The sequence below is a fragment of the Paenibacillus sp. JL3B1040 genome, from assembly GCF_057063165.1.
The window spans coordinates 3,916,670-3,974,340 of record NZ_CM169317.1; the positions used below are offsets into that span (position 1 = coordinate 3,916,670).

The 57,671-nt window shown below is 56.2% G+C and carries 55 protein-coding genes and 1 pseudogene (2 of these 56 running past the window's edge); 8 read left to right on the forward strand and 48 right to left on the reverse strand.

Annotation, left to right across the window (positions count from 1 at the left end; all coding sequences use genetic code 11):
* The 3 genes in view from ACZF99_RS17725 to ACZF99_RS17735 are tightly spaced (at most 37 nt apart) and all read right to left on the reverse strand, a layout consistent with a single transcriptional unit that may run on beyond the window.
* Nucleotides 1-519, reverse strand: partial view of a rhamnulokinase gene (locus ACZF99_RS17725; RefSeq protein ID WP_483606391.1) — the start only. The gene continues 1,068 nt to the left of window position 1, outside the view; 519 of the gene's 1,587 nt are visible here — the first part of the coding sequence; it begins with the start codon at nt 517-519; its stop codon lies off the left edge, out of view.
* A 17-nt stretch (nt 520-536) separates the two neighbouring features.
* Nucleotides 537-1,196, reverse strand: coding sequence for a class II aldolase/adducin family protein (locus ACZF99_RS17730; protein WP_483606392.1), 660 nt, complete (start codon nt 1,194-1,196; stop codon nt 537-539).
* Between the two features lie 37 nt (nt 1,197-1,233).
* Nucleotides 1,234-3,024, reverse strand: coding sequence for an L-fucose isomerase (locus ACZF99_RS17735; protein WP_483606393.1), 1,791 nt, complete (start codon nt 3,022-3,024; stop codon nt 1,234-1,236).
* 208 nt (nt 3,025-3,232) lie between these two features.
* Between ACZF99_RS17735 and ACZF99_RS17740 the strand changes: the two genes are divergently transcribed.
* A complete protein-coding gene (locus tag ACZF99_RS17740; protein WP_483606394.1) occupies nt 3,233-4,075 on the forward strand; it encodes an AraC family transcriptional regulator in 843 nt (280 codons plus the stop codon).
* Between the two features lie 46 nt (nt 4,076-4,121).
* On the opposite strand, the gene ACZF99_RS17745 is transcribed toward ACZF99_RS17740, so the two are convergent.
* From ACZF99_RS17745 to ACZF99_RS17800, 12 genes and pseudogenes are all read right to left on the reverse strand, one after another.
* On the reverse strand, nt 4,122-5,825 hold the full coding sequence (locus tag ACZF99_RS17745) for a hypothetical protein (RefSeq protein ID WP_483606395.1): 1,704 nt from the start codon (nt 5,823-5,825) through the stop codon (nt 4,122-4,124).
* Nucleotides 5,810-6,616 (reverse strand): 5-deoxy-glucuronate isomerase, encoded by an 807-nt coding sequence (iolB, locus tag ACZF99_RS17750; protein WP_483606396.1) that lies wholly within the window; start codon nt 6,614-6,616, stop codon nt 5,810-5,812. Before iolB ends, ACZF99_RS17745 begins: the two co-directional genes overlap by 16 nt.
* A gap of 6 nt (nt 6,617-6,622) precedes the next feature.
* Nucleotides 6,623-7,672, reverse strand: coding sequence for an inositol 2-dehydrogenase (gene iolG / locus ACZF99_RS17755; RefSeq protein ID WP_483606397.1), 1,050 nt, complete (start codon nt 7,670-7,672; stop codon nt 6,623-6,625).
* Nucleotides 7,673-7,708: 36 nt separating this feature from the next.
* Nucleotides 7,709-9,163 carry a CoA-acylating methylmalonate-semialdehyde dehydrogenase gene (locus tag ACZF99_RS17760; RefSeq protein WP_483606398.1) on the reverse strand — a complete coding sequence of 485 codons (1,455 nt, stop codon included), beginning with the start codon at nt 9,161-9,163 and terminating at the stop codon, nt 7,709-7,711.
* A gap of 18 nt (nt 9,164-9,181) precedes the next feature.
* Nucleotides 9,182-10,193, reverse strand: a pseudogene (gene iolC, locus ACZF99_RS17765) (5-dehydro-2-deoxygluconokinase).
* Between the two features lie 8 nt (nt 10,194-10,201).
* A complete protein-coding gene (gene iolE, locus ACZF99_RS17770) occupies nt 10,202-11,122 on the reverse strand; it encodes a myo-inosose-2 dehydratase (RefSeq protein WP_483606399.1) in 921 nt (306 codons plus the stop codon).
* Nucleotides 11,123-11,152: 30 nt separating this feature from the next.
* Nucleotides 11,153-13,018: a 3D-(3,5/4)-trihydroxycyclohexane-1,2-dione acylhydrolase (decyclizing) gene (iolD, locus tag ACZF99_RS17775; RefSeq protein WP_483606400.1), complete on the reverse strand. Its 1,866-nt coding sequence runs from the start codon at nt 13,016-13,018 to the stop codon at nt 11,153-11,155.
* 83 nt (nt 13,019-13,101) lie between these two features.
* Nucleotides 13,102-14,862 (reverse strand): hypothetical protein, encoded by a 1,761-nt coding sequence (locus tag ACZF99_RS17780; RefSeq protein ID WP_483606401.1) that lies wholly within the window; start codon nt 14,860-14,862, stop codon nt 13,102-13,104.
* Nucleotides 14,863-14,908: 46 nt separating this feature from the next.
* Complete coding sequence (locus ACZF99_RS17785) at nt 14,909-15,784, reverse strand: carbohydrate ABC transporter permease (protein WP_483606402.1); 876 nt, start codon at nt 15,782-15,784, stop codon at nt 14,909-14,911.
* A 33-nt stretch (nt 15,785-15,817) separates the two neighbouring features.
* On the reverse strand, nt 15,818-16,720 hold the full coding sequence (locus ACZF99_RS17790; protein WP_483606403.1) for an ABC transporter permease: 903 nt from the start codon (nt 16,718-16,720) through the stop codon (nt 15,818-15,820).
* A 75-nt stretch (nt 16,721-16,795) separates the two neighbouring features.
* Nucleotides 16,796-18,415 carry an extracellular solute-binding protein gene (locus ACZF99_RS17795; RefSeq protein ID WP_483606404.1) on the reverse strand — a complete coding sequence of 540 codons (1,620 nt, stop codon included), beginning with the start codon at nt 18,413-18,415 and terminating at the stop codon, nt 16,796-16,798.
* Nucleotides 18,416-18,630: 215 nt separating this feature from the next.
* The gene (locus ACZF99_RS17800) at nt 18,631-20,892 is read right to left on the reverse strand and encodes a helix-turn-helix transcriptional regulator (protein WP_483606405.1); all 2,262 of its coding nucleotides are present in this window, start codon (nt 20,890-20,892) and stop codon (nt 18,631-18,633) included.
* Nucleotides 20,893-21,444: 552 nt separating this feature from the next.
* On the opposite strand from ACZF99_RS17800, the gene ACZF99_RS17805 reads away from it, so the two are divergent.
* Together ACZF99_RS17805 and ACZF99_RS17810 are read left to right on the forward strand one after the other, a co-directional pair.
* A complete protein-coding gene (locus tag ACZF99_RS17805) occupies nt 21,445-22,398 on the forward strand; it encodes an IS110 family RNA-guided transposase (RefSeq protein WP_483606406.1) in 954 nt (317 codons plus the stop codon).
* Entirely contained in the window at nt 22,392-22,685 is a 294-nt protein-coding gene (locus ACZF99_RS17810) for a hypothetical protein (RefSeq protein ID WP_483606408.1), read from the forward strand. The genes ACZF99_RS17805 and ACZF99_RS17810 overlap by 7 nt, the downstream gene beginning before the upstream one ends.
* Nucleotides 22,686-22,845: 160 nt before the next feature.
* Here ACZF99_RS17810 and ACZF99_RS17815 read toward each other — a convergent pair whose 3' ends face one another.
* From ACZF99_RS17815 to ACZF99_RS17875, 13 genes are all read right to left on the reverse strand, one after another.
* On the reverse strand, nt 22,846-25,155 hold the full coding sequence (locus tag ACZF99_RS17815; RefSeq protein WP_483606409.1) for a glycoside hydrolase family 3 C-terminal domain-containing protein: 2,310 nt from the start codon (nt 25,153-25,155) through the stop codon (nt 22,846-22,848).
* A 52-nt stretch (nt 25,156-25,207) separates the two neighbouring features.
* Entirely contained in the window at nt 25,208-26,869 is a 1,662-nt protein-coding gene (locus tag ACZF99_RS17820) for a response regulator transcription factor (protein WP_483606410.1), read from the reverse strand.
* A complete protein-coding gene (locus tag ACZF99_RS17825; RefSeq protein WP_483606411.1) occupies nt 26,859-28,661 on the reverse strand; it encodes a cache domain-containing sensor histidine kinase in 1,803 nt (600 codons plus the stop codon). The genes ACZF99_RS17820 and ACZF99_RS17825 overlap by 11 nt, the downstream gene beginning before the upstream one ends.
* A 177-nt stretch (nt 28,662-28,838) precedes the next feature.
* Nucleotides 28,839-29,669, reverse strand: a complete 831-nt coding sequence (locus ACZF99_RS17830; RefSeq protein WP_483606412.1) for a carbohydrate ABC transporter permease — start codon at nt 29,667-29,669, stop codon at nt 28,839-28,841.
* Nucleotides 29,670-29,686: 17 nt separating this feature from the next.
* Entirely contained in the window at nt 29,687-30,562 is an 876-nt protein-coding gene (locus ACZF99_RS17835; RefSeq protein ID WP_483606413.1) for a carbohydrate ABC transporter permease, read from the reverse strand.
* A 103-nt stretch (nt 30,563-30,665) separates the two neighbouring features.
* Nucleotides 30,666-31,985, reverse strand: a complete 1,320-nt coding sequence (locus tag ACZF99_RS17840; protein WP_483606414.1) for an extracellular solute-binding protein — start codon at nt 31,983-31,985, stop codon at nt 30,666-30,668.
* Between the two features lie 282 nt (nt 31,986-32,267).
* Nucleotides 32,268-33,287 (reverse strand): glycoside hydrolase family 130 protein, encoded by a 1,020-nt coding sequence (locus ACZF99_RS17845; protein ID WP_483606416.1) that lies wholly within the window; start codon nt 33,285-33,287, stop codon nt 32,268-32,270.
* 369 nt (nt 33,288-33,656) lie between these two features.
* The gene (locus ACZF99_RS17850; protein WP_483606417.1) at nt 33,657-34,370 is read right to left on the reverse strand and encodes a GntR family transcriptional regulator; all 714 of its coding nucleotides are present in this window, start codon (nt 34,368-34,370) and stop codon (nt 33,657-33,659) included.
* Nucleotides 34,371-34,381: 11 nt separating this feature from the next.
* Nucleotides 34,382-35,401, reverse strand: coding sequence for a sugar kinase (locus ACZF99_RS17855; protein WP_483606418.1), 1,020 nt, complete (start codon nt 35,399-35,401; stop codon nt 34,382-34,384).
* Entirely contained in the window at nt 35,394-36,149 is a 756-nt protein-coding gene (dagF, locus tag ACZF99_RS17860; RefSeq protein WP_483606419.1) for a 2-dehydro-3-deoxy-phosphogluconate aldolase, read from the reverse strand. Before dagF ends, ACZF99_RS17855 begins: the two co-directional genes overlap by 8 nt.
* 1 nt (nt 36,150) lies before the next feature.
* On the reverse strand, nt 36,151-37,254 hold the full coding sequence (locus ACZF99_RS17865; protein ID WP_483606420.1) for a DgaE family pyridoxal phosphate-dependent ammonia lyase: 1,104 nt from the start codon (nt 37,252-37,254) through the stop codon (nt 36,151-36,153).
* A complete protein-coding gene (locus tag ACZF99_RS17870; RefSeq protein WP_483606421.1) occupies nt 37,220-38,332 on the reverse strand; it encodes an amidohydrolase/deacetylase family metallohydrolase in 1,113 nt (370 codons plus the stop codon). The genes ACZF99_RS17865 and ACZF99_RS17870 overlap by 35 nt, the downstream gene beginning before the upstream one ends.
* Nucleotides 38,333-38,425: 93 nt before the next feature.
* Nucleotides 38,426-40,000, reverse strand: a complete 1,575-nt coding sequence (locus tag ACZF99_RS17875; protein WP_483606422.1) for a DUF4127 family protein — start codon at nt 39,998-40,000, stop codon at nt 38,426-38,428.
* Between the two features lie 130 nt (nt 40,001-40,130).
* On the opposite strand from ACZF99_RS17875, the gene ACZF99_RS17880 reads away from it, so the two are divergent.
* The 3 genes from ACZF99_RS17880 (at nt 40,131) to ACZF99_RS17890 (ending at nt 41,169) form a co-directional block, all read left to right on the forward strand.
* Nucleotides 40,131-40,562, forward strand: a complete 432-nt coding sequence (locus tag ACZF99_RS17880) for a hypothetical protein (protein ID WP_483606423.1) — start codon at nt 40,131-40,133, stop codon at nt 40,560-40,562.
* Between the two features lie 98 nt (nt 40,563-40,660).
* Nucleotides 40,661-40,774 carry a putative holin-like toxin gene (locus tag ACZF99_RS17885; RefSeq protein WP_232282255.1) on the forward strand — a complete coding sequence of 38 codons (114 nt, stop codon included), beginning with the start codon at nt 40,661-40,663 and terminating at the stop codon, nt 40,772-40,774.
* 221 nt (nt 40,775-40,995) lie between these two features.
* Nucleotides 40,996-41,169, forward strand: coding sequence for a DUF6809 family protein (locus tag ACZF99_RS17890; protein WP_483606424.1), 174 nt, complete (start codon nt 40,996-40,998; stop codon nt 41,167-41,169).
* 73 nt (nt 41,170-41,242) lie between these two features.
* Here ACZF99_RS17890 and ACZF99_RS17895 read toward each other — a convergent pair whose 3' ends face one another.
* The 14 genes from ACZF99_RS17895 to ACZF99_RS17960 form a co-directional block, all read right to left on the reverse strand.
* On the reverse strand, nt 41,243-41,509 hold the full coding sequence (locus tag ACZF99_RS17895) for a hypothetical protein (RefSeq protein WP_483606425.1): 267 nt from the start codon (nt 41,507-41,509) through the stop codon (nt 41,243-41,245).
* Nucleotides 41,510-41,535: 26 nt separating this feature from the next.
* Nucleotides 41,536-41,814 (reverse strand): holin, encoded by a 279-nt coding sequence (locus ACZF99_RS17900; RefSeq protein WP_483606426.1) that lies wholly within the window; start codon nt 41,812-41,814, stop codon nt 41,536-41,538.
* Nucleotides 41,815-41,828: 14 nt separating this feature from the next.
* Nucleotides 41,829-42,761 (reverse strand): peptidoglycan recognition protein family protein, encoded by a 933-nt coding sequence (locus tag ACZF99_RS17905; RefSeq protein WP_483606427.1) that lies wholly within the window; start codon nt 42,759-42,761, stop codon nt 41,829-41,831.
* 323 nt (nt 42,762-43,084) lie between these two features.
* Nucleotides 43,085-43,375: a hypothetical protein gene (locus tag ACZF99_RS17910; RefSeq protein ID WP_483606428.1), complete on the reverse strand. Its 291-nt coding sequence runs from the start codon at nt 43,373-43,375 to the stop codon at nt 43,085-43,087.
* Nucleotides 43,376-43,471: 96 nt separating this feature from the next.
* The gene (locus tag ACZF99_RS17915) at nt 43,472-43,903 is read right to left on the reverse strand and encodes a hypothetical protein (protein WP_483606429.1); all 432 of its coding nucleotides are present in this window, start codon (nt 43,901-43,903) and stop codon (nt 43,472-43,474) included.
* A 67-nt stretch (nt 43,904-43,970) separates the two neighbouring features.
* On the reverse strand, nt 43,971-44,255 hold the full coding sequence (locus tag ACZF99_RS17920) for a hypothetical protein (RefSeq protein WP_483606430.1): 285 nt from the start codon (nt 44,253-44,255) through the stop codon (nt 43,971-43,973).
* Between the two features lie 32 nt (nt 44,256-44,287).
* Entirely contained in the window at nt 44,288-45,196 is a 909-nt protein-coding gene (locus tag ACZF99_RS17925) for a phage tail protein (protein ID WP_483606431.1), read from the reverse strand.
* Nucleotides 45,186-45,725, reverse strand: coding sequence for a YmfQ family protein (locus ACZF99_RS17930; protein ID WP_483606432.1), 540 nt, complete (start codon nt 45,723-45,725; stop codon nt 45,186-45,188). Before ACZF99_RS17930 ends, ACZF99_RS17925 begins: the two co-directional genes overlap by 11 nt.
* Nucleotides 45,726-45,825: 100 nt before the next feature.
* Complete coding sequence (locus ACZF99_RS17935; RefSeq protein ID WP_483606433.1) at nt 45,826-46,944, reverse strand: baseplate J/gp47 family protein; 1,119 nt, start codon at nt 46,942-46,944, stop codon at nt 45,826-45,828.
* Nucleotides 46,944-47,405 carry a DUF2634 domain-containing protein gene (locus ACZF99_RS17940; protein ID WP_483606434.1) on the reverse strand — a complete coding sequence of 154 codons (462 nt, stop codon included), beginning with the start codon at nt 47,403-47,405 and terminating at the stop codon, nt 46,944-46,946. The genes ACZF99_RS17935 and ACZF99_RS17940 overlap by 1 nt, the downstream gene beginning before the upstream one ends.
* A complete protein-coding gene (locus ACZF99_RS17945) occupies nt 47,398-47,775 on the reverse strand; it encodes a hypothetical protein (RefSeq protein ID WP_483612817.1) in 378 nt (125 codons plus the stop codon). Before ACZF99_RS17945 ends, ACZF99_RS17940 begins: the two co-directional genes overlap by 8 nt.
* Nucleotides 47,776-47,788: 13 nt before the next feature.
* Complete coding sequence (locus tag ACZF99_RS17950; protein ID WP_483606435.1) at nt 47,789-48,796, reverse strand: XkdQ/YqbQ family protein; 1,008 nt, start codon at nt 48,794-48,796, stop codon at nt 47,789-47,791.
* Complete coding sequence (locus ACZF99_RS17955) at nt 48,793-49,434, reverse strand: LysM peptidoglycan-binding domain-containing protein (RefSeq protein ID WP_483606436.1); 642 nt, start codon at nt 49,432-49,434, stop codon at nt 48,793-48,795. Before ACZF99_RS17955 ends, ACZF99_RS17950 begins: the two co-directional genes overlap by 4 nt.
* A gap of 17 nt (nt 49,435-49,451) precedes the next feature.
* Nucleotides 49,452-51,116: a hypothetical protein gene (locus ACZF99_RS17960; protein ID WP_483606437.1), complete on the reverse strand. Its 1,665-nt coding sequence runs from the start codon at nt 51,114-51,116 to the stop codon at nt 49,452-49,454.
* A gap of 411 nt (nt 51,117-51,527) precedes the next feature.
* Between ACZF99_RS17960 and ACZF99_RS17965 the strand changes: the two genes are divergently transcribed.
* Nucleotides 51,528-52,688: an IS4 family transposase gene (locus ACZF99_RS17965; protein ID WP_483605706.1), complete on the forward strand. Its 1,161-nt coding sequence runs from the start codon at nt 51,528-51,530 to the stop codon at nt 52,686-52,688.
* Between the two features lie 339 nt (nt 52,689-53,027).
* Here the strand turns inward: ACZF99_RS17965 and ACZF99_RS17970 are convergent, their stop codons facing one another.
* The 6 genes from ACZF99_RS17970 to ACZF99_RS17995 all read right to left on the reverse strand — a co-directional run bounded on the left by ACZF99_RS17970 (nt 53,028) and on the right by ACZF99_RS17995 (nt 57,264).
* Complete coding sequence (locus ACZF99_RS17970; RefSeq protein WP_260071006.1) at nt 53,028-53,153, reverse strand: hypothetical protein; 126 nt, start codon at nt 53,151-53,153, stop codon at nt 53,028-53,030.
* Nucleotides 53,154-53,167: 14 nt separating this feature from the next.
* Nucleotides 53,168-53,632: a phage tail assembly chaperone gene (locus ACZF99_RS17975; protein WP_483612819.1), complete on the reverse strand. Its 465-nt coding sequence runs from the start codon at nt 53,630-53,632 to the stop codon at nt 53,168-53,170.
* Between the two features lie 279 nt (nt 53,633-53,911).
* On the reverse strand, nt 53,912-54,328 hold the full coding sequence (locus ACZF99_RS17980) for a phage tail tube protein (RefSeq protein ID WP_248552074.1): 417 nt from the start codon (nt 54,326-54,328) through the stop codon (nt 53,912-53,914).
* Between the two features lie 27 nt (nt 54,329-54,355).
* Entirely contained in the window at nt 54,356-55,813 is a 1,458-nt protein-coding gene (locus ACZF99_RS17985; RefSeq protein WP_483606439.1) for a phage tail sheath family protein, read from the reverse strand.
* A 99-nt stretch (nt 55,814-55,912) separates the two neighbouring features.
* Nucleotides 55,913-56,533 (reverse strand): hypothetical protein, encoded by a 621-nt coding sequence (locus tag ACZF99_RS17990; RefSeq protein WP_483606440.1) that lies wholly within the window; start codon nt 56,531-56,533, stop codon nt 55,913-55,915.
* A gap of 242 nt (nt 56,534-56,775) precedes the next feature.
* Nucleotides 56,776-57,264 carry an ArpU family phage packaging/lysis transcriptional regulator gene (locus tag ACZF99_RS17995; protein ID WP_483606441.1) on the reverse strand — a complete coding sequence of 163 codons (489 nt, stop codon included), beginning with the start codon at nt 57,262-57,264 and terminating at the stop codon, nt 56,776-56,778.
* Nucleotides 57,265-57,556: 292 nt separating this feature from the next.
* On the opposite strand from ACZF99_RS17995, the gene ACZF99_RS18000 reads away from it, so the two are divergent.
* Nucleotides 57,557-57,671, forward strand: the 5' portion of a protein-coding gene (locus ACZF99_RS18000) for a helix-turn-helix domain-containing protein (RefSeq protein ID WP_483606442.1). It continues 239 nt past the right edge of the window; only the first 115 of its 354 coding nucleotides appear in the window; its start codon is at nt 57,557-57,559; its stop codon lies beyond the right edge, outside the window.

Sequence of the window (57,671 nt, forward strand, 5' to 3'; positions counted from 1 at the left end):
TTTCATCGCATACAGCTGATACAGCGTGTTAAAGGGCATAAACTGCAGCCCGCTTTCGCGGAACAAGCGCTCCGCGCCGATCAGGGCGGATACCTCCTCGACCAGCCCTTCCGTTTGGCGGTCCCTATAATGGTACGGGATGCCAAGCAGCTCGCCGTTTCGATCCAACAGGCCAAAATCGACGCCCCAAGTGTCGATGGCGCAACTCTCCGGGCTGAACCCGGCCTGGAACGCTTTGCGGATGCCGGTTTTGATCTCCCGCAGCAGCATCGGCGTATCCCAATGGAGATGCCCGCCGATTTGGACCGGAACGTTCGGGAAACGGTGAATCTCGGTGATGGTCAGCTTCCGAACGCCGGGAGTTCCGGGACCGGGACTGGGACCAGGACCGGCACCAGGACTGGCACCGGACTCACCATCAAGACTCCCGGGCACGATCTCGCCGACAAACGCCCGACCGCTGCCGGCCCCTAAATCAAACGCGAGAGCGCAGGGGAAACGTTGTTGTTCCGATGACATGAACCTTCACCGTCCGATCACTTCATTTTTTGCAGCAGCGTAATCCGGTAGTCTTCGCTTTCCAGCGCGGCGATGTCCGCGACCTCCTGATCCGTTAACGGGGCAGGCGTCCCCGCCGCCTTCGCGCTTAAGTAAATTTTCGCGCTTTCCTCCACGACCTGGGTCCGGTAGTAGGCTTCACGCAGATTGCGCCCCGTCGTGACCAGGCCATGGTTCCCCAGCAAAATCGAGCTCGCTTCGTTCACCTTCTCGGCTACAGCGTTCGCCAGCAGGTCCGTCGTCGGAATCAAATAAGGAATAAACGCCGTCCGTCCGACTAATGCAGCCTGGTCCGGGAACATGATCGGCAGGTCCCGCTCAATCAGCGTAAAAGCGATGCAATGGGACGGGTGCGTATGCACCATGGCCCCCATGTCGGGCTTTTGGCGGTAGCCGTAGAGATGCATCAGCACTTCGGACGACGGACGCAAGCCGATATCGGTCACCTCCCCCGTCGGAATATCCACTTCGATCCACTGCTCCGGCTCGATCTCCTCAAGCGCGAAGCCGCTGGGCGACAGATACATCTTGTCGCCGGCCCGCGCGCTGATGTTGCCGCCCGGCCCCACGACCAACCCGCTCTCTACAATCTTGCGGGCGTATTTGCACAGCTCTTGGCGCGTTTCCATGTTTTGCATTTCGGTTTTCTCCTTTATAGGCATGCTTGAGTACTTGTTATTTGTACAGCGGCCCGAACGCGGCGCAGGCCCGGAAATCGGCGCTCTCCGCGTCTTCGGTGCCGAACAGACCCCAGGCCCGCGGGCGGAATACCTTCTCCTTCGGCACGTTGTGCATGCTGACCGGAATGCGCAGGATCGACGCCAGCGTGATCAGGTCGGCGCCGATATGGCCGTAGCTGATTACGCCATGGTTCGCGCCCCAGTGGTCCATTACGTCGTAAACGCTGGCGAACGCGCCGCTGCCGGTCAGGTTCGGCGCAAACCAGGTCGACGGCCATGTCGGGTCGGTCCGTTTGTCAAGCGTGTCATGCACCTGCTCCGGCAGGTCCACCGAATACCCCTCGGCGATTTGCAGCACCGGACCCAGCCCTTTGACCAGGTTCAACCGGGTCATCGTCATCGGCATGCCGCCGCGGGTCAAGTAATCGGTGGAGAATCCGCCGCCGCGGAAATATTCCAGCGAAGCCGGCCGGAATTGCGTCGCTTGCAGCATGCGTTCGACTTCCTCCTCGCTGATCTCCCAGAACGGCTTGATGACGGGAACGCCGTCTTTCATTTGCTCGCCGGTCCCGTCGAGCGCCGCCGAACCGGAGTTGATCAGGTGCAGGATGCCGCCCGCCGCGCGGCCCTCCAGCTTATAGCCGGCCACCCGTTCCACGGAAGCCGGGCTCCAGTACGTGCGTACATCGGCGAAAATTTGCGCCGTGTTGGTCAGCAAATACCCGAACAGCATGCCGACGCCGTTCAAGCTGTCATTCTCCGTCGCCACGAGGTAAGGCGCGCGCGTGCCGTTCCAGTCGAACGACGAATTGAGCATCGTCTCCATGAAATCGCCGTTCGGGAAATGGTCCGTCCACTGACGTTGCCCCTGGAAACCGGAGGCGATCGCGTGATGTCCCTGCGCCTCCTCTTCGTAACCCAGTTCGGCGAGACGCGGGTTGCCGATCATCAGGTCGCGCGTAATCAGCGTCATTTTGACGACCGTCTCCCATTCTTGGTCCTTACGCTCGCGCGTCGTCTGCAGATGGGACGGGTTGTTGTCCGGGCCTTCCTGGCAGTTCTTCTTCACCCAGGCCAGCGCCGCTTCGTATTCCTCGGGATCGTAGATCCCTTCCTCCATCCGCCGCGTGAACTCGGTCATGTCGATGTACTCGTTGCGCATTCCCAGATACTCTTGGAAAAAAGCATCGTTCACCATCGAGCCGGCGATCCCCATCGATACCGAGCCCATCGACAAATACGCCCGGTCGCGCATCAGCGCCGCCGCCAGTCCGCCGCGGGCAAAGCGCAACAGCTTCTCCTGCACGTCGGCCGGAATCCGGTCGTCCCCTTCGTCCTGCACGTCTTCGCCGTAGATGCCGAACGCCGGCAGCCCTTTTTGCGCATGGGCGGACAGCACGGCCGCCAGATACACCGCACCCGGACGGCCAGTGCCGTTAAAGCCCCATACCGCCTTCGGAACCTGCGGATCGGTATCCATCGTTTCCGTGCCGTAGCACCAGCACGGTGTCACGGTGATCGACACCCCCACTTCGGCCGCTTTGAATTTCTTCGCTGCGGCCGCCGCTTCGGCTACCCCGCCGATGCACGTATCGGCGATCACGCATTCCACCGGCTGCCCGTTCGGATACCGCAGCTCCGTCTCCAACAGCCGGGCCACCGCCTTGGCCAGATTCATCGTCTGCTCCTCCAGAGACTCGCGCACCCCTCTTCGTCTGCCGTCGATCGTCGGACGAATGCCGATTTTCGGGAATCCGTCCCGCCATCTGTAACCGTTTTCAGCCATACCCAACCTGCCTCCTTGGACAATGAATTATAGTCCTATTCTATCGTTGGCCCGCCCGGCTCGGGAACCTACTATATTGCCCACTTGCCGCCGCAACAGCGCAAAAAAGTGAACCGTCCCCCTTCACGCGCATCCTCCTAGAAATTCCTCCCAACCGTCCTCGCTTCCGCTATAATGGAACTATCCAAATGTTCGGGAGGAGCCCATCGTGCCCAAAATCGAAATTCCTCATCGGAAAAGCGACCGCTTCCGTTTCAAAAAAATACCCGAGTTGCTGTACGCCGGCCAAGTTGTGGACGAACGCCGCTTCTACGCGCCGCCGCAAATCCACGACTATTGCGAGATCATCTATATCGTCGAAGGCCGCGGAGAATTCCGAATCGGCGGCACGACCTACGAAGTTCATCCCGGCGACGTTGCCGTCTACAACGCCGGCGTCCCCCACGAGGAACGCTCGGTGAGTCCGGACCCGTTCAAATTGATTTATTGCGGTGTTGGCAACGTGCACATTGATGGCGTGCCGCAGGGACAATTGCTGCCCGCCTCCGTCGACCCGGTGATCCCGTGCGAGAAATACGCCTACAAAGTGGAGAGCTACCTGTCGGAAATGCTGCAGGAATGCGACTCCCAGGTGCTCGGCTACGAGACGCTCAGCAACAACCTGCTCATGTCGCTCATCACGCTCCTCTACCGGATTGTCGACGTCAAGCATCCTTTTGATCCGTTGAAGGACAAGAACGAAATCACCGTCCGTACCAAGCAATTCATCGACAAGAACTACACCCGGAGCATCACGCTCAAGGAAATTGCCGATACTCTCTATGTCAGTCAGCATTATTTATCCCATCTGTTCAAAAAGGAACTGGGCGATTCGCCCGTCAACTATCTTATTACCCGCCGGATTGAAGAGGCCAAGCGCCTGCTCCGCGAAACCAACGCGCCGATACATGAAGTCGCCGCCCGGGTTGGTTACGGGAACGACAAATACTTCTCCATGTTGTTCAAAAAAGTAACCGGCCAGTCGCCCAGCGCTTTCCGGGAAACGAAATAAAGCCTCGCAGCGCTGCGAGGCTTCTTATTTTATTGCACACTGCCGATCAAGCTTCCGGCGATACCTCCAGCTTGAATTCCATAAACGAAGCCGCCTCGGGCGATGCCGGGCGATAGGGATAAATGATTTCCACGCCGCCGTCTCGTTCCCGGACGATCGGCTCCGGCGCTTTTGCCTCCACGCGAAGCGACAACCCGGGGAACGTCCATGCCGAGGGTGTCACGCCCACAGCGGTAACCCCGGGTCCGCACACCTCGAAATAAATGTCCAGCGCTTTACCGGTCTCCAATGTCACCGCTGCGGTCAGCTTGCCCGGCGCGGCTGCCGCGTCGACGTAATATCCGCGTAGATGGCTCTTCCAGCCGCCTTCCGGCTCCCGACGGATCAACCGCAATGAATAACGTCCTCCATCGCCGCTGCGCCAATGTATCGTGGCCGGATGAAACTGGCCGTTCGTATTGCGGCTTCCCGAACACGCGCCGATCATGAGGGTACGGCCCAACCAAGCGGTTGCCGTGCACACGTTGCGGTTCTCGCCGGGTTTATCCCGTTCGCAGAGTTCGCGGTATCGCCGGGTCACCAGCCGCTCCACCGGCTCGCCAAGCAGCTTCGCTTTCACCGGATCGGGCACGTCCACACCGACCAGCGCAATCATCGGGTCATGCCCGGTCTCGCAATTGACCCCAGCCAGATGCTTCAGCCGTTCGCCAAACGCCAAGTAGAAGAACACTCCCATCGAGCTGTGGGCGGTCATCTCCATTTCGTAGGCCCGGGCATACGGGCCGGCCATATTTTCCAGCCCCGGGTGGTAGAATAACGCAATCGTGTGCCAGAGTCCATGCTCGACCTTTTGCCCTATCGCTTTGAAACGGTCCGTTCGGGCATATTTCCGGATTAAGCCCAGCACGGTGAGGTCGACTCCGTAGTAGGTGGTGGAGTTGAACTCCGCGAGGGTGCCGAATTCGGCAAATTCTTCGAGGAAACGTTCAGCCTCAAGATCGGCATGGCGAATCCACGCTTCGTTGCCATAGCGATATCCGTAATAATGGACGACAAACAGATGCATTAACTCAATGTTCGTATTCATCGGAATCGCATCCGACAGCCTGCGGTCGATGGAGCCGGTGACGGCCTTGTCCATCGCTTCGTCCATGCGCCGGATCAGGTCCCGGGGAAGCCGTAGCTCGAAATGCTCCAAAATCACCGCAAATGCGCAGGCGATAAACTCCCGCCAGTTCGGATCATAGCTCTTCCAGACGGGGGGAATAACCCGGTTGGCCGCCCTCCCCAAGGCCTCCTCTACACTCTTCCTTCCCTCGTTCCCTGCACCAAGCTCCTCCGCAAGATGACCTGAGATCCTATCCAACGTACTTGAGAGGTAGTACGCGAATCCTGGACCGAAGCGTTTCCACGGATAGCCGCCACTCGGAGGCTCCGCAGCTTGCGGCGAGGTTTTGAACGTACCGTGGTAAATTTCATCCGGGGCATCGAATTGCAACTCCAACACCTGGTCCAAAACGGCGCAGGCCCGATCCAAATCGCCTTCGCCGTTCCGGATTAACAGACCTACGGCATAGTGGGTACTGCCGCGGGTCGAATGCCATTCACTTCGGTCCCCCTCCGCATTGCGCAGCATGCGTTTCTCCTCGTCGTAATGACGGTCCATCTCCTCCATCGCTTGCTTGACCAAAAACACTTGCTCCGGCGTCATTTGCTCCAGCATGCTGCCCGCCCTCACTTCAGCAGCCACGCGTGGTTCGGATCGTTGTATACTTTCCAGGTGCGCTTTGGACCCGCCATCACATTCAAGTAATAAACGTCGTAACCGGCCGGCGCGGCGACCGGATGATACCCTTTGGGCACCAGCACCACCTGGCCGTTGCGTACGCACAGCGTTTCATCCAAGGACCCGTCGTCCGTATACACCCGCTGCACGGCAAATCCTTGCTCCGGCTGGATGCGGAAGTAATACGTCTCCTCCAGCAACGCCTCCTCCGGCAAAGCGTCCCGGTCATGCTTATGCGGCGGGTAGCTGGACCAGTGGCCTTCCGGCGTAAACACCTCGACCACAAGCAGGCTGGCGGCCGGTTCGGTCTCCGGTAAAATATGATGAACCCGGCGCGCCATGCTGCCGCTGCCCCGATGTTCAACCCCCACCCGGGTAGGCTCGATAAGCCTGGCTTCGAATCCGGCACCTCCCGGCGCTGCGCAAACCGCCAGCTCCAGATCGGTCTCCGCAATCACCTCATAGCAGTCCTGGCAGGAGACATAAACCGCGAAGGGAGGAATCCGCTCGAAGGCGCTCATTCGCTTGCCGATGCCGGCCCATTCCTTCTTCGTCGTTCTGGCCAAGCCAATCCCGCTCAACAGCACCAGGCAAACCTCCAAGGCGCCGGTTTCGCGGGCGAGCGACTGTCCTTTCCTTAACTTGACCGTCTCATATCCGACATAATTCCACCCTACCGACTCCGGAGTTACCCGTAGAACAACACCTTCAGCGTCCGGATGCAGTGCCTCCGGAACAAGCAATTGGGATGGCATGACGAATCACTCCTTCTCGGATATTTCGGCAGCTTCGGTCAGCTTGACCGGTCGGCCCAGGCGGAGCGAGCTGGCCGCAGCGCGAGCCATCAATTGTGCTTGCAGCCCGTCCTCGCCCGATACCGGGACCGTTTGTCCCTCGGCTATGCAGGCGATAAACTGCCGGACTTCGTCTCCATAGGCTTCGTTATAACGCTCCAGGAAAAAATGCAGCGGATTATCGCGGCGAACTCCCTCGGCCGTATGAACCTCGGCCGAATTCGGATAATCGTTGGTTACCGAGGCGCTGCCGCCCGATCCGAACACCTCGACGCGTTGATCGTAACCGTACACCGCCTGCCGGCTGTTATCGATCATGCCGATCGCGCCGCTGGCGAAACGAATCGTCACTACGGCGGTATCCACGTCCCCGCAGCGCTCGAATACGGGATCGATCAGTACGCTGCCGGCCGCGCTGATTTCCACCGCTTCATCTCCCGTTACATACCGGGCCATGTCGAAATCATGGATCATCATGTCCATGAAGATGCCGCCGGAAGAACGAAGGTAGGTTTCGCTTGGCGGGTTCGGATCGCGGGACGTGATTTTGACGATATGCGGCCGCCCGATTTGCCCGCGGGCCACGATCTCCCGGATCCGCCTAAAGTTATGATCGAACCGTCGGTTGAACCCGACCTGCAGCTGAACGCCGGCGGTTTGAACCGCGGCCAGCGCCTCTCTCGTCTCCCCGATGTCCATGCTCACCGGCTTCTCGCAGAAGATATGCTTGCCGGCCGCAGCCGCTTGCTTGATCAGCGCGACATGCGTATCCGTCGGCGAACAGATGAACACGGCCTGAATCGCTGGATCATGCATCCAATCGTCCGGCTCCTTCGTTACGGTCCGAATACCGCGCTCCGCCGCCCATTGCCGCAGCGCCTCATCGGCAAACGGGTCGCTTAGGGCCGCTACCTCCGCTTGGCCTAATCGCTGCAAATGTTCGGCATGGATTTTCCCGATTCGTCCGGCACCGATAATACCGACCTTGATTTTTCCCTTCCCCATCTCTATTGCCATCGTCCTCGTCCCCTTGTCACCTAAGTTTCGGCAGGCCTACCAACGCGCCGTCACCATCTTCTTGCGCGTATAAAATTCCACCCCATCCATGCCATTCGCGTGCAGATCGCCGTAAAACGAATGCTTCCAGCCCGAGAACGGAAAGAACGCCATCGGAGCCGGCACGCCCAAATTAATACCCAGCATGCCCGCATCAATTTGATCGCGGAAAGTCCGGACATGGCTGCCGTTCGTCGTAAACAAGCAAGCACCGTTGGCAAACTCGGAGCGGTTGGCCAAGGCAATCGCCTCTTCGAGCGTATTAACCCGAACCACCGACAGCACCGGGGCAAAAATCTCGTCCTGCCACAGCTTCATCTCCGTGGAGACGTGGTCAAAAATCGTTGGCCCCACAAAATAGCCTTTGCCGTCCGTGGCTGCGTCCTTGCGCCCGTCGCGAACCAGCAAGGCCCCTTCCTGCTCGCCAAGCTCGATATATTGCAGCGTGCGCGCCTTATGCGTGTCGCGAATGACGGGGCCCAGGAACACGCCTTCGTCGAGGCCGTTCCCGATCTCAATCGCATCGGCCGCTTCCTTGAGCTTCGCCAGCAATGGATCGGCAGCCTCGCCGACGGCTACCGCAACCGCGCAGGCCATGCACCGTTCACCGGCCGAGCCAAAAGCCGCGCCAATGATCTGCTTCACTGCCGCATCGAGGTCGGCATCCGGCATAACGATCGAGTGGTTTTTGGCCCCGGCAAGCGCCTGTACCCGTTTACCGTGGGCAGTTCCGGTCTTATAAACGTACTCGGCGACCGGCTGCGAGCCGACAAAGGAGATCGCCTTTACATCGGGATGCTCCAGCAGGCCGTTGACGATGTCGTGGGCGCCGTGAACGACGGACAATACGCCCTTGGGCAACCCTGCTTCCAGGAATAGCTCCGCCAATCGATTTGCCAGCAAGGGCGTCCGCTCCGATGGCTTTAAGATGAACGCATTCCCGCAAGCAATCGCCAGTGGAAACATCCAACAAGGTACCATCATCGGGAAGTTAAAAGGAGTGATGCCCCCGACCACTCCAACGGGGTAGCGGTACATGCCCGATTCCAGGTTCGTCGCAATGTCGGGAAGCTGCTTTCCCATCATCAAGGTAGGGGCACCGGCCGCGAATTCCACGCATTCGATCCCGCGCTGGACTTCTCCGTAAGCCTCCTCGAAGCTTTTACCGTTCTCGATCGTGACGATGCGGGCGAGCTCCTCCCAATGGTCCACCAGCAGTTGCTGGTATTTGAACAGGATGCGGGCTCGCCGCGGCACCGCCGTACGGCTCCAGGGTCCAAACGCTTTCTTCGCCAACTCTACGGCGGCGTCAAGCTCCCGCTTTGTCGATAAGGGCACATGGCCTAATATCTCCTCCGTCGCCGGATTCACGACCGGCAGCGTCTGCGCGGAGGCGGAAGCTATCCATTCCCCGCCGATCAGGTTCTTCATGTATGTCACTTCTATTGTCATCGTGTTTGACTCCCCTCCTTAATGAGCACCGTCATTAGCACCGTCGTTTGCGGCGGCGATAAAGTCGTCAACCTGGCGGGTCGTCGGCATCGCATCGGAGCAGCTGTGGCTGGAAACGACGATCGCTGCGGCCGCGCTGCCGTAAGTCATGCTACGCTCGATCGTCCAGCCCTGCATCAAACCGTACAGCATTCCGGCAGCATACGAGTCGCCCGCCCCAAACGTCTTGATAACCCGGGCCTGAAAGCTGCGCGCCCGATGGCTTGAGCCGTCCTTCGCGTAGGCGATCGAACCGTCTTTCCCGTGCTTAATCACAACCAGCTCGGCGCGATGATCAAACCAACCGGATGCGGTCACGCGGTCGCTGCGCTCCGGATTGGAATCGAAACGCTCCATCCTATCAAACTCCTCGCGCGTTCCGATCAGGATATTGCAGTATTCCGCCGCCAGATTGTAATAGACGGCCGTCTCCTCGTCGCTACTCCACGTATATGGCCGGTAGTCCAGGTCAAAAGCGATGACGGCCCCATGCTTGCGCGCATAACGCAGCGCCTGAAATACCGCCTCGCGAGACGGGCTCTTGGCCAGCGCCGTACCGGAGATCAGCAGCAGCTTCGCCTCGGCGATCCGCTCCTCCTGCACCTCGCCGGGCGTTAACAGCAGGTCGGCGACGTTGTCGCGGTACATGAGAATGCTGCAGTCCAACGGGCTTTTGATTTCCGTAAAAGCCAGCCCCGTCACGGCACCGGTACGGTCCGTTACGACATTACGGGTGTCGATGCCGTTTTGCTCCAGATAGCGGACGATAAACCGCCCCTTGATCGTCCGACACCTTGCCGATAAAGCCGGCCTTCCTGCCGAGCCGCGACATGCCGATGCAGATATTGGCCGGCGAGCCGCCGACATACTTCGCGAAGGTTAGCGTATCCTCCATCGGCCGGTTGATTTCGTTTGCGTTCAAATCGATGCACAGTCGCCCGATCGCAACGAAATCGACCGGCTTGCTTGAATCGAAAACCAGCGTGCTCATCTTGCGATCTACTCCTCTCCGAATTTGCCGTTTGGTGGTCGCGAAGCTAAATAGTCCAGGGAACGCCGTGCATATTCGTAAGCCGGATGGAGTGCCGGATCCTGCTCGCCTTCCAGCATGGCCCAGCCGTCGTAACCGCGGGCCGCCAGCTCCGCCAAGATCGGGCCGAAGTCGATCCCGCCGTCGCCGGAAACCGTAAATACCCCTTTGCGAATGCAGGTGACGAAATCCGCACCTTCACGGCGTGCCTCCTCCAACACGGGGAAGCGGACATCCTTGAGATGGATGTAGGCGATCCGGTTCGCGTGCTTCCGCAGCAGCTCCAGCGGATCGGCACCACCGTAATAGGCGTGACCCGTGTCGTACAGCAGATACACCAGTGATGGATCGGTCAGCTCCATTAAACGATCGATTTCTTCCGGCCGTTCCACCACCGTTCCGCCATGATGGTGATAAGTCAGCTTCATGCCGTAATCCGCGGCAATTCGGCCGGCGGCGTTTAACCCCTCGGCCAATGCCGCCCAGCCGGCGGCGTCGAGCCTTTGCACTTCCTTCTCGTGCGGCGTGCGGCGCGGATCGAAATGCAGCGATCCGCCAACCTCCGCCGTGCTGATGACCGGACTGCCCATGTCATGCAAAAAGGCGGCGTGTTCCCGGTACGCTTTCAGCTCGCTCTCATGATAAGCCGGGTCGGAGAACAGTACCGACTTCCATTGGGAGACGAGCTGGATCCCTCGGCTTGCCAACGTCTCCTTCAAAATGTTCCGATCCTTCGGAAATTTGCGGCCCATTTCCGTTCCCGTCAAGCCCAGCTTTTGAATCTCGCCAAGGATTTGTTCATAGGACGTTGTCTCCCCATGTTCCCGCACATCCTCGCCAACCCAGTTAATCGGGTGAATGCCCAGCTTCAGCTTTAGTCCGTCCAGCATCTCTTTTCCACCTCCAGATCCGCTTGCCATTTACGATAGTGCTTTTGCCCGATCCAACCGCTGGCGCATGGCTTGGTGGGCCTCCACAACCTTCGGGCTGGTCGATATCTCCGGCACGCCGACCCTCCACCAGGAATCGTACCCCGCGGTATGAGAGCCCGGCACAACCTTGATATCGATCAGCGTCGTATACGGTTCCCGTTTCGCTTGAATCAGCGCTTCCTGCAGTTCGTCCGCGGTTGTCGCGGTATAGGCCTTAGCCCCCAAGCTGCGTGCATGGGCGGCAAAGTCGATCGGCAGATACTCCCCGGTCAAACCGCCCCCGGCATCGCGTCTGCGGAATTCATTGCCAAACCCATCACTGCCGTGGTTACGCTGCAAGCTGTGGATGCATTGGAAGCCGTGATTGTCAAATAGCAGAAGGGTGATTTTTCGATTTTCCTGCAGGCTGGTCACAAGCTCCGAATGCAGCATCAGATAACCGCCATCGCCCAGAACCGCATAGACATTACGGTCCGGCTCCGCCAGGGCGGCCCCCAACGCGCCGCTGACTTCATACCCCATACAGGAGAACCCGTATTCCGCGTGATAGGTGCCCGAACGCTCCGTTCGCCAGAGGCGATGCATGTCGCCTGGAAGACTGCCGGAAGCGAGCAATACGATGTCCTCCTTATCCAGAAAGCGGTTGATGACGCCTAACGCCCGGGTTTGCGCCAGTCCTTCGTGCAAATCGATTGCGTAAAGGCGCTCCACCTCTTGGTCCCAATCCGCCTTGAGATCCGCGAGCTCGCCGGCGTCGTAGCCGCTTCGGTAAGCTCGCCCAAGCAGCGCCGCCCGCAGCGCCACAAGCCCTTCCCGGGCATCCGCGGCAACGGATACACCGCCCAGCTTCACCACGTCCTGTCCGTTTACATTGAGATTCACGAAAGACGTGTTCTCGCCGAAGGCGGATTTGGACGCGGTCGTGAAGTCGGTGTACCGGGTTCCGACGCCGATAATGACGTCGGCTTCGCGAGCCAGCCGATTGGCGGCGGCCGTTCCCGTTACCCCAACGCCCCCCATACCCAGCGGGTGCCTCCACGAGATCGCGCTTTTGCCGGCCTGAGTCTCGGCCACCGGGATGTCGAAGGCTTCCGCAAAGGCGACCAACTCCGCCGTTGCCCCGCTGTAATGCACGCCCCCGCCGGCGATGATCAACGGCCGCCGCTTTCCGGCGATCAGCTCCGCAGCGCGCGCAATGGCTTCCTTCGCCGGCGGCCGGCGATCGATCACATGTATGCGCTTCCTTAAAAAATCGACCGGATAATCAAAAACCTCGGTCTGCACGTCCTGAGGCAGGGCTAACGTCACCGCGCCGGTCTCGGCCGGATCGGTTAACACCCGCATCGCTTGAAGCGCCGCGCTCATCAACTGCTCCGGACGGGAGATCCGGTCCCAGTAACGGCTGACCGGGCGAAACGCGTCCGCCGCGGATATCGTGTAGTCGCTCGGCACCTCAAGCTGCTGCAATACCGGATCGGGCTGACGGCAGGCGAAATTATCGCCGGGCAGCAGCAGCACCGGAATCCGGTTGACCGTCGCCGTCGCCGCCGCCGTGACCATGTTCAGCGCTCCCGGGCCAATCGAGGTAGTGCAGGCGAAGATTTGCCGGCGGCCTTTTTGCTTGGCGTACGCCGTCGCCGTGTGCACCATCCCCTGCTCATTTTTGCCCTGGATAAAGACAAGCCCCGTCTTCTCCCGCTCGATCGCTTCCCCGATGCCCGTGACGTTCCCATGTCCAAAGATGCCGATGATGCCTTCGACGAACTTGGTTTCCTTGCCGTCCAGCAGGATGTATTGGTTATCCAGGAAGTGCAGCAGCGCCTGGGCCATCGACAGCCGTATCGTCTCTTTCATCCGAACTCATCTCCTTTGAGTACCCGCTATTCGGAAGCCTCCAAATAGGCGTCCGATCGGTTTAACGCCTGAAAGTTATTTGCTTAACGCGACAGCTTCAGTTCAAACGTTCGGTCGTAGGGCGTCAACAGATTGACGATCAGAGTCCGGCAATCGGCCGGATGACCCGTATTGTTGATTCCTAGGGCCCGATGCTCATTCACGCCTCCGTCCAGCTCAATCCAGTGTTCGCCTGATGTCAGGCGAACCTTGCCTTGCTTCCAGAAGAAGCCGCTGGCCGCTGGCTCCAACGCTTCGCCGGACAACTCGCTTTCCGGGCCAATGAGGAACGAAAGCTGCGTCAAAATCGGCTCCTCGCGCTCGCATCGAATGCGAAGGTTCCAGCCCTCCTCGGTTTCCTTGATCTCGATTTCGACCCGATGCTGCTGTTCATGGGTGATTGCCCGCAGATGGTGGGGCAGCAAATACCAGGGACTCACCGGCCCTTGGGCCGTTTCGGGCAACAACTCCTTCGCGACGGGAGCATAATAACCTTTCCGTTCCGTTGCGGTGAGCCGGTACCCTTGCCCCTGCTCCAGCTCCTCCAACTGCTGCAGCTTTACGTAACCCGGCGCGAATGCGGAAGCGAGCTGAACCGCCAGCAATCGCACCTGGCCATGCCGCAAGGCAAAGAACGAATTCGCTGCCGTCATCACGGTTGCACTCGTCTCCCCGCGCCGATACCGGGCGATCGGGGCGCCGAAGTCGGGATGCAGCTTGCTATGGCAGATTCGCCCGTGATGCCCGGCCGCTTCCAGGCCGCTTAAGTAATGCTCCCGCGGGAAACCGCCGTTGATAACCACCCGATAGGAATCCGGCAGCCGTCCGGGTTGAACCGCGGGCTTGCGGAGCTCGGGATCACGGAGTAATCCCAGGAGCGCCTGGTTCGGCAAGCCGCCTGGATGGCTTAGCGAACGGCCGGCCAACTCGGCGATGGCCTCGAACAGCGGGTCCTTATCGCGGTGCGCCAGCCATTTGGCGGCAAGGAAATAGCCGCTAAGATCAAACGGGCTGCCGAAATCCTGGCGCCCCGAATAATCCGTGACGACGTCCCCGCCCGGGTGGATCAAGTAAGCCATCATTCGCAAGTTGCGGCGCACCGGCTCAAGCAGCTCGGGACGCTCCAATTGCTCGGCGGCATAAACCAAAACGATGTCGCTGACCGTGTTATAAATGCCGTTGCTGCGCTCCGTCCATTCGCCGTCCTCCGTGCAGTCGATGCCTTCCGCGAGCCACGCTTCCGCCCGCTCCTTCAACTCCGGCCGTCCCGTCAGCTTGTGCATGAACCCAAGCGCCGAGCATAGGACCCAGCGATGATTCGGCGTGTGACATCCGCCTGTCAACAGCACCGGAATCGTCCGCTCCAGAAAAAGGCGAATATCGGTCGCCGCTTTGCGAACCCGAGGATATTCGACCGCATGGGCCTCAAGCAGCTTATATACCTGGGCCAGACCGCTCACGACAAAAGCGGTGTCGGGCGGCGAGTGAAGATTCGTCCAAGGCGGCGAAATCGAACCGTCTTCATGCTGCGACCGCAACATAAACTGCGCTGCCAGCTCCAAACGTTCCAGCAAGGCGTCCTCATGATAAAACCGGGAATCCCCATTGACGAGCGCGCATGCCCAAATGGCCATATCCTTCGGCGTTCCGCCATGGCTCGGCCAAGCAATCCCGCTCGCCGGTTCAATGACCCCGCCGTAGAAGCGGCTGGTCGGGTCGAGAACTTGATCCTCCATCGCCGCTTGCGCAAACTCGTCATTCATAAGCACCAGCTTGTCGTAGATCTCCATTTCCAAGTGTTCCAAGTGTCATCTCCCCTTTCGCTCCGCCCTGGCATTAGATTTCACAAGGTTATCCCTTCACCGCGCCAAGCATGACGCCGCTGACGAAATAACGCTGGAGCCATGGGTACACGAGCAGGATCGGGATCGTCGCAAACATGACGCTCGCCGATTTCAGGCCTTCGGAGACGAGTTTCGTGACCGCACCGGCCCCTTCCGCCGCCAAGAGATCGGAAATCATGTTGTTTTGAATAAGCTGATATAGCTTTAATTGCAACGGGTACAGCTCCGGGCTGTTAATGTACATCAACGTGTCCTGAAATCCGTTCCAACGACCTACCGCGTAGAACAAGCTGAGCGTCGCGATCACCGGAAGCGACAGCGGCAGGATGATATTGATCAGGGTCCGAACATGGCTGCTGCCGTCAATCTCCGCCGATTCCTCCAGGCCTTCCGGAATGTTGTTGAAAAAGGTGATCAGGATGATGAGATAAAACGGATTGATCAATCCCGGAAGCACCAACGCCCAGATCGAATCCAACAGGTTCAGGTTGCGGATCAAAATATATTCAGGGATGATCCCCCCGCTGAAGAACATCGTAATCACCACGACAGTCATGAAGAATCTGCGTCCTCTCAGCTTTCGCTTGGACAACGGATAGCCGGCGGCGATCGTCATCAGCATGCAGAACAACGTAAACAAAGCCGTCAGCAAGACCGTAAAGCCCAAGGAGCGTATCATCGATGGATCGGTGAAAACCTGCTTGTAGGAATCGAATGTGAGTTCAACCGGAAGCAAGCTGACCTTTCCGGACAGGATAGGTCCTGCAGAGCTTAGAGAAACAGCGAGAATATGGATAAACGGAGCAAGACAAAGCAGCGTGGCGACAGCGATCACAATAAAATTGACAACATCGAACACGCGATTAGCGGTTTGTTCTTTCACGGACGTCCGCTCCTTTCATATAATGCATACCTCCTACATAATCCCTTCATCGGTAAGCTTCTTGGAAATATGGTTGGCCGACAGCACCATCACCAGCCCAACGACCGCCTGGAACAAGCCAACGACCGTTGCCAGCGTGTACTGGCCGGACTGCAGCCCGATGCGGTAGACAAACGTACTGAGCACGTCGGAATACTCACGCACCGCAAGGTTACCGATCACATAAGGGCGATCGAAGCCAATCGTAATCAAATGGCCCAGGTTAATGATCAGCAGCATCACGATCGTCGACTTCAAGCCCGGAAGCGTAATATGCCAGATTCGTTTCATCCGGCCGGCCCCGTCAATGCTGGCCGCTTCGAACAATTCTTTGTTGATGCCCGTGAGAGCCGCCAAGTAGATAATGGTTCCCCAACCTGCGCTTTGCCACATGCCAATGAGCAAATAGGTCACCAGCCAGGTGTTCTTCTCGGTTAGAAAAGGAATGGCCTCATACCCCAAAGAGGTAATTACATTGTTGATCATGCCGGACTGCGTTCCGAAGACCTGCGCGGCGATCCCCCCGATAATGACCCAGGAGATAAAATGCGGGATGTACAGAATCGTTTGCGATAGCTTTTTAAACCAGTTAATCCGCATTTCATAGAGTAGAATCGCCAGAATGAGCGGGGCCGGAAAAGAGACCAGCAAATCCAAGAAGTTAAGCATCAGCGTGTTGCGAAGCGTGATATAGAAGTCCCGCATCCCAAACACTTCCCGGAACGCTTCAAACCCAATCCATTCGCTGCCTCCAATCCCCTGAAAGAAGTTAAAATCCTTAAACGCAATCTGAATTCCGTACATCGGGCCGTATCGGAAAACAACAAAATAAGCTAGTGGTAACGCAAGCAACGCGTACAACTGCCAATATCTGCGGAAATAGACTTTCCAGCTCACAGCGGTCCCCTCCTTATGCAATTGGAAATTGCGGGAGAAGGGGAAGCTCCTTCCCCGCAATGACCCAATCTGACCTTATTTGGACTGCATTTCTTTGTAGACGGCTGTGCGCTCGTCAAGGATCGCTTGGCCTCCACTGGCCATATAGTCTTTCAGCATGGATTCGTATGCGCTTTCAAATTGATCCGTTTTTGACATCGTCACTTTGACGAGCATTTCATGGAATTTCTCCTGCAGTGTCGTGCCGTACTTCGTTTGGGCTTCAATCGGTTTACTCATCACGACCGGCTTGATCAGGTCCGTATTGGCAATAGTTTGGGCCTCCGCAACATCCTTCTGATACTGCGTCGGGAACTGCATTGCCCGGGCCTTCATGTTCAGTTCGTCGCTGCCCAGCTGCTTGCCGTTGGAAATAATCGCCATATCCCCGCTATTGTAGAGGCGGTTGAGCGCTTCTTCGGTTTGGTTCTCCATGACGACCGGAACGCCGTCGACCATGGTGTAGTTCTCGCCTTCGATGCCGTTTTGCATATGGAACAGATGATCGTCCGAAGCCATCCATTCCAGGTACTTGATCGCTTCCACGCCACGTTCACTCGATTTCGGAACCATGATGTACATGCCGTTCGGATTGTACATCGGTTTCGCATGCTTGCCTTCGGAGTTCGCAAAGACGTCTACCGCTTTCAGAATCGCACCGGGAACATTTTTCTGGAGCGTGGCATAGGAGCCATTCTCATAGAAAGGATTGACGTCGTCCTCGCTGAAGAAGCCCACTTTGCCCGAAGATACGTCTTCGCCTAATTTCTTCTTGTCTGTGTCAAGCGCGAAATCCTTGCTGATCAACCCTTCGTTGTACAGCTTATTCATAAACTGCAGCGCGTTCTTGAAGCCCGGCAGCAGCGTCGGATAGTCGTTGGAGCCCAGCGTTTGGGTCAAGGTGTAGCTTTGTTCTTCGGTTAACGGTTCGATGAAGGACCAGAGCAGGGGTTCGTACTGAGCGTTGGCCACGGTCATGGCCATCGGAATGACTTGGCCTCCCGTTTCTCCGGGATCTTGCTCCTTAAAGGCTTTCAGCACGGTGTATAATTCCTCCGTCGTTTGCGGTACGGGAAGTCCCAGCTTATCCAGCCAATCCTGACGGATGAAGGAAGCGTATTTACCCAACTGCGTACGTTTGGCGGGAACCGCGTATTGCGTGCCTTCATACAAGCCGTATTGCAGGATATCTTCGCCCAGGAAGGCCGTTAAATTAGGGGCATATTGCTCAAGGAGTGGGGTCAGGTCGGTTAAGCCGCCTTGTGAGGCATAACGGTTAAAGGTGTTGGTATCATACGTGAATACAATATCCGGCACATCGCTGCCGCTGGCCATGAGAACGTTCAGCTTCTCGACTTCTTCGGAGCGGGGGATCGGTACGAATTCTACGTCAATATTGTTTGAATCTCCGAAGTTCTCTTGCACGTATTTCGTTAAATAATTCTCCGTAATCGTCGATCCGGCCGGCGAGTTGCCCCGATCGAACACTTCAACCTTCAGCGTGGCCCTTTTGCCGCTGGATTCGCCTGATGGCGGTGCAGCGCCCGGATCATTGGAAAGCGAATTTGATGAAGACGAACATGCCGTAAACAACAAGGAAGTAATCAAAATTACCGCAGCGATAGCTAACCCTGATCTTTGTTTGTTTCCAATCATTTTTTCATCCCCTTCTTCGAATAGGTCTATCATCCGATCGGAAGACATTGGATAACGCGTGCTTTCCACTGAGGCTGCTGCCGCCCGTCCGGATTGACCAAAGTATGCCATGGGCCGGAAGGAGCGGCAATAAACAAGATTCAACCCGATAAACCGATGTCCGGATACCCAATTTATGGATAAATAAAGCGAATTCCCGCAATAAACTTGTTTCGCTAAATTCCGGAATGACGGGATTTATCGGGTTTTAATTTCAGCTTTCTGTAATCGCCCGGCGTAACGCCAACGATGCGTTTGAATACGCGTCCGAACGTGATGGAATTGGCATAACCTACCCGAATCGAGATGTTCTGGATGGTCTCATCAGTCTCGGCCAACAGCTCTTGGGCCCGCTCCATCCGTAGGTTGACGATAAAATCAACAAATTTCAGGTTAAACTCTTCCTTAAATAAATAACTGGCGTATTTCGCCGAGATATGAAAACGATCGCTGATGTGCTTTAGAGATAAATCGGGGTTTTCGAAGTTTTCCTCGATATAGGTCTTTAACTCGCTGACCATCGCCCGATGGTTCTTGGTTTCGCTGTACGCGACGTACAATCGGTACAACGCGGTCAAGTGCTCGGAATAAAGCGATTTTAATTGTTCCAGGTTACCCGCTTTCTCCATGTCCTTCCGCAGCCGAATCCCCTCCGGACCTTGGAAAACATCCCGAAGCTCAGCGGATAGGGGGACCATCTCATAACCCAACATGTCCATCATCATCTGCAGCAGCATCCGAATATCTTCGTCCTTTAAACAATCCTTGACCATCCGCTCAAACCATTGGTCCAGACGCATGCGCCACTCGCCGTCCAAGTGCCGGAAATCCCGGACCAGCTCAGAAATCATCGTCACGTATTCATGCCATTTCCGGTCGACGGCCTCCGGCAAATCCTCGCTCATCAGAATTGCCTCTGGTCCCAGCGACAACTTATGCTGCAGGACATCAAGCGCCGCTTTATAGGATCGTTCGATCCGCATCCATTCGTGCTCCACATGGCCGGCACAGAAGAGCAGGGAAAACCGCAAATGCTGTTCGACCCAGGCCTTCCCTTTGTCCGCGAACCCCCGAATGGCCTCCGCCGCTGAAATCTCGTGCTGGCTCACGCCGACGATCATGCCCATTCTCTCCTCGGCGATCCATTCCGCCCAGCCGTACAGGCCGTCGATTTGCGCCAGCTCCTGCAAGACATTGGTAAGCGCAAATTTCAAGGTGTGCTGATCCCGTTCGGAGAACGAGCTGCGAAAATCGGGATAGTTGCGGATTTCCACTACCACAAAAGCCAGTTGGAGCGCCTCCCCCTTCGGCTGAACGCCCAGCTTCTCCAAACGATCGCCCAGCATATCCGGCGTCTCGCCTTGCATGAGATCATAGAACAGCTGCCGGCGGCTGATCAGCAAATTTTCGCGCTGCTGCTTCTCGAACTCAGCCGCTTGCCGAATCAGCTCCTCCAGCGCCCGGTCGATCATGGACAGTTCATCCATCTTTAATCCACGTTTGTCTTCGCGTTGCCTTAATGCTTCGATTCGGCCCACCATCGCCCGGATTGGCTGATAATTTTTTCTCTTGATAAAAATGAGATACAACAGAGCGGCAACGACGGTCAGAGCGCCGAGCACAACCCATATGTATGAAATAAAAGATACCCATGTAAACAGCTGGCCGGCGGCAAGGCCACTCTCGAACTGCCATCCCAGCACCTCTGAGGTCACCCGGTTCGCGACCCGGCCCCTGTCCCCGTTTTGCTGCGCCATGTCGGCTGAACGGGTCGTGAACAACAGTTCGCCGGACGCATCGCGAACGTCCAGGAAGGAAACCTCGCTGCTGTTCATGGAGCGAATCATACGTTCAACCGCATACATATCGAGATTAATCACGATCAGGCCATCGTTTCCAAAAGGCAGAGGCCCTCTCTTGTATGCGGAAATCACCCGTTTTTCCTGATCCGAGTTAAATTCCCGGTAGCTGCGGATCGGCGTCCAACTTCGATCGTCCAGCTTCGTTAGTGCATTTTCCACGAATGAACGGTCAGCAAACGTCTCCAGATCCATCAGTCCGCTGCGTGTCAGTACTTTTCGGTCCTTCATGCGTAAGATATAGATGGATTCGATCAGACTGTCCCGGGAAGCCAGCTCGCGCATGCTGCTTGCCACGTCCAGGATGATCTGACTGTCCCGTTCGGTCAGCCCGACGTTCAGGAAATCCTCGTACCGCTTGTTTTTTTCGAATTCCTCCAGCACGTCCATTTCGATGCCTTTGAGCGAACTGGTCAGCCGTCCCACCACATAGTCCGTCGTAATCCGGTCGGCTTTAACCGTCTGCTTGTACGAAATGTCGCTTACCACAATGACGAAGATGAAAAACAACACCGCCACCGTGATCAAAAAGATAGGAAAATACGATAACAGCATCCGTCGGTACCAATTCCCTTTCATTTCACCACTCCCATATCGAACGCAGTTTCTTTCCATTCATCATAGAAAGCGCTTTCTTGAATATTGTAAGAACACACTTTTGCAAAGTCAACGAATAGGGGGAATGAGGAATCTCTCTCTCGTGCTGTCTGTCAGCTGTTTTGCACGATTATCCCTTTGGCTAAGGGAGCATCATGTTCCGCTATTTTTCGCACGTTATTTCCGGATCGTTCGACTAGTGAACCTCATCGTGTCATCCTACTGTCTGATCAAACGGGATAATCGTGCAAAGGGGCCGACAAAGAGAGTTGACCTGATGCCCAAACAAAACTTTCATGACCGTCCCGGTCACAGGCTATGATGAAAATTTCGTCGTAGCCTTTTTTCTTTCCTTCTTGCATACTTAAATTACCAGCACAAGTTCCAGGCTTTTTGCGGTGGATCTTACCCCGAAAACAAAACTGAATGGACAACCTTCGAAGCACAGGCTATTGGACCGAGAGTCCGGATAAAAAAATTTCATGATTCAGGTTGTCCCGCTGGTTCATAAATCCCGTAAAGGAGTTGAGTCTCATGATGGAAGCCATTCTCGAACGGTGTGCCGGTCTGGATGTCCATCAAGAAACGGTTGTCGCCTGCGTGTTATTCGGGACACTAGATCAGTCTCCCAAGATGGAGATTCGTACGTTCGGAACGATGACTGACGAATTGCTTTCTCTTGGCGAGTGGCTAACGGACATGCAGTGCACGCATGTCGCCATGGAAAGTACGGGCGTTTTCTGGAAACCCGTGTGGAACGTCCTCGAAGCCTTTGAACTCGAACTGTTACTTGCGAATGCCCATCACATTAAGAATCTACCCGGTCGGAAGACTGACATGAAGGACGCCGAATGGATCGCTAAGCTTTTGCGTTGCGGATTGATTGAAGGAAGTTTCGTACCGCCGATCGCAATCCGGGAATTGCGCGATCTGACTCGTTATCGCAAGAAGCTTGTTCACGATGCCACCGCAGAGAAGAATCGAATCCATAAGCTTCTCCAAGATGCCAACGTCAAACTGACGACGCATATGTCAGATATCTTCGGTACATCCGGACGCATTCTACTGCAGAAGGTCGTTGACGGTGAGGTCATCACTCTGTCGTTCCTAGAGCAGCACATGAAAGGAACACTCAAGCATAAATCCCCGAAGCTTCTTCAATCCCTAAACAGCAGACTTCGCAAGCATCATCGGGATCTCATTCGCATGTCTTGGAACCATCTCTTGTTCATCGAACAGTCCATTAAAGATGTAGAGCAAGAAATTCGAGAACGCCTTGCTACAAAACAGGAAGCAGTGGATCTTCTTGTGACCATCCCCGGCGTTAACGAACAAGCGGCCTCCATCATTCTTGCTGAGATTGGCACTGACATGAGCCAATTTAAGAATGAACACAGTCTCTCCGCATGGGCCGGTGTAAGTCCGGGAAACCATGAAAGTGCGGGTAAAAAAAACGGCAACGAGCCCGATCCGGAAACAGCATGTTAAAAGCTGTGCTATGCGAATGTGCGTGGGCTGCTTCCATGACACGAAACACACGATTGTCTGCAAGGTACTGGTCGTGGGTGAAACGCCTCGGCAAGAAGAAAGCCCTAGTTGCACTTGGTCATACGTTGTTACGCATTATCTACCACATGTTGCTCCACAAACGTCCTTATTTGGAGATTGGCCCTGATTACTTGGACCGCTATAAATCCGAGAGTCATAAGCGCAAACAATCTTTAATGATTAAGCAGCTTGAAGCTGAAGGTTACATTGTGACTCGTACTGCATAACATCCGTATCTACCACCCCTCTAGGACTGCCGAATCGGTAGCCCTACTTTGTTGTGCATATTTTCGGCGTTCTCACCCACTTTGATTTTCATAAAAAAAAACAGCGCAAGTACCGGGGGCAACTGCCCTCGGATCCTTGCGCTGCAAGTATAACGAAAGTTTACAATGTCACGGCCAGTTCGGCGGAAAGCGTATCGCGGCTGTTGCCCCCGACTTGAACGATCACTTTGCACGGAACCGCCGCAAAACGCAGTTCCCGGTTCCAAATCCCCAGCTCCTCCCGGCCCAGCATGAACTCGATGGAGCGGCGTTCTCCCGGGTTCAGCTCGATTTTGCTAAACCCTTTCAGCTCGGCGATCCGCCGGGTGATGCCCGATTCCCGGGCCCGGATGTACAGCTGGACCGTTTCCGCTCCGCTCCTGGCCCCCGTATTTTCCACCTCGACGCGAACCGTCACCCGCTCCCCGTTCTCCAGTTCCGCCGCCGAGACGACGTCCCGGGACAAGGAAAGATCGGCATAAGCAAACTCCGTATAGCTCAGCCCGTAGCCGAACGGGTATAACGGCGCAGACGGCATATCGACGTAATTTCGGGTTCGTCCGGGATCCTTTTGATTGTAATATACGGGAAGCTGGGCTGAGGATCGCGGCAGCGTCACCGGCAGCTTGCCGCTCGGATTCGCCCTGCCGAACAGGAGCTCCGCGACCGCCCGGCCGCCTTCCGTCCCGGGATACCACGCGCAGAGGACGGCGTCGCACAAACCGACGATATCGGCGAGCGCATGCGGTCGGCCCTGGATGATCACGGCGACAACGGGCGTGCCGGTTACGGCGACGGCCTCAGCCAGCTCCCGCTGCACCCCGCCGAGCGACAGGTCGGCCAGGTCGACGCCTTCGCCGCAGTCCATCTCGGACGGACTGCCCTGCTTGACGATCGCCGCGCCGTTGTCTTCGAACTCGCCCCCGAATTCGCGGGCGCTGCTCCCGCCGAGCACCAGCACCGCGACGTCCGCGTCCTTCGCGGCGGCCACCGCCTCGGCGAACCCCGCCTTGGACCGGTCGCGGATGCCGCAGCCCAAGGCGTACACGACGTCAGCGCCTTCCGGAGCGCACGAACGGATGCCCTGCAGCACCGTCGTGCCGCTCCCCTCGCGCTGGACGCTCGTGTAATCGCCCAGTTGGTTGTACAAGCGGTCGGCGTTCGGGCCGATCACCGCGATCCGACGCGGACGGCCGACGATCGGCAGCAAACGGCCTTCGTTCTTGAGCAGCACGGCCGATTCACGGGCGACCTGCAGGTTCACGTCCCGGAATTCCGGACTGCCCACGACGGAAATGGCCCGGAGCTCCGACACGTATGGCCGGTCGAACAGGCCCAGCCGGAATTTCAGCCGCAGCACACGCGCGGCCGCCCGGTCGATGTCCGCCTCCTGCACCAGCCCCTGGCGAACCGCTTCCTCCAGTGTGGAAAAGGCGGTATCCCACAGGCTGAGATCGACGCCCGATCCCAAGGCGAGCGCCGCCGCGGACTCATGGCTGCCGGTCAGCGCCAGCAGCCGGTCCACCGCGCCGCCGTCCGCCATCACCAGTCCTTCGAAGCCCCATTCCTCCCGCAGGATGCCGGTCAGCAAATCGCGGTTGGCATGGCAGGGCACACCGTCGATTTCGTTGTAGGCCGCCATGAAGCCCGCGGCTCCGGCGAGCGCTCCCGCCCGGGCGGCCGGGAGATGAATCTCCCGCAGCTCTCGCGGCCCGATGGCCGCCGGACCGGCGTTGCGCCCGCCCTGAGCCGTCCCTTGCGCGCATAAATGCTTCAGGACGACAGCGACACGGTCCGGCGCGTCCAGCTTCCGAGGATCGTCGCCCTGCATGCCGCGCACCGCCGCCTCCGTGAAGCGGGCGGCCAGATAGGGATCCTCGCCGTAGCATTCCTCGGAACGCCCCCAGCGCGGTTCCTGCAAAATATCAAGCGCCGAGACGAGCCCGACGTGAGCGCCGCGGCTGCGGATTTCGGCCGCCACATGGGCGTATGCCCGCTCCATCAGCTCCGGGTTCCAGGTCGCTCCGGCGCCGAGATTGACCGGCAGCAGCGTCCCGTCCAGCGCCTGGTGGCCGTGCGGACATTCCTCCGTCAACAGGACGGGAATGCCCAGTCGGGTATGCTCCAGCACGTACCGCTGCACCATGTTGGCCACCTTCGCGCTATCCGCCGCTGTGATGCCGTTCCCGTAATCCACGCCCGACCAGGGATCGCTGCGGAACAAGCCGTACAGCGCCCCCATCCCGCCGCCTTTGGCCACCTCGTTCTTAAACGCATCGGTCAGTTCGAACGTTTCGCCTTTCCGGAGGTAGGCGTCCCAGCCGTACATGCGCTGATTGAGTTGGCCCACCTTCTCCCGAAGCGTCATCCGACCCAGCAAATCCGCCACCCGCTCTTCCAAAGGAGCGGACGGCCGTTTATAAGTTTCCATCCGTGTTCCCCCCGCTTCTCGGCCGGCGGTTCAAATGCCGTCCGGCCGCCTCCTAGTCTCTGGCCGGTTCCCTGCCGGCCGTCACCGTCGTATCCCCGCCGCCCGCGGGCGCCTCGTGACTGACGCGCAGGCCGCGGTATTCTTTCGGCGTCATGCCCGTATAGGTCTTGAATACGGACACGAAATATTTGTATTCCTTATAACCGACCTTGTCCGCGATCTCGAATACTTTATCTTGCGTCGTGGCCAGCAGGTTCTTGGCCTGCTCGATCCGCATCTCGTTCATGTATTCCGTAAAGCCCTTCCCCGTACTCTGCTTAAAAATATAGCTGAAATAGCTTGGAGTGATTTTCAGCCAAGCGGCGACCTCGGAGGCTTTAAGGTCCGTTCGGTAACGGTCGACGATAAATCTTTTCGCTTTTTCGACGATCCAGTAGGACTTGTCGATCCCGTTTTGATCGATGAGCTGCTGAAGCTCCTCCATATCCTCCAGAACCACCGTTTCGAGACCGGCATAGGAGTTATAAATATTCGGGTCCGGCTGCCCCCGGCGTGCATAGTCCAACCCGGTCATTCCGCTTTTGCGCAAGCGCTGGCGCAGCAGCGCGAACAATTCCTCGTACAGGTTCCAGGCTTCCGGCAGCAGGTAACGCGATTCCCGGAAAAATCGGAACATCCCCTCCACCGCCCGGCGGACTTCCTCCCGGTGCTGTTTGAATAATGCGGAGACGAGACCCTGCACCGTTTCCGTGATGTCGAAGCCCGGCAACGATCGGCCGGACAACGCCGTTTCTCCGTAGTCCGCCGTCAGGACCCGGCGGCCGTCCAGCACATGAAGCGCCAGCAGGCGCACCGCTTCGGCGCAGCGGTCGGCGGTTTCCCCCAGGTCCTCGTACACGGCGGAAGCCCCGCAATAAATCCGGCCCCCCGCCCCGGGGTCAAACGACCCCACGGCCGATGCCAGCCGCTCGGCCCACGCGTTCGGTTCGGCCCGTTCCTCCGAGGCCAGTAAAGTGATCAGCAGATTTTCATGGTCGAAAACGGACACCGCTCGGATCGGGCTTCTGTCCAGGCTGCGGTGCAGCCCGAGCAGCCATGCCTCTTGGATCGACTCGTACCGATCCGCTTCCATACCGGCGAATCGTTCGTGGAAGTCGGCCAGTTGGGTCGCTACGATGCGGAATTGGACGCCGTCCAGCGAAGGCGGCGGTTCTTTGCCGTACGCCGAGCCGTGCCGGGCCATACCCGAAAGCCACAGCTCGATTTCCCGAGCTTTCTCTTCCATGTCGCCGGTCCGGATGCCGGCAACGATTTTTTTCACGACAGAGCTCAATTCCTCGATGTCGACCGGCTTCAGCAGGTAGTCTTCCACGCCAAGCCGGATGGCCTGGCGCGCATATTCGAAATCCTCATACCCGCTGATCATGACGACCTGCACCGTTGGATGCCGTTGCCGCAATTGCTTGGCCAGCTCCAACCCGTCCATGCCGTCCATGCGGATGTCCGAAAGCACCAGTTGGGCGCCGTGCTCCTCGACCAGCCGCAGCGCCTCTTTCCCGTCATACGCCTCGCCTACGACTTCCACGCCCAGCATCGTCCAGTCGATCGTATATCGCAGCCCCTCGCAGATGACCGCTTCGTCGTCCACGATCAGCATTTTCACGCGTTTGCCTGCGCCCGCAGGCTCCACATTCGTTCGAAGATCAGGATTCATGAGGTTCACCTCCCGGATGACAGGCCTCGGCAAAAGGGAAACGAAGCCGTACCCACGTGCCTTCGGCCGAAGTATCGACGATCTCCAAACCGTAATCCTGTCCGAAAAAGATCGATAGTCTTTCGTGAATATTAGACATGGCTCCCTCCCTGGTTCCGCCGCTTCCCGACCGATCCAGGGCGCTCCGGATAGCTTCCGCCTTGCCGGGATCCATTCCTTTGCCGTTGTCGATCACGTCCACATGGATTTCGCCTTCGCGGGCGTAACAGCGAACGTTCACTTCCCCGAACGGCTTGCCGCGATCCAGGCCGTGCTTGATAAAGTTCTCCACCAGCGGTTGGATCGTAGCCTTCAACGTTACGGCCTCCTCAATGCCCGCCTCGGTATGGAGGGAATATTTCAACTTTTTCTCCCCAAGCCGGCGCTGCTGCAGATACAAGTAAGACTGGGCAAATTCCAGCTCCTTGCGCAGCGTGGTTTGGTAGCTCCCGTTGTTCAAGCTGGACCGGAAAAATTTCGACAGCATTTCAATCAATTGACTCGACTTCGACGCCCGTTCCAAACGCGCCGTCCAACGGATCATATCCAGCGTGTTGTACAGAAAATGCGGGTCCATCTGGTTTTGCATGAGCTTCAGCTCGGATTCCCGCTCCCTAAGCTCCAGCTTGTACTTATGCTCGATCAGTTGCTGGATCGTCGCGACCATCTCATTGAACTTGCGGTTCAACTCGGAGATTTCGTCGTTGGAGTTGACCGGAACCCGAGCGTTGAAGTCGCCGTAAGTGACTTTGCTGGTTTCCTTTTTGAGGCGCAAAATCGGGCGGATGATCGTGTAATGGAACCCGATCAACGCGGTCAAACCAAGCAGCATAATCGCCGTCAGGATGACCAGCATCGTCATCTTGATCCCGCGGAACTCCTCGGACACCTTCGCTTCGGGAATCATGGCGACCACTTTCCAGTCCGTATTTTCCATCCGATTGTATAAAGTTAAGTAACGCTGGCCGTTCACCTCGTACGTCAGATCTCCCCGAGCGGACGACAGCTTGTCCAGTAGCGGCGCTCCCGGCTGGGGCACACCCGGCAACGGGTTCGCCGAGCCCAGGATCACCTGGCCTTCCGCGCCGACGATGAACACGCTCCCGGCTCCATCCTTGAAAATCCCTTTTTCCAACAGGCCGACGATGCTCGCTTCGTCCAAACGGATGATCAGCCTTCCCAGCGGTTTGGTGATCTGGCTGTAGGAGTTGAGGACGCGGAACATCGACAGGACGCGAACCTCGCCGTTCCAATCGCTATGGAGCGCATATCCTTCGGTCCAGGTAATTCCGCCTTTGCGGGCTTTGGCGGCCTGCTCCCATTTCGATTCGTCGCCGCTGAACGGCTCGCCCATCTCGATAAAGCTGCCGTTGAAGCCATAAATTTCGATCGCCCGGATGTAGCCTTTCGACATCAACTGGAACGTCAGGAAATCTTCGATGTTGCGCTTCAGGTTGGCCTGCTGTTCGCTGCCGAGCGGCGGCGATGTGCGCAAGAAGTTCCGCATGTCCGGGCTTAAAATCAAATAATTGGCGATATCCTCGACCATTTTGGTTTGCTCGCCGAGTTGCCCCGCGACGTTGTCGAGATTTCGCTTGGTCGAATTGATGAACTGGTCCCGCAGCACCTGGTTAAATTGGATTTGCACGACCACGCCGACGCCGAATGTCGGCAGGATGACGAAGATCAGGAAGATGACAAGCGCCTTTCGTTTTAAGCCAAAGCTGCCGAGAATCCTTCTGTAGCTCGTCATCGCACGCTCCTCCGTCCGGTCGTGATGTAGTGTTTCGTACCAACGCCATCGTCTGCGTCTGCCGATCCGTAACGGACCGTAATGACGTTAAATCTCTGTCCGTTACAGTTTCGAGCTGCCGGTTTAGAGTCAAATAAAGTCTCTGGAGTCCGTTAGCGGACTCTCCCGCTTGCCTACCTAGCCTTTGACCGCTCCCGCTGTCATGCCGGTCACCAGTTGCTTTTGCAGCAGCAGGTAGAAGATAATGATCGGAATGAGCGCCATCGTCAGCGCCGCCATTTGCAGGGTGAGGCTCGCCGTTTCGATGCCGACGAAGTTGGCCAGGCCCAGCGGCAACGTCTTGAGAGAAGACGAGCTGATCAATACTAAAGCGAATAAATATTCATTCCAGTTATAAATAAAGTTGAGGATGACGACGGTGGCCATCGCGGGTCTCGTAATCGGGAGAATGATCGACCAGAAGATCCGGAAAATGCCGGCGCCGTCCATCACGCCCGATTCCTCCAAGTCCTTGGGGAATCCCCGCATGAAGCCCTCCAGAATAATGATCGTTAATGAGAGGTGGAACGCCGTATACGGCAAAATTAACGATAAATGCGTGTCCAGCAGATGCAATTTTTGCATGATCAGAAAGATCGGAATCAGTGTCGCGTGAATCGGTACCAGCATGCCGAGCAGAAATACGCCGTAGGTGATTCCGCGAAGCTTGAATTGAAACCGCGATAGAAAATAGGAGGCCAAGGCCCCGAAAAATACGGTCACGATCAAGGACGCAAACGTGACGAAAAGGCTGTTCAGAAAATACACGTTCATATTCGCGACCTTCCACGCCTCCGCGTAGTTGGAAAAATGCAAAGCCTCCGGGAACGAAAACGGATTGGCCGCGTATTCCTGTTCATTTTTGAAAGAGTTGACGACCATCCAGAACAGCGGAACTATATTCATAATAGCGAATAGGCTTAGAAAAGTGTACGCAAATATTCGGAAGCCGGCAGACTTCTTATTCATGGCAGTTTCCTCCTCCCTTAAGCATCTTTTTCTCGGCCCAAACGGTTCACCAGCGAAATCACGATCAAGCTGAACAGCAGAATCAGAATCGAAACCGCACTGCCGTATCCGTAACGCATGTTCATGAAGGCGCTGTTGTACATATGGATCGTCATGACCTCGGTCTGGTGCGCCGGGCCGCCGCCCGTCAAGATTTGAATCAGGTCGAAGACGCGGAAGGAGTTGCTGATGCTGTAAACGACCCCAACCATCAGCGTGCTGCGAATCATCGGGATCGTAATGCGAAAGGTCCGTTTGAGCCCGGTAGCCCCATCCAGTTCGGCCGCTTCGTTGACCTCGTCGGGGATGTTTTGCAGCGCGGCCAGAAAAATGACCATATACAGCCCGCAGTTCTGCCAGATGTACGCAATGCTGATCGACAGCATCGACCACCGGTCATCGCCGAGCCAATTTTGCTTCCAGCCGTCAAGGCCGATGATGCCCAGCAGATTGTTCAGCATCCCGTACTCCGTGTTATAAACCATCCCCCAGATCAGAGATACCATGACGGATGAAATCACGACCGGCATAAAGCCGACCGTCCGGAAAAATCCGGATCCTTTGAGCCCTTTGTTCAGCAGAAGCGCAAGCAATAAACCCAGCGGAATCTGGCCGATCAGGCCGGTCACCATGATGATGACGTTGTTTTTGACGGACAGCCAGAAGGTGTCGTCGCCCAGGATCTTTACGAAATTGTCAAGACCAACGAACCGCATCGAACCGATGCCGTTCCAATCCATCAACGAATAGTACAGCGAAATCCCGATCGGGACGATGGCAATGCCCAAATAGATGACAAGCGCCGGAAACAACCCGAGAAAAATCGCCAGTTTCGTGCCTCGTAACGTTTGCATCAGTGGTTCCCTCCTTTATGTCGAATTTAGGTTCAATCCCGATGAATGAAGAAAACCCGGGAATCGGGTTTTCTATCACGCATCGAATTTGAAAGACGTCTCGTTAATTGCTGTAGTTTTCCATCGCTTCCTGAACTTCCTTGGCCAGCTCTTCCGGCGTGCCGCGGCCCACGGTCAACGCTTGCAGTCCGTTCTGCATGACGTCCACCACTTGCGTAGGAATGACGCTGTCGAATACCGGGGCGGTGCCATTTCCGGTCAGCGCCAGCATCTCTTTCAGATAAGGGCTGGCGTCTTCGGGAACTTCCACCTTAGCCGGCACGACCACCCCATTGCGGATCAATTCTTTATACAAATCTTCGCTTACGAAAAACTTCAAGAACTCCTCGGCAGCCGCTTTCTTCTTCTCGTCTAGCCCGCTCTTGATGGCGATGCCGTATTGTACGATCCCGGCGCTCTTCTGCGGATCGCCTTTACCGCCATCTACGCTCGGGAACAGGGCGATGCCGAACTTGTCTCCCTCATCGTTGTTAATCCGCACTCTTCCGTCAACGGTTGCGGAGGAGATATGCATGGCCGCTTTGCCTTGGATAAAGTAGTCCTGGCCTTGAACCGAATCCATGTTGTTGGCGTCCGTATTGAAGGCGCCCAACTTCGTCAGCTCGTCGATCACCGCAAGCGCCTTGACGAACTCGGGGTCGGTAAATTTCGCTTTGCCTTCCATCACGGCCGGAAGGAAATCGCTTCCGGTGAACCGGTCGCCAATAATGGAGATGTAAGACGATTGCAACGGCCATTGTTCCTTGTTGCCGAGCGAAATCGGGGTAATTCCCGCCGCTTTCAGCTTTTTCACCGCATCGATGAATTGATCGTAGGTGTCGGGGAATTGATCGTAACCCACTTGCGCGAACATCTCTTTGTTGTAATAAATGATGTCTACGAAATTCTGCTTGGTCGGTACCGCATATTGCTGTCCGTCCACGTTAAACCCGGAAAGCGCCGCTTCCGGTAAAATCGTACCCCAATTGTCCATCAGATCGTTGATCGGCTGAAGCAGATTCCCGGCAACGAGCGGCGACAAATCCGCTCCCGGCCAAACGACGTTGATATCGGACAGGTTGTTGGCGGCCGCCAGCGTGCGCAGCTTGGTCTTATACTGGGCGGACGGCACGCCATCTTGCTTGATCACGATGTTCGGGTGCTGTTTTTCAAATTCGGCGATCCGCGCTTTGTAGACTTCGTTGTCCACGTTCGGGGAGGTCCAAGGATGCATCATGTTCAAGGTAATCGTCTCCGCCTCGCCTGCACCGCCGGCGTTGTTGCCGCCCGCCGCGTTTTCGTTGCCGCAAGCCGCCGCGAACAGCGTCAGCACCGCAACCAAACCGAGCAGCACCGCTTTTTTGCCTCTGTGTGTTTTGCCCATAATCAACCCTCTTCTCATGGTATTTGGATCAAGATCCATAAACATAACAGGATATGGTCGTTTTTGTTACTCCACCTGTTATATTACTTATTATAAAAGCTACGTTCATTCAACTATATCCTATAAATTTTCGATTATATCCGAAATATCCCGCTGATTTTGATGTGATTCATCTCATTTTCAGAAAACTGTGTCATATAACATAACATTTATAACGGTAAGCGTTTGCAAAAAGTACTCTTTGAATAACCGCTTTACGCGGTCATTCAAATGCAAATACGATTAGGCTTGCGGCTCGTTCAGAATATAATCGACAAGCTCCTCGACCGGCACCGTTGCCAACGCGATCGCCGTATCGGTCACCCCGTAGTAGATGTACAGCAACCCGTCTTTGACGACATTCCCCGTCGGGAAAATGACGTTCGGAATCTGGTAGCCGAATTTCTCGTAATACGTTTCCGGTTCCATGATGAAGTTTTTCGTGCGGGCGATGACTTTCTCCGGATTTTCCAGATCCAGCAGCATCGCGCCAACGCGATAGACCACCTCGTCGTCCACGCCGTGATACAATACGAGCCATCCGCGATCCGTCCGTACCGGCGGCGTCGATCCGCCGATTTTGCGCGATTCCCAGGCCAGGTTTTCCGCCTTCGCCAGCAGCTTCGGCTCCTCCCAGTGGACAAGATCGTCCGAATAGGTGATCCACATCGCCGCTTTTTCCGTGCCGTACGCTTCGCCTACGTATTCCTCCGGCCGGCGCAGCAGCACGAACTTGCCGTTAATTTTCTCCGGGAACAGGATATTGTCGCGGTCGTTGATGTCAAGCGGCGTCGTGTCGGCCACGAACTCCCAATCGATCAGGTTTTTGGAGGCGAGAATCGACGAACGCGTCAGCCAGTGGCCTTCCTGCTCGCCCCACCCGTCCGGATACTCGGGGATCGAACGCTCCGGCACGCCCCGGCCCGTCGGGTAGTAGCTCATCGCGCACGGCCGCAGCGCATAGTTCAGGTAGAACGTATCGTCGATTTTTACGATCCGCGGGTCCTGCACGCTGCCGTACGGGAAACCGAGCATGTCCGGCGTGACGATCGGCTCGTCCTTCACATGGGTGAAATGCACGCCGTCTTCGCTTTCCAGCAGGCCCAGGAAGTTTTTGCACGGCGCCAGGGAGCCTGCCGTCCGTTCGATCATGTAAAATTTGCCGTTATCGATGATCACCGCCGGATTGAATACGGTTACTTTTCTCCATTCGAAACCTCCCGGTACCACGATCGGATTTTCCGGATGCCTCGTTATCTTCATCTGTGCTCCTCCTCATGAAACCCCTTAAATATTGATCTTTACTGTTATTATAGCCTCGGCCCCCGCACGGAAATATCCCATAAACTTTCGAAATCATCTGAATAAATTCAGGTCTTGTTGTGTCTGCTTGCGCCTTTGCACGATTATCCCTTTCGTTAAGGGAGCAAGGGTAGGGACTAGGCTAGGCTAGGACATTCCAAGCTTGTCCGTTTCTCCGCTCCATGGTCTGATCAAACGGGATAACTGTGCAAAGCGTCCAGACAGCGAGTGTTGACCTCATTGAAAAAGCCGTCCCGAAACGGGGAGAACCCGCCTGTCGGGAGGGCCTGCAAACAGCTTCTCGCTTCTTGCAGCCGGAGAAACGCCGCGTTACGCGTCATAATCGACAATGTAACTTTGCAGCTCCGTATTGTAATAGCCGACGCTGTACTCGGCCACTCTTCCCTGGACATCCCGCGAATACCGCGACCGCTTCAGCACGGGCACCCCGTCGGCCAACCGCAAGAAACGCTTCGCCTCGTCCGGCGGAACGGACACCGCAAATTCGTCCCTAAGCTTGTCCAGCGAAACGCCGCGCTCCTCCAGCACTTCGTAAAGCGAATGATCGCGAAAATCCTCGAGATCCGGTTGCTTCCGGCCGGACGCCACGTAGTGCTCGTAAAAAATATAAGGCCGGCCGTCGAGAAAATACGCGCGTTCCAGCTTTAAGCAGCGCTCCCCGAACAGCCGATGAAGCTCGGAGCCCGCCTCGTTTCGCACCGTTTCGGCACGGAGCCATTCCTTGCGGATCTGATGGTTTTCCTCCACCAGAATCTCCGTGAAGTGCTTCCACTTGGACCACTTCGAAGCCGCCTTATTGCGGATCACTTTGGTGCCTTTGCCGCTGCCCTTCTCCAAGTAACCTTCCTGCACGAGCTCCTGAATCGCGCCGCGGACGGTGATTTTGCTGACGGCGAATTCCTGCTCCAGTTGGGGCTCGGAAGGGATATTCGAACCGAGCGGGTATTCGCCGTACAAAATGCGATCCTTCAGGATGTTTTTGATTTGTAAATACAACGGTCTATCTTTACGGGACAAACTCACGACCCTGTTCCCTACCTTTCCACATCGCCGGCGGCGGATTGCTCCATCGCCCGGAGGATTTCCGCCTCCGTCGCCATTGGGGTGTCGCCCGGCACGGTATGCGCCAGCATGCCCGCCGCCGCCGCAAACCGGACGGTTCGCTCCGGGGCGAAGCCCTGCAGTTCGCCGTGGATGATCCCGCTGGCGTAAGCGTCTCCTGCCCCTATTCTATCATAGACGGAGAACGTCAGCCGATCGGAGAAATGAAGGCAATCGCCCTTATAGAGAAACCCGCGCAGCGAATGGGTATTGTCGCCCTGGATCCGGCGGTGCGTACCGGCAATTACGGAAATGCCGTAGCTTTCCGCCACGGCCGGAATCAGCTCCGCCAGCTGCTCCTCCCGTTCTCGCCGGGATGTGGTCATCCCCAGCGTAAATAAAGCGTCCTGCTCATTCATCATCACGATGTCCGCCAGCCGCAGCATCGCTTCGTAATGCGGTTTGGCTTGGGCGTAACCGCCTTCCCCCCAAAGGGACGGCCGGTAATTGCAGTCGAAAATCACCTTGCCCCCTTGCCGCTTGACCGCTTCGGCAAACGATGTCATGTGCGCCCGCACGCCGTCGTTCATCGCCAGCGTAATCCCGCAAAAGTGGACCGCATCGATGCCGGCGGCGATGTCCGCGAAATCGTAGGCCTCTTCGGGCGCGGTGTTAAAACTGCTGTCCAACCGGTTCGAGTACGTAACGCGGCTGGGGCGCAGGCCAAAGCCGTTCTCCAAAAAATACATGCCAACGTATTTGCCGCCCCTTACCACGCGCGCGGTGTCAATGCCTAGCTTGCGCAGGTACGCGGCCGCGGCGTCGCCCAGCGGATTGTCCGGCAACCGCGTAACCAGCGCACCGGCATGCCCGTACCGGGACAAAGCCGACACGACGTTGACGCCGGTGCCCGAAAAGGAATACTTCAGCGTATCGCTCTGCGCCAGCGTATCGTACCCCGGCACCTGCAGGCGCATCATTACTTCCCCGAAGGCCGCAACGCGTTTAGGCATAATGGTCCGCCAGCTTTTTCATGATTTTGGTCAGCAGCAGCACGTCTTCGGTCCGAGTGCTGCCCGTCGCCTTGTCGATGATCGAAGTATACACATGCGGGATCACCTGCGGAACGCCGGCTTCCAAAGCGATGCGCAGGATCGCCTCGAAATTGTCCAGGTCGATGCCGCCGGTCGGCTCCAGCGCAAAATCGGCCTCGGCGCAGGCCGCCGCCACGGCACGCAATTCATCTTCGCGGCTAAGCCCCTGCATCGGGAAGTATTTGAGCGCATTGCCGCCCATATCGCGCACCAGCGCGATCGCCGCTTCGACCGGAACGATCGCCGGTTTCTCCTGAGCGGCGCTGACCGGACCGGTGGAAATGTTAACGTACCCGGCCTCCCCCGTCGGCGAAACCAGGCTGTTGATCCAGCTGTCTTGCGCGCCGAGATTGGCCCGCGTTGCCCCGACGGCCGGGAACACCTGATTGATGTGGCTGCCGGAATAATGCTTGGCGATTTCCGCGACGACCGCCGCTTGGCGATTATCGCCGGCGCCAAGGCCAATCGACACCGCGTCGTCGATTTCCCGGCCGTACGCTTTCATCGCCGTCACGGCTTCCTCCACCGTAGGGTAGTCCTTGGAGAGCACTCCGACAAGCACGTAGCCCTCCGCCGCTTCGAACACTTCCTTGGCGTTGGCAATATCTTTGGCCAATACGTTGAGGGCCACCCGTTTTTTATAAAATCGTTTTGCGATCTGCAACATCTTAACGTCCTCCTGCCAATTCGCGTATTTTTGCGGCAATCACCTGGATATCGTCGCCCAGCAGCGGGCGCGGATCGATATCGAAATACCCTTGTCTGACCCCATAATCCCGGGTATAAATCGCAATGTCACCGGTTTGCAGCGCATGAACCATTTCCTTCGCGGTCATTCCGGCCTGCTGCGGATCGACCTGCACCCGCGCCCGGTAAATTGCCCGCCCGGCTTCGTCCTGCACGATCGAAACCCGGACGCCCGGGAGATCGCCCAGCGGCATCAGCGTCTGCAGTGCCGCTTTTTCCCGCTCGCTGTTGTCCGGTTTGGCGGCATACTCGTCCAAAGCCTGCAGCAGGCCGAAGGACGTTTCCTTGCCAACTTTCATGCTCCGTCCGATGCCGTGCAATTGCACCTTCACCCATTCGATGTAGGCGCGTTTCCCGGCGACGATCCCGGAAGTGGGCCCTTCGATTGCCTTGGAGCCGCTATAAATCGCCAAATCGGAGAACTTCACGTATTTTTGCAAGTCCTCTTCCGCCGCCGCGTCCACGATCATCGGCACCCGGTTCCGCTTCGCCACCTCCCACGCTTCCTCGACGGAGATCATGTTCTTCTGCACTGCATGATGCGATTTCACGTACAGAATCGCCGCCGTGTTCTCACCGATCGCGTCTTCGATATGCTCCGCCCGACCTTCGTTGGCGTAGCCGACCTCCGCCAACTTGCCGCCACCGAGATACACCATCGTCTCCACCGGTGCGCCGTATTGCACGTTGTGGCCCTTCAGGATGATGATTTCGTTACGGGGAATCTCCTCCTGATGCAAACGCAGACTCTTGCGCCGGTCGCCCCGGGTCACGATCGCCGCTACGGATAGAGCGATGCCGCTGGATGCCGAGTTCACGATCACCGCCGCCTCCGAACCGACGTGCTTGGCGACATAGTCCCCCGCCTTATCGACAAGATCGGCGATTTCGACGTAGCTTTGGCCGCCCCGCTTCATCGCCTCCATCACGGTGTCGGTCGGCGCGGACACGCCGAGGATGCTCATCCGCCCGCTGGCGTTGATGACGCGTTTAAGCCCATACTTCGCATTCAATGAACTTTCCATGGACAATCACTCCTTTAGCTTCGATGCGGCGGTCCGAGACGCGCCGTTCTCCCTCCGAATCGATCAATACCGTCGGTTCTTCCTTGACGGCAAACAAGGTTAAATTGGCCGGGTCCCCGACCCGGATGCGGCCAAGCTCCTCTCTTCCCAGCCACTGCGCGGCGCGCGTGGTCACCGCCGCGATGATCTCTTCCAGCGGGTAACCGAGATAGAGGAATTTGCTCAGCACGTTCGCCATGCTGTACACCGGGCCGTTCAGCCGGTTGCCCCGGTAGATATCGGTGCTGATCGTATCCGGGTTGATGCCGTGCCGCTTGGCCGCTTCGGCCACCCGGAAGGAGAAGCTCGCCGTGCCGTGGCCGACGTCGAGGTGTACGCCCCGGCCGACGGCGTCGCGGAGCACCTGGAGCGGTTCGCCCGATGCAGCGAACAGATTGTTCGCTTTGCCGTTGAGATAATGGGTAATGATATCTTGTCGCTGCAGCAGCGGAATTACCTCCCGGATATCGGGCGGTGCCGAACCGATATGCACCATCAGCGGCAGCCCCGTCTCGCGCGACAGCTCCCGCGCGATGCGCAGCGGTTCGACGCCGTTCTCCCGGACCACGCTTTGGCTGATCCGCGCTTTCAGGCCGACGATGGAGTCGCTGTAATCCGCGAGCGCTTCCTTCACCCGATCGCGGTCGATCCAGGCCAGGCGTGACAATTCGTCGACGCGTTTAAGTCCGATGCGCGAGATGTTCAAGAACGCTAGCAGGTTCGTCGCCGCCCGTTCGCCGCTCGCCACGAGATCGCCGATCCGGTCCGCTCCGCAACTGCCGGCGTCCACGATCGTCGTGACGCCCCGCTTCACGCCGATCTCGTCAATTTCGTCGCCGTACGGATCGAATTCCGGAAACGCGTGGACATGCATATCGATCCAGCCGCTGGAGACGTAAAGGGAGGATCCGTCCCACTCCCGATCTCCGCGGGCCTGACCGGATCCGGCAATTTCGGCGATTTTTCCATCCTCGACCACGATGTCGATCCCCTCCCCACTCACCCTTTTCAGATGGCGTAGAACGGTTCTTTCCTTCACTTTGCTCGCCTCTTTTAAGTTATCGTTGTCATGTTTACGATTGGATTAAGTTTAACACGGAAATGGCGTTCGGTAAATATAACGTTATAATGTTTATGGGCGAAATCCTTCGAAACCTTCGATCGTCAACTCGAATCCGACCTCAAACATGCGTCTCCACGGAAAATGCAGTCCGTTCAGCCGAATCTCGCCTTCCCTTATATTCGCAAAATAATGCGCGGCCGCCCGTTTCATTTTGTCGGCAAGAATTGTCTCCGCCTGCTCCAAACAATGCTCCAGCTCATAATAACTCGCGTTCAGCCGGGGAAGATCGTTCTCCAGCATGTCCTGGCGTACCCGCGATTGATACAGGAAGTCTTCCGCCAGCCGGTGGTAATAGAAGATTCGGCTCGCCTCATAACCCTGCACCGACTCGCCCTGGGCCCAGCGATCCGCGTAGTACGAAGCGATGACCAGATGGGCGACGACCGTTCCCAGCGCGTTCCCGGAGGTGTTCCAGCCGGCGTAGGCCGTTAACCGGTCCACCTGCCCTTGCTGCTGAAGCAAATTCATCAGCACCGGATCGCCGCCGTTGCACGTCGCTATGTCGCCTAACGCCACGAGTTTCCCTTTGCGCAGGTAGGCCCCCATCGCCTCGGCGATCTCCCGGTAATGGATTCCCGAGAAATAGGAACGATGCCGGTCCCGGAACGGGATTTGCTCGGCCATCTGCGCCTGGTCGACGGCCGGCGAGTGGACGAGCAGCACCAGATCCGTCTCGGCGGAATGGTCGGCAAGGACGGCTCCGGCCGCGGTAATATGCGATTTGACACTTTCGTTCAAGCTGCGGTCCTCGTATTTGGGATTGACCAGCGGACCTTTGGTGGAGGAATAACGCACAAAAATCTCCGGTTTATACTGTTTTAGTTCCCCGAAAATACGCGCAAACATCGTGCAGCCAATTTCGTCGGCTCCCGGATAGATCAGCACTTTATCCAGCACATTCAGCGCCTCCACGCGGCAAACCAGCATTTGCTGCTCCGCCCGGGAAAAGCCGTATTGGGAATTGTCGTCCAGCGGGATGACCAGATGGTCGATCACGCCTTCGCGGACCAGGGTCAGCACGTGCTGGTTCACCTGCTGATTGACGGCGCGGCGCTCCAGAAAATCGCTTAAGTCAGCTTCCGGAATAAGTCGCGTGACCTCCTCCAGTTCCCGGCGTTCCGCCGGGGTCAAAGCCTCCTGATCCGCCTTGTCGGTCAGGTAGCTGTATTTGAAAATTTGCCCGCCATGGAATTTGTAATAATCCGGCTCCTCTTCGTCTTTGTTGTTGTTCGGCACCCGCATGATCAGATTAAAGGCATGGATCTTGACGCCGGGATAACGGCGTTTGATCTCCCCTAATACCGCCAGCCGCCGCAAGCACTCCTCCAGGGATAAATGATGCAGCCGGGACGGCACAATCCCTCCGTAAACGAGCAGATCGATCGATACGAGTAAATAATCCGCGCCTTCCGCAGCCTCGATCATCCATTCCCGAACCGCGTTCGTATCCGCCGGGCGTTTCTTGTCCCCGAGCAGGGAACGATCCGGAACGACGAGCGTCACGTCCGTCATTCTTGCCAGTTGCCTGGGAAACCTCTCGTTGCATGGTCTTTCGTCCAGCGGCACATATACCACTTTCGCCATAAAGCCACTCCCTCCCGTTAGCCTGATTTCCATCGAAAAACAGCGTATGGGTTATCGTACGCTTAATGTAATCTTAGCCTTCCGGCAGTTCAGGAAATATCCCATAAAATTACGATAATATCCGAAAATGTTGTTTATTTGCGAAGCTCGGCAAACTCTTCGAAATAGAAGCGCCTTGGTTGTACCGCTGATCGCCGTGATTTTTATACTGGCGGCCTGCAGCGAGAACAAAGCGGAACTGCAATTGGATACGCCCCGTTCGGGAGCGGTCCTCGATACCCGAAAAATTCAAATTTCCGGAAAAGTATCGAATTTCAAAGAAAGCTATTTTTTCTATCAAATTGAAGACGGGCACTCTTTCATAGGAGAAGGAAAGCTAACGGTCGATCGCGAGGGGCGGTTCAACTCCGCAGTAGAGGTCAACGCTCCCTCCAACGCTTATGCCACAATCCTCTTTTATGCGGATGAAGATCATAACGGAAGATTTGATGTGGAGACCGATACCCGGCAAAAAATAGGGTCGGTGACCGTGGAGTTTGATGAGTCGGTGGTTAATAGATAGTTGCTCTCAAAATTCTACTAAATATGGTATAATACCCCTAACAACAGAGTGGCTTAGATGGGTGGTCGGCTAGTCTCCCCAGATGGGAGGTGATGCCTGTGGAGGTTAAAGACGCACTGTCTTTGATGATACAATTCGGAGCGCTATTAATAGCACTCATCGGTTTGGTCATTACGATAGTAGCTACGTCAAACCAAAACAAAAAGAAATAGACCGCCCACGTGGTAGGTAAGGGGTCTATTCCTTTAACCAACTACAGCCGACCGCTCTTCAAAGCGGCTGTTGTCAGAGTGAAGATGTTCGCGCATCTTCACTCTTTATTTTATGCAGAATGATTTGCTTTCATTCTATCACAAAGGAAAACGGATTGACAATGTACATCCCCAACGTTCGTGAATCATCTCTAAATTACTTCCGAGTTGTAGAGTATACTATGATGACTTGGAAGGAGCGGCATTCCGAAGAGGAGTTTGAAGAGCTGGAAGCGCTATTGGACATCTACGCACAGATCCATGGGATGGAGTTAACCTCTTCATTTCGCCGCGGCTTTCGGCTTGGAGCCTGTCTGATGGTTGAAGTTTTGGGCGAAAAAGATGGAACTTGCTGAAAATAAGCTCTTGCAAAAAAAGGCCGCTCGCAAAAAAGCGAAGCGGCCCCATACAATGGGAGGCTAGGGAGGTTCAGGAGGCATGATGCCGCCCTTTTGTCACAGGAGCCCAAGCCAATATATTCTCGATCCGAAAAGCCCGTGGCGCATGGGAAGCCAAGCAGGTCGCCCGCACCAAATCCCCTCGCACATCATGAACTTCGATCCGCCGCTGCGTAATTTTGCCCGCACGGTCGACGTAGATGATTTCTACGGTCTGGCCGATGTATTTTTCCACCCGAATCATCTCCAAATAAGAACGTTTGTTTGTATTATATGCAAACAGATGTTCTTTATTCAACTGGAAAATAAATCAGCCGGATTTCATCACTTCTCTTTCGTCATTCCCTGACGATTGTTCCCAAGCTCGAATAATCCGGTGGCCGACAAGCCGGCCAAACCTCCCGCCCACAGCCGCAGCACCAACTCCATTTCCGTAAACGGGTAAGCTGCGGCTCCGACCAATACGCCGATGACGAGCCCGATGAAGGGGATCAGGTTTTTGGGCAGGTTGATGGTCGTTTTGACGAGTTGGACCAAAGCTAATACGAATACGGACAAAACCGAGGCAAAGGCCAACACATTGGTTAAAATTTCGTTTTGCATGACTACCCTCCTTATTATTGCTCCGGAATGCCCGCGGCCCGCCTCAGATAATTCGCCAGATTGTTAAAATGCTGTGCCCGCGCCTTGTTCCCCTCGTCCCGTGCTTTAAACCAAGCCGGGGAAAGCCAGCGGAAGATGATTTCCTGCGCGTTGCTTTTCGGCAGCGGAATCAACGGGCCGGGTGCGGCGGAAGCGGTCAGCGGGATTCCCGAAGCTACCCGCAGATTGTTTGCCAGATTGTGAAAATGCGTCATTCCAACCCGGTCTCCTTTCGCTTGCGAGGCGAACCAAGCCGGGGATACATAGTTGTCGATCAAAGACTGCGCTATGGATGCAGGTAATGGGGCAAACGACGTATTCGAGTTGGGCGTCGGACCGGGAGCGCGCATGATGTTAATTTCAGCCGAGATGTCGTCCAGCAAGTGGTTCAGTGTTTTCCCGCCCGTGGCCAAAGCCTGATCGGGATCCTTTCTTCGCGCGGGATCCAACTGACGATGGGTCGGGATATAGACGTAAGGATTCTTATTCCATTTGCTGCAGCAATACGCCAGATACCAGACATACCGCTTGTACGCTTCCGTAAAGTTTATGCGCCCGCCGTAACAAAATTCCACCCCGATTGCCGCGTCGTTGGCATCATAGCCAAACAAGTCGTTGTCGGTAGTGACGTTGTACAGCACGTGCCACGCTTTTTCCGCCAGGTCGGTTCCGGTGCCGGTCGGTATGATTTCAAGGATTTTCGTATCGTCGATAAACACATGGGCCGAGGCCGAGCGATTCGTTTGGGAGTTGAAGTAGGCATAGTGATTGTCCGCCGTTGCGCCCGGATTCCCCGAATCATGCGCCACAAAAAACTCCGGCGTTCCGGTCGACAATCTCGTCCCGGGTCTTACGTTCGGCCGGATCGCGACGTACCGCCTCTCAATTCGGTATTTTCGTGTATCCATATGCGATTCACCCCTTCCGTTTATATTATTCTGTATGGTAGCTCATTCGCTTGTGCGCTTGTTTGTCCGATTCTGGGGCACATAAGAATAAAAGAAAAGAGCCTGCGATATTTAGCAGACTCTTGGTATAATTCAGCATATACAACTAAACTTGGGTGGGACAGTACCGCCTCCGGATGGGAGGTGCTGCGTAAGAACGAAAATAATCCGCCCAGGTTAGCGTCAAAGTGCGGGTTATTATCTGCATCCTGATCTTGGAGGTTCCACCGGGGAGGCTGTGGCGTAGCCTCTTTGTTTCTGTAACTCAATAATTCACAGGGCGATTATTCCTCCAGCCGATCGATCCGCTTATGGGCTTGTTTGGCCGATTCCTCAACGCGCGTCAGCCGCTCGGAGAAAGCTTCAAATCGCTGGCCTTGCAGCTTCTGCCCCACTTTCATGTCGTCAACGCCCCGCTTGATGTACTCTACATCCGCCCGCTGTACCGCATCAGCCGCAGACTCCTGTGCAACATCCTGCCGGATTGTCCTGGCTCGACCCGCCCACCCTAGCGCCATCCCGCTTAACCCCGTCAGCACGGACACAACTGCAGTTATTAGTGTGACATCCTTCATGCGTATCTCCTTTCCCCTCCGACAACATATCCTCAAGATCGTCTCTAAGGGCATAAGAAAAAGCACCCCTGAGGGTGCTTTCGATAAGAATAATAATTATGGAGCTGAGAAACCCAGCCGGTACTGTGCCAGATTATCGTCCGTCTTTCTCACCACAATATACACTTTTGCTCCATCTGGTACTAAAATATCACCTATGATAAGGCTTGGTCCTATATAAGGATCGTTATAAAAAATTGATGATTCCCTTCCATCAGGATATTTAATTTGACATCCAATTCTAAAATTCTCATAATCACTAGAGTTTAAGAAGGCACGGAAATTTCCCATTTCACCAGTATTATTAGTATAGACGAACCAGTCCAAATCCTGACTATTTTGAATAAACAGTTGAAAGTAATCACCATTGCGAGCCGTGATAGCATTTTCTTTAGTATCCCCAATTCCAATAGCGGCAGGCGTTACTTCTGTAGCAAAAACAGACGACGGTAATGTTAGTACCGGCCGATTTTCGACTCTATTATACACCCATCTCCTAAATGATGTAAATTAATAGATTATTTTAGGAGTTTTTAGAACATAGATTTTTGCTCCCTTACGATGCGGTTTCTTCTGTGATTTCTTCGTACTTCTCGATGAGTTGTTCGTAATCGTAAACGCCGATTTTCCCGTCATTTTCCTTATACACATACTGCCCGAGATGTACGACTAGCGGCGTTTCTCCTGCACTCCTGATTATTCCGGCCCGTGCGATACTTCCATCCGGATTATACTCGGCGGTGACTCGCAACCCCGTGAATTTTGCGATCTCCTGTATCGTTGATGGTTCCGTAAACTCCATTGCTTCTGCGCGGTCTTTACTTCTAAACATTCTGATCATTGTCAACACCCTTCGTAATTAAATTCATCTTCTTACTCATATGCATACCACTTTACGTGATAAGGAGCTGATCCACCACCACTAAAAGGGGCTTTTACTCGAAAGCCGCCCGGTGTAATAGTTCCGAAATCAGATTTAAACGTCGCCACATCCGAAAAAGTAAAATATACCCATACACCAGTGACTTGGCTTACCGTTTGACTAAGATTGGGAGACACCAATATCTCCATATATTGTGAATAGTTCGGATTTTGGTAGGTCCATACATATGTTACAAAAACCAAAGACGGGTTGAAATTTAGTCCATTGACAATAAGTTCATACCCACTAGGTATATAATCTTTAATATCTACACCTGTAGCAAACTTCTTGCCCGTCACAATCTGCCCTATCTTCCCCGCCAACTGCGCAAATGTATCGCTGCCTGATGCCGGTACGCCTTTGCCAGTAATCGCGGCAGCGACCGCATTTTTACCGTTACTGGCAGATGTAAAAAGCTCGTTGATCGCGGCAACCGTATTGCCTTTGGCCGTTGTGAGCAAGCTGGGCAGTGAGCCAACGGCGGCATTTACTTTTGCCTGCGCCCCGGAAGGCGTCTCAGCTGCATCTGCTTTGGCCTGCGCCGCCGCTGCCGCCAGATTTGCAGCATTCGCCGTGGTTTGTGCTGCTGTGGCAGTATCAAAGGTCGCTTTGACCGCCTTCTCCGTTGCAGCAACGTCCTCCCGGGTTCCGTTGGTGGAGTTCGAGATCTGCACGATGCCAGGCTTAGTCAGGGAAGCCAGGGGAATATCGATGTCCTGAAGCTCCTCCCTGACCTCCCCCACGGCTTGATCGATCTTATCCCAGTTATCATTCAACATCGTTTGGATGTTAAAAGTATCGGCGCCATCCACCACCGGATCCTTCTTCAGCAAATTTAGATTAGGTGTGTTACTGGCCAACCGGATCACCTCCTGCAAATTTGTTTAGTGGTATTTGCTCAATTTCATTAAGAGTAAGCACGTTATGGATTTCTCGGATTAACAAATAACTGAATTCGTACACTACGGCCAAGTGTGCCGGCTTAATTTCATCGATGACCGCCCTTAAGTCATTCAGGTTAGGCGGTATACCCAAAGTGTCCACGAATTTAACGGTAAAGCTCCAATCTGCAGGCTGAAAGCTCACATCTACCGTTCCGCTATCATACGCCTCCGCCACACTCTTTACCAGCCGCCCCGAAAACTTCCCGCTGCCGCGCAGCTTGGATTCGACGACGGCACGGCGCTGATCAAGCGGCTTACTAAGGTCGGTCGCGATGCCCAACTCGCTCTCCCAGCGATCGAGGCCCCAGGTGGCCGTGCGCACAAAGAACTGCTGCAGCGTCTCGTCCAACGCTGCGAAGAGCTGGTCCAACTCCGTGCCCTTAGCATTCATGTCTGCCTGCATGACCCGGGAAGTTTCGTAGTAGCCCGGGAGGTAGGAGAACATTTCGCGCCCCCGGGGGCTGGTTAGTACAGAAACGTTGGAGCTTGCCAGTAAAGGCTCACCCGCATTCGCAAGCAAAGCCCCACTCGTCCCAAACCTCGATTCACTCATCCACATCCACCGTCCCCAGCACGGCAACCTGGCCCGTGTAGATCTCCAGGTTGGTGTCGGCGTTGCCGTTCACCATCAGCTCGGCATAGTCGATGATCGGCGGAATGTCGAGCAGAATCGCGGCAATCCGCGTAAACCGCACTAACGGGTCGGCAAAAGCCAGCTGCTTCAAATACGCACGCACGCCCTCCTCAATCTTCTTCTTCACCTCAGCCATCGTCACGCCGCTGGCGAGCGTCAGCTTCACGCGAATATCGATCGGTACCTCCTCGGCGGCCATCACCGTGACGATCGGCCCCGCCGGCGCCGCGCCTTCGCCTTGCCCGTCCCGGGTCGGATCGATGTAGGCTTGCGCCGCGGCAACGATCTCCTCGCTAGCCGCCCGCTTGTCGGCATCCAATAAATAGATGCCGACCGTCCCCGGTCCCTGCCATAACGGCTCCACCTGGGCTCCGCCCACGCCCGGCACCTCCCCGGCCCACTTCAAATATTGCGCTTTGTTCCCGCTCGTCCCCTGATTGCGCACCTGCGAGAAAAACCGCTCCAACAGCAGCTCATCCGACTCGATATCCGCACCGCCCCGCGTAGCCTCCGGGTTCGTGACGGCCGTCACGCCGCCGACCGGCGTAGCCATCACCTGAATGACGCCCGCCGGTACAACGCCCGCACGGCCTTGAACCAGCGCCCGGATCGGGGCCGTCCCCTCGCCGCGCTCATCCAACGTCACGGCTGCCGTCGTTTCGTATTCCATCGACGCCTCCGCCGAGTACTCGTCCGCCGGCGTCGCTACAACCGTCCCCGCAGGGACCGTTCTCCCCGGCTCTCCGGTAAACCGCACCACGCCGGTTGCGGCCACAGCCGGCCGCCGCGTCACCCCGTGCTCCGCCGCCCGGAGATCGAGATACTCCCCGTACGTCGTGCTCGCAAACCCGCGCGCCAGCAACTGCTGCGCCCACGCCGCCGCCTCCGACAGCATGAAGGCCGCCGGCGCCTCCGCGTCCCAAATAAAAGAACCCTCGGATTTATCGATATCCGAAGGCACCCGCTCCAGCATTCGCTGCATAATCCGCGCTTCCGTCTGATCCTGCAAATAAAGCGGCAACTCCGCCATCACGTCACGCTCCCTTCCACCAGTAACTCGTCCTCCCTTACATTTTTGACCTGGCACATAAATCGGCACCCATCCTCCCGCCAATCAAAAACAAACCCGTCCACGCTCAACGTCCGCGGGTCCACCATCAGCGTCTCCGTCGCGATCCGCCGGATTTCGCTTTCCTGAACGGCCCGGCTATAACCTTGGCCGATCAACTCCTCGAATTCCTGACCGTACGCGCGGGAGTAAATCAAGTGCCGATACCGCGGGGTACGGATCGCTTTTTCACACCACACTTTCCACGCGGCGATCTCGTCGGCAGGAGCGATTTTCCCCGTCGGCGTCATCACGAACTCCCCAGCCTCAAAGTCGAACCGCCAACTCCGGCCAAACGTGACCGCATCCAGAAGCGACTCCTGCCCGTCCGACACCACAGCCGACCAAGAATCCGCCACCATCTCCGGAAAAAGATTAGCCATTCCCGCTCACCACCCTGCACAGCACAACCGCGTCATTCCCGCCGTTCAACGGCAGCGCCAGCACGCGGTCTCCAGGCTTGTACCGGAGCGACAACACCGTTTCATCGGTTTCCGAGGGCTTGAACGCAAACTCCCCTTGTCCCTCCACACTGCCGCCCTCACTAACCCTCAACCCGCGAACGGCGCCGGTCAGCTTCAACTCCGGCAGCTTCAGCGTCCCCGGAAACTCCGCGACCAAGTACTCCTGGATTTCGTGCTTGAAGCCGTCCAGCTTCAGTCCCGTACCCGTCACGGTCCCGAGCTCCGCCGTCACGCCGGTTAACGCTTCGGCTGCTTTCTTCGCGGCATTCTCTCGCAGCGATACGGCCAACGCCGCATAAGGATCAATGGTCAAGATAATACCTCCTCTTCACGTCGTCCATCGTTGCCAGCTCCAGCGTCATATGCCCGGGGTCCCCCAGCTCATGCGAAACGGAGGTCACAATCAGGTTCAGCCCGTTAAAATTCACCTTGTCCCCGGCTCGGATCGTATTCAGATCTATACAAGTTACGGTGTAGGACTGCGCTTGACCGGTCAGCATCGACTCGGCAAATTTTTTGGCGGCGCCGACGGTTTTGACGTTCTCGTCCTGCATAATCCGTTGGAGCACCCCGTATTTGGCAGTCTCCCCGCTTGCTACGGCCAGCACCTTGGAAGGCGCGCTATCCCCCCGGTCCTCGGACCCGATCACTTTAACCCGCGTCACCGCCCCCTCCAGCGTGCGGTTTTGCGTGGCTTCCTCCAGTTGCTCCAGCTTCCAGACCCCAGTATTACTGCCGATCTTGAACAAAGTTAACCCGGCAGGCGTCATCCGCGGAATGTACATCTCCCCGCCGGCCTTCACCGTCTCCTTGAGGTCGGACAAGATCATGTTGTAGAGCGTTTGCGGGCGATAGACGGCTTTTTTCAGTTTCGTTTTCGTGTCCGGCACCGCATCGAGCGGAATGCCCCAGTCCGCCGCGTATTTCTTCAAGCGCTGAGCAGCCGTTCCCCCTGCCGGAAACAGATACTCATCCTCCGATTTCGCTAAATAAATCGTCCGGTCATACACCGTCACCGTCATGTGCTTCGTCTGTTTCAGCGTACTGGAGCAATCCCACACCACGCCCGGATGCAGCAACGGGACCATCCCACCGCCGCCCGCCTGCCCCCCGGCACTACTCCTGTCCCCCTTAAACGGGACGCCGCTGATCCGAATCTCCTGCCCCGGTTCGATCCCCGGAAAAGAAGCCGGAATGCTCAGCCCAATCGTACCTTGATAAGAAGTCTGTTCGAGCGAATCCTTGAGCGAGATACTCTCCACAACTTCCCGCAAGTAATATTGGTTTTGCAGCACCACCTCGTAACTCACTTCGGTATCACCAGCTTTTGACCGGGCCTGATGCGGTTCGGATCCTTGCCGATCGTTTTTTGGTTGGCGCTGTAAATCTGCTGCCACTTCGAGCTGTCGCCAAGCTCCAGCTTGGCGATTTTGGACAACGTGTCACCGGCTTTGACGACGTAGGTTTTCGCCGGTTGCTTCGTGTCCGGTCGGGCCGATTTGGCGTTGGAAGCCGTCCCCCCGGCAGCGGCCTGAGTGTGAATCTTCATCTCCCGCCAAGTCCGGGCGGTGAGGTCGAAGTACACGTCCCCCGGCTCCCCGCCCCGAAAGGTGCTGTTGTGCGCGGCGATTGTCACCAGCACGTTTACAGCCGTACCCGTGATAATCATTCGGACCGGCGACCCGCTGTTCATCATCGCGGTTAATCGGTTCATCGCCTCCTGCGGATCGGGGAGATCTTGATAGTTGCAATACCCCGGATCATATGCCGCCGGAAAAAAAGAAGAGAAGGCGATCTCCTTCACCTTCTCTCCAGCCGGAAAGTCGTATTCCCCCAGCGATACGATATTCACGGTCTCCACGCCTTTGCTCCGCGAGATCGTAATCTCCTCCGGATTGACGGGAAACACGAAGTTTTGACCCGTCCCATCGATAAAATGAATTTCCATAAGGCTCCTCCCCTCCCCTATTTCAGATTTTGCATGGCGAACCGCACCTCGTTGGCGATTTTCCAGCCGGCCGCCTTCGCGAGTTCGTCGTAATTGATCTCGTCTTTGTTCACGGTGAGGCTAAGCGCCCCCCGGGATAAGGAAACATTAATCTGAGGCACTGCAGAGGTTGGATTTGCTCTGTCCTTCGGACGGTTCGAGTTCCCCACATACGGATTTATACCAGACAAGCTCGGAGCGAGCTGCGGAACCGAAGATAAGCCCATACTCCTCCCCACCGGCAAAGGGGACGCCTTCGGAGTTGCCTTCTTGTCGGCGGCTTTCTTTTTCTTAGAAAAAAGGTTATACACAAATCCACCCAATTTATCTCCAATGAAGTCACCGCCCATCGCGCCCAACGTCGCCCCGATCGCTGTCCCCGCTCCGGGAATGATCGAACCGACAGCACCGCCTACGAAACCGCCGATAGAAGAAACCACCGCGGAAGTGGTCGCCTTCACGCGTTCTTTATTGTTCTGAGCCGTTGCGATTACAGTTGCGTTCGACAGTAAACCTAACGGCCCCGGAAGCTTGATGCCCTTGCCGATCTTCCCGATCAGCCCCCCGGCTTTGCCTAATAACTTCGCTCCGAAGCGGTCAACCGAGCCCGCTCCTTTGGTTAACAACTCCGGAAGGCCACTGCCGCCCAACAAATCTCCCCCTGTGCTTAGGAGCATCCCAGCCCCAATTTTCCCCAGAGAGCCAGCGATACCGCGGCCGGAACTCGGTTTAGGCAGTTGTACTCGCGGGAGCTTCGTATTCATAGGTCTCCGTCCCCTTGAAGCACGACCAGTTCGTTTCCCCTTAGCTCCGGTTCCGCCGATATAACCGCCACCGCCTGAACCACAGTTGCAATTACAGGTGACTTCGCATTTGCACACGATTTTCTTGTCATTTTCATCTTTTTTGAAAATGTATTTGTCAATCAGTTCTTTCGTGCCTTCCTTGGCGTAGTCCTTCGATACATCCTTTCGAACATCCTTCGTGAAGCCGAACAAGGATCCTACCGACTTTTCCAGAAGCCCTTTACTTTCAGGCCCGGTGCTTTCGGGGACTTTACTTTTTCCCGCCTCAGCGACTCGATTCGATAACGGGTCGTATCCATCCGGCATCGGGTAACCCGGTTTCGCGGACAAGGGCGCGTCCTTCTTCCACATCCCCTGAACTTCAGGCTCGGGCGGGGAACTCACGGCCTTTCCTGACCATCCTAGCGCTGCTCCAATCGCCGAGGAAATCCGCCCCAGCGTGCTTTTTCCCTCTGAGCTTACCCATCCGGCAAAAGAGTCGCCAACCATCGCCTCCCAATCTACCCCCGCTGCAGTAACCTGCCATGGGGTAGTAGTTAGCGCGGCAAGGGAAGTTCGGAGCTTCAATGCGAAAGGAGAGACGCGATCGCTCAATTGCACCATAGGTTTCGCCGTCGTTCGTTGCAGACGGTCCAGCGCTTCCTCCGCCTTACGGGCGGCGGGCGTCAAACGGTCCTCCAACGCAAGGATGGGTTTGATCCGGGTTTTACCCAGCAGACCGGCCCGGCGCTGGGTTTGCTGCAGAAGCTTGTCCAGACTGCGCAGCTTTTTCTCGGTTTTGTCGATATTGCGGTCGTCGATCTCAAAATCAAGCTCGAACTTCTCATTGACAGCCATAGCTTACCTCCTTTCTCCATGTTTTTGGTGAGCATGGGCTCTACCGAACTAACATAGAACCCTCTGCTGGAATGCCCGGTACTCGATCATCAGTACACCTGAAATCCGAAAATAAGAGCAAGAATGCAGTTAATTCTCCCATTTATCGGGTTTTTCCGAAAATAGTTGCAAGCATGCAGTTATTCCCAGTAAAACGGCCGAATTCTCACTAGCCTTGCACCAAACCTGACATAAGAAAAATAATATTCTCACAAATTCCTAAATATTGAAGAAATTGATGGAATCACTCTGGAAATCCATAAAAAAACTCCTAATGTTGAAGGATAGGCATGTTACCCATTCCTCTCACAAAAGGAGCTCACCATGGGTAATGTACCAGATCAGACCGTCATTTGTAAATGCCTAGATTACATGGATTTATCCGACGATCATTTTCCGTTGTTTAATTATCGTCGCAAGTTCACTTTCGTCAAAGCGGTTAAGCTGTTGATCGAAGCCCAATTAAGCCAACGTAGCGATTTGGAGGCCATTAGCCTTCATCTCGATGCGAATCCGCAGTTACAACAAGATATTGGTCTTGTCCGCATCAGCGCTTCTCAGATTGACCGGACCTTAAACGCACTTCCATTAGTGGAACTGCAAGAGCTTTGGTTCCAATTGATCTCTAAGCAAAATCAGGTTTGTTCAGCGCAAAAAGGGGCTCATCTCGGAAAGCTGCGCATCATCGATTCGACGGTGTTGTCTCTTCCAGAGATGGCGGGTAAATGGGCTTATAATTCACAGACAAGCAATGGCATTAAGATTCATACGAGTGTCGTATTAGCCCGCCCAGGCCTCTGCTATTGCGATCAGATGGTCTGTTCCACTCGAGGCGTCGCAGACTCGGAAGTCGCGCTGGATCTCGTCGTCGATCCCAAGGCGATTCATGTGATGGACCGCGGTTACATTGTGTATAGCCAATTCAAGCATTGGTTAGAAAACAATATTCGCTTCGTCGCACGTATCCAGAAAAACAGCCGAACCGTTGTGAAGGAAGAACGCGATGTTTCCGAGTTCCCTTCGATCCTTCGCGATGCCGATGTCACCGTATCCTACACGGATAAAGAAACGAAAGAACAAGTGGAGGTTTCTTTGCGATTGGTGGAATACATCGATGACAAAGAACGTCTGTACCGGGTTCTGACAAACGTATGGGATCGAGCAGCTGTACAGATCAGTGACATCTATCGTGGGCGCTGGGCCATCGAGCTGTTTTTCAAATGGATGAAACAACATGTAAGTCTTGTTCATCTATACAGCTACAAGCCAGAGGCGGTGTGGAACCAAATCTATTTGGCGATGATTGCTCATGCCTTACTGCAGTTGATTCATCAAGAGTCCGCACCCCCTCAGCGCTTGTGGTCCTTTTTGAAGATGCTGCGAGCGTATATAACATCCTCATGGACTGCATTTGTGGAGCGATTGAACCGCAAGCCGACCAAGCATTCACTTGGTAGGCGTAAGAAAAAGAAGCTCGGTCGCCCTCGAAAGCATCCTAAGGTGCACAAGACCGTAAAATTGATCAAGAAATAGTTACACAAGGGCATATATACAATAATTGGTAACATGATCCTATGCTTACAGGGAGATCGACTTTTTGGCGATGAGCCTGGATAACTAACTGCAAAATATTTGATCTAGATACATTTCATGTATACTTTTGATTCTTAATCCAATCCATGTCAGCTTCTATGCAAGGCTAGTGCCGAATTCTCAAAATTCTCAGAAAATAACTGCACCTACGCAGCTATTTAGCCGATTGGACGGAAATGCGCGGAAATAACTGCATCTAGGCCATTATTTCGATGGCATCGTGCCGCTCGATTGATCCTGCACATGACTTGTCCAGTTAATCTCTCGGCGATCCACGCCTCACAACATCTCCAGCTCCCTTTCCGAAAAAGCCCGCAGCAGCAAGCGCTCTCCCTTGGGGAGCGACCAGTATTCCCCGGGGCGAAGATGATGCCGCGTCCACATATGGAACAGCAGCGTCGTCATGCCGCCGGAGTCGATTAGTTTTTTACGTCTTCGATGTCCACCCCGAACCCGGAAATCTCCAGCACTTTATCGCCGACGGCGTCGAGCTCCCCGGCCAATAGCAGGCGGCGCACCGCCTCTTCTCCGCCGGACAGCTTCAACCGGCTGGTCAGGCGCTCGTCGCCCCAGCCGCTCAGCTTGACGCTGTGCGTCTCCGCGCCGCGATCACTGCCGCCGGTCTTTTTCACCACCTCCAGCGCCGAGGTGGCTTCCTTGATCAACGCCGCGTTAAACAGCTCGCTGTCGATCTTCTCCGTCACCTGGCCTTTGGTCGTCTTGCGTACCGTGCAACGTTCACGGATCGCGTCCACTTTGCTGGACGTCAGGCCGCGCAAGGTCACGCGCAGTCCCAAGCGTCCGATAAACACGGCCTCTTCCGGCAAATTCGCCGCGGTTTCGAACAGACTGTCCAAGATTTCCTGCTCATGGACCGGATCCATGGATTGATAATCGCCCAAGATAGCTTCCTCCCTTAGATATATAAATGTAAATGGCGGTTGCTCAGCAATAGAACCCCCGCCGGAGCAGGCCGAAGAATAGCGGGATAAATAGCCACAAATAACGCCCATCCTACCGCTATTCCTCCCGCCAACCGGCAATAAGCAAACATAACGCCCAAAATGTCCGCTAGGCTTCGCTCGAAATTGGTTTTCCGTCCATCGACTAAGGCCACAGTTCACCCTCGGCAGCCCTCAGCCGCTCCGCTCCGTCATTCCTACTTAAGACGCCACGATCGGGTCCAGCAGCTCGTACGACTCGAACGTAAACGGCGTTTCCTCCGTCACCTCTTCGCCGGCGGTCCAGTTGGCCAGCACGATTTTGTCGACCATGCAGTTGTTCAGTTGGATACGTTCGAACCCGTAGGCTTCCGGATCGTCCAGCTTATGAATGATCGAAAATTTCTGAAAGCCGCGCGCGATCATGTCGGACGTGACCTTGTAGCCGCTCATCGTGCCGGTGCCTTTTTTGCGCCCCAGTTTGTACACCGTATAATCGGTGCCCACGAGGTTCAGCTCCTTCTTCTCCGCTTCGACGCTCGCTTCCAGGTGATTCAGGTTCGACTGCCATACCCCTTCGATAAAAATCTGGCCAAACGTCCCCATCATCACGCGGCCGGGATCAAGAAATTGCGCCATCCTTTAACTCCTCCTCCAACTTAAAAGTTATTGCACGTAAAACGTGCCGAAAATCTGCTCCATCACATCGGTATCGTCCGCCGTCCAAGCCAGGAAAACCTGATCGTCCTCCGGCGTGAATTGCGGCGCGCTGCCGTAAAACCGCGGATCCGGCATCACGTCGAATCCCGTCGCCTCGATCACGTTCTCGGCGGCCAATGTTTGCAGATACTGTTTTCCCGCGCCGATCAGCGCCAGACGTCCCTCTTCGGTGTTGTTCACTTTGCCGATGTAGGCATCCTCGGCGGTTCGCTGCAAGTCGGCGTTGATCTGGTCCATGACGCGGATTTTGCGGATTTTCTTCCAGCCCTTGTTCTGCCCCTCGCGAGGCGAAATGAGGCTGTTCACGCCGCGCAGCGCCTTCACCCGGCGGCCGTCGTGCACGAGCAGGAACACCCCGCCCTGCACCGCCTGCTCCTGCTCGGAGCGGGTCCAGCGCCGCGTCACATCGTCGAACGGCGCGGCGGCGTACGTCGTCGACGCCTTCAGCGGCTGGCCGGCGATCAAGCCCGCGACCCAAGCGGCCACCTGCGCGGACGAATACGCCCGGCCGTTCAGCACCGCGCCGGTGCCGACGTTGACGACGCCTTCGTGATCGATGGCGGCGCTGCGCGCCACCGCTTTCCCGACGGCATCGGATGCGGTATCGTCGGCCGCGGAGCCGCCCAGCACGGCGATGACGCCTTTGCCTTCGCCGCGGACGCGCTTGACCCAAGCGACGACGCTGGTCCGCAAAGCCGCGTCCGACACGCCGTCCAGCGTAAGCACGTGGAAGTCCTGCGTCTCGAACGCGGACAAAGCCGCAGCGTAATCGGCGTTCGTGATCCCGGCGATGCCGCTGTCCCCGCCGGTCAGGGACGCTCCCGACACATCGGCCAGCAAGCCGCTGTCCAGCGCTTCCGCAACGATCCAGGCGTTGGCCGGATCGCCGTTGACGGCCGCTGCCGCTTGTACCGCCGTTCCGTCGCCCAACGGGAACGTGCGCAGCAGCGCCGTACCTTCATACAGCTTGAGCTCCTTGCTGCCGGGAAGCGATAGGCTTGGGCCGACCGATACGGTAAAGCCGTTTCCGCGTTGACCGGGATATTTGGCCTTCACCCGCAGCGCCGGATTATTTGAAGCATCCTGAAGCGTGAGCGACGCCTCCGCCGCGGATGCCCCGGCCAGCCGGTAAGCCAGCATTTTCTTCGGACCGCCCAGCAAAGCGAGATACAACGTACCGTACGCCGTCGCGCCGTCCGTCTCGTCGAGGGAAAACAACTCTTGAATCGCCGCCTCCCCGGCCACTTCCACGAATTGTCCGACCGGTCCCCAATGGGCTTTAACCGGGGCGACAACGACGCCGCGCGCCCCTGCCTGGATCGCGTTCCCCGCCGCGCTGACGAAATTCAGATACAGCCCGGGCAGTACCGGCTGATCCGTTACATTCCATGTTCCTCCTGCCATAATTACCAGCACCTTCTTCCTCAAAAATTAGTCGGCAAACCGTTTCGCTTCGCCGATTTGAACCCCTTTCCGCTCCGCCCCGGCAACCGGGGGAAACGTTCATCTCATTTTCGATTGATAAACAACGGACCGCATCAGCGGCGCTTCCGCCGCCGGCTTCGACGTTCGCCGAATCAACGTGACGGTCAGCGGCCCCTGCACCGTCTCGCTTCCCGCCGCCCCTTCCGGCGGCACGCTTATCTTCGGATCGGCAACGCGCAGATACCGCTTGGCCGCGGCGTCCAACGGAATTTTCACCGCCGTGCCGAGCGCTTCCAGCAGCCGCAGCATCGCCGCATGCTCGCGATCCGCGTCTTCCGCCAGAATAAAAGCCGTCATCCGCTTTTGAACCTCGTAAGACGACGGACCCAACGCCCGCACGTCCATGCCGATCATCCGCCACATCACGGCTGGCGCGGCCGCTTCCGGCGGCCACATCCCGGAGTAGGCCTTCCACTCCGGGCCTAACGCCGCCAACGACCATTCGGCTAATCCCGTCATCCACGGGTCGCTGGTGATCGGCGCCGGTACCGGAGTCGGCGTCATCTCTCCTTCTGCAATGGCAATCACCTCCTTTCCGGCATGAAATCGCCGTGTAAACAGCGCGGCAGGCTGCAGAACTGCTTCGTTCCCTCCAGCCGCCCCCAAATACAGCCCTGGCAACGCGCCGGTTGAACCCATTCGGGTTCAGACGGATATGGCGGCGTTTTGTTCTTTTTCCGCATCGGCACCCCTTCCTTCCAAAACAAAAACCGCTGACTTACCCAGCGGTTTTCATCGATTTGATTCGGCTGAACAGTAACTTTTCCTTTCCACGCTACCAATGTAACACGGGGAAAACCAAACGAACGGACAAGTGTCGGACATCCACCGGACAGCTATCGGACAACGCCCAGCTCTTTAGACGCAAAAAAGGCCGGCTTTCAGCCGACCCCGTGTTGTGCCGTTTGCGATGCTTCTTGATAAACCTCCAGCCTCATGGCTGCCGCCAGAAGGCGGATCGCGCTGGCTTTGATGCGGCGGTACGTCCGGTCGCTGATGCCCATTTCGCCGCAGCTGACGAAATCGTATTCGGCTTTCTGATCCAAATAGCTTCGCCGGATCACCTCCCGCTGCTCCTCCGACAGCCGCTCCATCGCGAGGTCCAGCAACTGCGATTTGCGAATCAGTTCCGCTTCCTGATCCACGTTTCCGATCGCCAGCCGTTCCGTCGGTTGGCTTACCGTGTGGGTAGCGCCGTGAAACCTCGGCTCATAATCTGATGTGATGAACGCTTCCTTGCGAATCCATCCGACCTGCCGGTAGCGCCTGACTTCCTCCAATCGCTTTTCCACGGCCGCCCGGGTTGCCGCTTCGTCCACCGGCAGCGAATCGAATAAAGCATGATACACATGAATGCGTCTTCTCCCCATATCATTTCCCTCCTATAGTTCATTGCCATTTTGGCAAATATCAAACAGGCTCTTCGACTAAACTCCTTGCTTGTCCAAGCGTGAGTCTGGCTTAAACTTCCCTCGCACCGCTTGCACCTCCTCTTTTTTACCAATCTGGTAACCTCACCCTGATTATATGTTGCCAATTCGGTAATGTCAAGTCTGCTTATTGCCGATTTGACAACACAAAAAAATTGATCTCTTTCATCCCACTTTACCAATTTGGCAACCTATGCTACACTAAATGAAACGGCAAGGAAGAGGAGTAATCATGCAAACGCTAGGCGATCGGATCAAATATCTTCGTGAACAACGTCAGCTCACACAAAAAGACCTCGCCTCCCAAGCGGACATTTCGGTCGTGCAGTTGTCCCGATATGAGACAA

Bases quoted from the DNA above. Each gene is read 5' to 3' on its own strand.
- ACZF99_RS17730 (WP_483606392.1), bottom strand. From the start codon at position 1,196: ATGCAAAACATGGAAACGCGCCAAGAGCTGTGCAAATACGCCCGCAAG.
- ACZF99_RS17735 (WP_483606393.1), bottom strand. From the start codon at position 3,024: ATGGCTGAAAACGGTTACAGATGGCGGGACGGATTCCCGAAAATCGGC.
- iolB (WP_483606396.1), bottom strand. From the start codon at position 6,616: ATGCCATCCCAATTGCTTGTTCCGGAGGCACTGCATCCGGACGCTGAA.
- iolG (WP_483606397.1), bottom strand. From the start codon at position 7,672: ATGGCAATAGAGATGGGGAAGGGAAAAATCAAGGTCGGTATTATCGGT.
- ACZF99_RS17760 (WP_483606398.1), bottom strand. From the start codon at position 9,163: ATGACAATAGAAGTGACATACATGAAGAACCTGATCGGCGGGGAATGG.
- iolE (WP_483606399.1), bottom strand. From the start codon at position 11,122: ATGCTGGACGGACTAAAGCTGAAGCTGGGCATTCACCCGATTAACTGG.
- iolD (WP_483606400.1), bottom strand. From the start codon at position 13,018: ATGAAAGAGACGATACGGCTGTCGATGGCCCAGGCGCTGCTGCACTTC.
- ACZF99_RS17795 (WP_483606404.1), bottom strand. From the start codon at position 18,415: ATGATTGGAAACAAACAAAGATCAGGGTTAGCTATCGCTGCGGTAATT.
- ACZF99_RS17800 (WP_483606405.1), bottom strand. From the start codon at position 20,892: ATGAAAGGGAATTGGTACCGACGGATGCTGTTATCGTATTTTCCTATC.
- ACZF99_RS17805 (WP_483606406.1), top strand. From the start codon at position 21,445: ATGATGGAAGCCATTCTCGAACGGTGTGCCGGTCTGGATGTCCATCAA.
- ACZF99_RS17810 (WP_483606408.1), top strand. From the start codon at position 22,392: ATGTTAAAAGCTGTGCTATGCGAATGTGCGTGGGCTGCTTCCATGACA.
- ACZF99_RS17815 (WP_483606409.1), bottom strand. From the start codon at position 25,155: ATGGAAACTTATAAACGGCCGTCCGCTCCTTTGGAAGAGCGGGTGGCG.
- ACZF99_RS17820 (WP_483606410.1), bottom strand. From the start codon at position 26,869: ATGAATCCTGATCTTCGAACGAATGTGGAGCCTGCGGGCGCAGGCAAA.
- ACZF99_RS17825 (WP_483606411.1), bottom strand. From the start codon at position 28,661: ATGACGAGCTACAGAAGGATTCTCGGCAGCTTTGGCTTAAAACGAAAG.
- ACZF99_RS17830 (WP_483606412.1), bottom strand. From the start codon at position 29,669: ATGAATAAGAAGTCTGCCGGCTTCCGAATATTTGCGTACACTTTTCTA.
- ACZF99_RS17835 (WP_483606413.1), bottom strand. From the start codon at position 30,562: ATGCAAACGTTACGAGGCACGAAACTGGCGATTTTTCTCGGGTTGTTT.
- ACZF99_RS17840 (WP_483606414.1), bottom strand. From the start codon at position 31,985: ATGGGCAAAACACACAGAGGCAAAAAAGCGGTGCTGCTCGGTTTGGTT.
- ACZF99_RS17845 (WP_483606416.1), bottom strand. From the start codon at position 33,287: ATGAAGATAACGAGGCATCCGGAAAATCCGATCGTGGTACCGGGAGGT.
- ACZF99_RS17855 (WP_483606418.1), bottom strand. From the start codon at position 35,401: ATGCCTAAACGCGTTGCGGCCTTCGGGGAAGTAATGATGCGCCTGCAG.
- dagF (WP_483606419.1), bottom strand. From the start codon at position 36,149: ATGTTGCAGATCGCAAAACGATTTTATAAAAAACGGGTGGCCCTCAAC.
- ACZF99_RS17865 (WP_483606420.1), bottom strand. From the start codon at position 37,254: ATGGAAAGTTCATTGAATGCGAAGTATGGGCTTAAACGCGTCATCAAC.
- ACZF99_RS17875 (WP_483606422.1), bottom strand. From the start codon at position 40,000: ATGGCGAAAGTGGTATATGTGCCGCTGGACGAAAGACCATGCAACGAG.
- ACZF99_RS17890 (WP_483606424.1), top strand. From the start codon at position 40,996: ATGATGACTTGGAAGGAGCGGCATTCCGAAGAGGAGTTTGAAGAGCTG.
- ACZF99_RS17900 (WP_483606426.1), bottom strand. From the start codon at position 41,814: ATGCAAAACGAAATTTTAACCAATGTGTTGGCCTTTGCCTCGGTTTTG.
- ACZF99_RS17905 (WP_483606427.1), bottom strand. From the start codon at position 42,761: ATGGATACACGAAAATACCGAATTGAGAGGCGGTACGTCGCGATCCGG.
- ACZF99_RS17910 (WP_483606428.1), bottom strand. From the start codon at position 43,375: ATGAAGGATGTCACACTAATAACTGCAGTTGTGTCCGTGCTGACGGGG.
- ACZF99_RS17920 (WP_483606430.1), bottom strand. From the start codon at position 44,255: ATGATCAGAATGTTTAGAAGTAAAGACCGCGCAGAAGCAATGGAGTTT.
- ACZF99_RS17930 (WP_483606432.1), bottom strand. From the start codon at position 45,725: ATGTTCTCCTACCTCCCGGGCTACTACGAAACTTCCCGGGTCATGCAG.
- ACZF99_RS17935 (WP_483606433.1), bottom strand. From the start codon at position 46,944: ATGGCGGAGTTGCCGCTTTATTTGCAGGATCAGACGGAAGCGCGGATT.
- ACZF99_RS17940 (WP_483606434.1), bottom strand. From the start codon at position 47,405: ATGGCTAATCTTTTTCCGGAGATGGTGGCGGATTCTTGGTCGGCTGTG.
- ACZF99_RS17955 (WP_483606436.1), bottom strand. From the start codon at position 49,434: ATGGAAATTCATTTTATCGATGGGACGGGTCAAAACTTCGTGTTTCCC.
- ACZF99_RS17960 (WP_483606437.1), bottom strand. From the start codon at position 51,116: ATGGCTGTCAATGAGAAGTTCGAGCTTGATTTTGAGATCGACGACCGC.
- ACZF99_RS17965 (WP_483605706.1), top strand. From the start codon at position 51,528: ATGGATTTATCCGACGATCATTTTCCGTTGTTTAATTATCGTCGCAAG.
- ACZF99_RS17970 (WP_260071006.1), bottom strand. From the start codon at position 53,153: ATGACGACGCTGCTGTTCCATATGTGGACGCGGCATCATCTTCGCCCC.
- ACZF99_RS17975 (WP_483612819.1), bottom strand. From the start codon at position 53,632: ATGGATCCGGTCCATGAGCAGGAAATCTTGGACAGTCTGTTCGAAACC.
- ACZF99_RS17980 (WP_248552074.1), bottom strand. From the start codon at position 54,328: ATGGCGCAATTTCTTGATCCCGGCCGCGTGATGATGGGGACGTTTGGC.
- ACZF99_RS17985 (WP_483606439.1), bottom strand. From the start codon at position 55,813: ATGGCAGGAGGAACATGGAATGTAACGGATCAGCCGGTACTGCCCGGG.
- ACZF99_RS17990 (WP_483606440.1), bottom strand. From the start codon at position 56,533: ATGGGTTCAACCGGCGCGTTGCCAGGGCTGTATTTGGGGGCGGCTGGA.
- ACZF99_RS17995 (WP_483606441.1), bottom strand. From the start codon at position 57,264: ATGGGGAGAAGACGCATTCATGTGTATCATGCTTTATTCGATTCGCTG.